46 protein-coding genes and 1 pseudogene are annotated in these 52,190 nt (G+C 64.9%); 28 read left to right on the top strand and 19 right to left on the bottom strand.

Features of this window, described 5'->3' with window-relative positions; all coding sequences use genetic code 11:
* Positions 1 to 404 precede the first annotated feature (404 nt).
* Entirely contained in the window at positions 405 to 827 is a 423-nt protein-coding gene (locus tag Q1L50_RS14605; RefSeq protein ID WP_300339976.1) for a hypothetical protein, read from the bottom strand.
* A gap of 623 nt (positions 828 to 1,450) precedes the next feature.
* On the opposite strand from Q1L50_RS14605, the gene Q1L50_RS14600 reads away from it, so the two are divergent.
* The 3 genes from Q1L50_RS14600 to Q1L50_RS14590 all read left to right on the top strand — a co-directional run bounded on the left by Q1L50_RS14600 (position 1,451) and on the right by Q1L50_RS14590 (position 4,890).
* A complete protein-coding gene (locus tag Q1L50_RS14600) occupies positions 1,451 to 1,771 on the top strand; it encodes a c-type cytochrome (RefSeq protein ID WP_300339974.1) in 321 nt (106 codons plus the stop codon).
* An 18-nt stretch (positions 1,772 to 1,789) separates the two neighbouring features.
* On the top strand, positions 1,790 to 3,121 hold the full coding sequence (locus tag Q1L50_RS14595; RefSeq protein ID WP_300339972.1) for an FAD/NAD(P)-binding oxidoreductase: 1,332 nt from the start codon (positions 1,790 to 1,792) through the stop codon (positions 3,119 to 3,121).
* 491 nt (positions 3,122 to 3,612) lie between these two features.
* The gene (locus Q1L50_RS14590; protein WP_300339971.1) at positions 3,613 to 4,890 is read left to right on the top strand and encodes a hypothetical protein; all 1,278 of its coding nucleotides are present in this window, start codon (positions 3,613 to 3,615) and stop codon (positions 4,888 to 4,890) included.
* A 276-nt stretch (positions 4,891 to 5,166) separates the two neighbouring features.
* Here the strand turns inward: Q1L50_RS14590 and Q1L50_RS14585 are convergent, their stop codons facing one another.
* From Q1L50_RS14585 to Q1L50_RS14570, 4 genes are all read right to left on the bottom strand, one after another.
* Positions 5,167 to 6,396, bottom strand: a complete 1,230-nt coding sequence (locus Q1L50_RS14585) for a Wadjet anti-phage system protein JetD domain-containing protein (protein WP_300339969.1) — start codon at positions 6,394 to 6,396, stop codon at positions 5,167 to 5,169.
* A complete protein-coding gene (locus tag Q1L50_RS14580) occupies positions 6,393 to 9,773 on the bottom strand; it encodes an ATP-binding protein (RefSeq protein WP_300339968.1) in 3,381 nt (1,126 codons plus the stop codon). Before Q1L50_RS14580 ends, Q1L50_RS14585 begins: the two co-directional genes overlap by 4 nt.
* Complete coding sequence (locus tag Q1L50_RS14575) at positions 9,766 to 10,455, bottom strand: DUF4194 domain-containing protein (protein ID WP_300339966.1); 690 nt, start codon at positions 10,453 to 10,455, stop codon at positions 9,766 to 9,768. Before Q1L50_RS14575 ends, Q1L50_RS14580 begins: the two co-directional genes overlap by 8 nt.
* Before the next feature lie 822 nt (positions 10,456 to 11,277).
* Positions 11,278 to 12,735 carry a DUF3375 domain-containing protein gene (locus Q1L50_RS14570; RefSeq protein WP_300339978.1) on the bottom strand — a complete coding sequence of 486 codons (1,458 nt, stop codon included), beginning with the start codon at positions 12,733 to 12,735 and terminating at the stop codon, positions 11,278 to 11,280.
* A 35-nt stretch (positions 12,736 to 12,770) separates the two neighbouring features.
* Here Q1L50_RS14570 and Q1L50_RS14565 point away from each other — a divergent pair, with 35 nt between their 5' ends.
* On the top strand, positions 12,771 to 13,097 hold the full coding sequence (locus Q1L50_RS14565; RefSeq protein WP_300339965.1) for a hypothetical protein: 327 nt from the start codon (positions 12,771 to 12,773) through the stop codon (positions 13,095 to 13,097).
* Between the two features lie 634 nt (positions 13,098 to 13,731).
* Positions 13,732 to 15,474, top strand: coding sequence for an ATP-binding protein (locus tag Q1L50_RS14560; protein WP_300339964.1), 1,743 nt, complete (start codon positions 13,732 to 13,734; stop codon positions 15,472 to 15,474).
* Positions 15,475 to 15,682: 208 nt separating this feature from the next.
* Here Q1L50_RS14560 and Q1L50_RS14555 read toward each other — a convergent pair whose 3' ends face one another.
* From Q1L50_RS14555 to Q1L50_RS14540, 4 genes are all read right to left on the bottom strand, one after another.
* Positions 15,683 to 15,931: a YbaK/EbsC family protein gene (locus tag Q1L50_RS14555; RefSeq protein WP_300339962.1), complete on the bottom strand. Its 249-nt coding sequence runs from the start codon at positions 15,929 to 15,931 to the stop codon at positions 15,683 to 15,685.
* A gap of 209 nt (positions 15,932 to 16,140) precedes the next feature.
* Positions 16,141 to 16,719 carry a GNAT family N-acetyltransferase gene (locus tag Q1L50_RS14550; RefSeq protein ID WP_300339960.1) on the bottom strand — a complete coding sequence of 193 codons (579 nt, stop codon included), beginning with the start codon at positions 16,717 to 16,719 and terminating at the stop codon, positions 16,141 to 16,143.
* 1,019 nt (positions 16,720 to 17,738) lie between these two features.
* Positions 17,739 to 18,209 carry a YbaK/EbsC family protein gene (locus Q1L50_RS14545; RefSeq protein ID WP_300339958.1) on the bottom strand — a complete coding sequence of 157 codons (471 nt, stop codon included), beginning with the start codon at positions 18,207 to 18,209 and terminating at the stop codon, positions 17,739 to 17,741.
* Positions 18,210 to 18,227: 18 nt separating this feature from the next.
* On the bottom strand, positions 18,228 to 19,352 hold the full coding sequence (locus tag Q1L50_RS14540; RefSeq protein WP_300339956.1) for a PAS-domain containing protein: 1,125 nt from the start codon (positions 19,350 to 19,352) through the stop codon (positions 18,228 to 18,230).
* Between Q1L50_RS14540 and Q1L50_RS14535 the strand changes: the two genes are divergently transcribed.
* A complete protein-coding gene (locus Q1L50_RS14535) occupies positions 19,351 to 19,692 on the top strand; it encodes a hypothetical protein (RefSeq protein WP_300339954.1) in 342 nt (113 codons plus the stop codon). The genes Q1L50_RS14540 and Q1L50_RS14535 overlap by 2 nt on opposite strands.
* 139 nt (positions 19,693 to 19,831) lie before the next feature.
* Here Q1L50_RS14535 and Q1L50_RS14530 read toward each other — a convergent pair whose 3' ends face one another.
* Together Q1L50_RS14530 and Q1L50_RS14525 are read right to left on the bottom strand one after the other, a co-directional pair.
* The gene (locus Q1L50_RS14530) at positions 19,832 to 20,668 is read right to left on the bottom strand and encodes a PA4780 family RIO1-like protein kinase (RefSeq protein WP_300339952.1); all 837 of its coding nucleotides are present in this window, start codon (positions 20,666 to 20,668) and stop codon (positions 19,832 to 19,834) included.
* A gap of 7 nt (positions 20,669 to 20,675) precedes the next feature.
* Positions 20,676 to 20,963: a hypothetical protein gene (locus tag Q1L50_RS14525; protein WP_300339950.1), complete on the bottom strand. Its 288-nt coding sequence runs from the start codon at positions 20,961 to 20,963 to the stop codon at positions 20,676 to 20,678.
* Between the two features lie 353 nt (positions 20,964 to 21,316).
* Between Q1L50_RS14525 and Q1L50_RS14520 the strand changes: the two genes are divergently transcribed.
* The 16 genes from Q1L50_RS14520 to Q1L50_RS14445 all read left to right on the top strand — a co-directional run bounded on the left by Q1L50_RS14520 (position 21,317) and on the right by Q1L50_RS14445 (position 37,732).
* Complete coding sequence (locus Q1L50_RS14520) at positions 21,317 to 21,511, top strand: YjfB family protein (RefSeq protein WP_300339948.1); 195 nt, start codon at positions 21,317 to 21,319, stop codon at positions 21,509 to 21,511.
* Positions 21,512 to 22,029: 518 nt separating this feature from the next.
* Positions 22,030 to 22,767, top strand: a complete 738-nt coding sequence (locus tag Q1L50_RS14515; protein WP_300339946.1) for a methyl-accepting chemotaxis protein — start codon at positions 22,030 to 22,032, stop codon at positions 22,765 to 22,767.
* Positions 22,768 to 22,782: 15 nt separating this feature from the next.
* On the top strand, positions 22,783 to 24,483 hold the full coding sequence (locus Q1L50_RS14510; protein ID WP_300339944.1) for a phosphate ABC transporter substrate-binding/OmpA family protein: 1,701 nt from the start codon (positions 22,783 to 22,785) through the stop codon (positions 24,481 to 24,483).
* Positions 24,484 to 24,502: 19 nt separating this feature from the next.
* Positions 24,503 to 25,300 (top strand): ABC transporter permease, encoded by a 798-nt coding sequence (locus tag Q1L50_RS14505; protein WP_300339942.1) that lies wholly within the window; start codon positions 24,503 to 24,505, stop codon positions 25,298 to 25,300.
* Positions 25,297 to 26,163, top strand: coding sequence for an ATP-binding cassette domain-containing protein (locus Q1L50_RS14500; RefSeq protein ID WP_300339940.1), 867 nt, complete (start codon positions 25,297 to 25,299; stop codon positions 26,161 to 26,163). The genes Q1L50_RS14505 and Q1L50_RS14500 overlap by 4 nt, the downstream gene beginning before the upstream one ends.
* Before the next feature lie 2 nt (positions 26,164 to 26,165).
* Positions 26,166 to 27,047 carry a hypothetical protein gene (locus Q1L50_RS14495; protein ID WP_300339938.1) on the top strand — a complete coding sequence of 294 codons (882 nt, stop codon included), beginning with the start codon at positions 26,166 to 26,168 and terminating at the stop codon, positions 27,045 to 27,047.
* A 96-nt stretch (positions 27,048 to 27,143) separates the two neighbouring features.
* Entirely contained in the window at positions 27,144 to 27,854 is a 711-nt protein-coding gene (locus tag Q1L50_RS14490; RefSeq protein WP_300339937.1) for a PspA/IM30 family protein, read from the top strand.
* 15 nt (positions 27,855 to 27,869) lie between these two features.
* Entirely contained in the window at positions 27,870 to 29,720 is a 1,851-nt protein-coding gene (locus tag Q1L50_RS14485; protein WP_300339935.1) for an AAA family ATPase, read from the top strand.
* A 10-nt stretch (positions 29,721 to 29,730) separates the two neighbouring features.
* Positions 29,731 to 30,183 (top strand): hypothetical protein, encoded by a 453-nt coding sequence (locus tag Q1L50_RS14480; protein ID WP_300339934.1) that lies wholly within the window; start codon positions 29,731 to 29,733, stop codon positions 30,181 to 30,183.
* A 460-nt stretch (positions 30,184 to 30,643) separates the two neighbouring features.
* Positions 30,644 to 32,353 carry a glycosyltransferase family 39 protein gene (locus tag Q1L50_RS14475; protein WP_300339932.1) on the top strand — a complete coding sequence of 570 codons (1,710 nt, stop codon included), beginning with the start codon at positions 30,644 to 30,646 and terminating at the stop codon, positions 32,351 to 32,353.
* A 1-nt stretch (position 32,354) separates the two neighbouring features.
* On the top strand, positions 32,355 to 32,726 hold the full coding sequence (locus Q1L50_RS14470; RefSeq protein ID WP_300339931.1) for an SMR family transporter: 372 nt from the start codon (positions 32,355 to 32,357) through the stop codon (positions 32,724 to 32,726).
* Positions 32,723 to 33,847, top strand: coding sequence for a DegT/DnrJ/EryC1/StrS aminotransferase family protein (locus Q1L50_RS14465; RefSeq protein WP_300339929.1), 1,125 nt, complete (start codon positions 32,723 to 32,725; stop codon positions 33,845 to 33,847). Before Q1L50_RS14470 ends, Q1L50_RS14465 begins: the two co-directional genes overlap by 4 nt.
* A 10-nt stretch (positions 33,848 to 33,857) precedes the next feature.
* Entirely contained in the window at positions 33,858 to 34,796 is a 939-nt protein-coding gene (locus Q1L50_RS14460; protein WP_300339928.1) for a glycosyltransferase, read from the top strand.
* Positions 34,793 to 35,743, top strand: coding sequence for a formyltransferase (locus Q1L50_RS14455; RefSeq protein ID WP_300339926.1), 951 nt, complete (start codon positions 34,793 to 34,795; stop codon positions 35,741 to 35,743). The genes Q1L50_RS14460 and Q1L50_RS14455 overlap by 4 nt, the downstream gene beginning before the upstream one ends.
* A gap of 5 nt (positions 35,744 to 35,748) precedes the next feature.
* Positions 35,749 to 36,792 carry a bifunctional UDP-4-keto-pentose/UDP-xylose synthase gene (locus Q1L50_RS14450; protein WP_300339924.1) on the top strand — a complete coding sequence of 348 codons (1,044 nt, stop codon included), beginning with the start codon at positions 35,749 to 35,751 and terminating at the stop codon, positions 36,790 to 36,792.
* Between the two features lie 16 nt (positions 36,793 to 36,808).
* Positions 36,809 to 37,732: a 4-deoxy-4-formamido-L-arabinose-phosphoundecaprenol deformylase gene (locus tag Q1L50_RS14445; protein ID WP_300339922.1), complete on the top strand. Its 924-nt coding sequence runs from the start codon at positions 36,809 to 36,811 to the stop codon at positions 37,730 to 37,732.
* A gap of 41 nt (positions 37,733 to 37,773) precedes the next feature.
* On the opposite strand, the gene Q1L50_RS14440 is transcribed toward Q1L50_RS14445, so the two are convergent.
* Entirely contained in the window at positions 37,774 to 38,670 is an 897-nt protein-coding gene (locus Q1L50_RS14440; RefSeq protein WP_300339920.1) for a hypothetical protein, read from the bottom strand.
* A gap of 142 nt (positions 38,671 to 38,812) precedes the next feature.
* Here Q1L50_RS14440 and Q1L50_RS14435 point away from each other — a divergent pair, with 142 nt between their 5' ends.
* Positions 38,813 to 39,784, top strand: a complete 972-nt coding sequence (locus tag Q1L50_RS14435) for a 2-dehydropantoate 2-reductase (RefSeq protein WP_300339918.1) — start codon at positions 38,813 to 38,815, stop codon at positions 39,782 to 39,784.
* A gap of 254 nt (positions 39,785 to 40,038) precedes the next feature.
* On the opposite strand, the gene Q1L50_RS14430 is transcribed toward Q1L50_RS14435, so the two are convergent.
* Genes Q1L50_RS14430 through Q1L50_RS14420 form a run of 3 tightly spaced genes read right to left on the bottom strand, consistent with a single transcriptional unit; the run spans position 40,039 to position 42,934 of the window.
* Positions 40,039 to 41,481 (bottom strand): LutB/LldF family L-lactate oxidation iron-sulfur protein, encoded by a 1,443-nt coding sequence (locus tag Q1L50_RS14430; RefSeq protein ID WP_300339916.1) that lies wholly within the window; start codon positions 41,479 to 41,481, stop codon positions 40,039 to 40,041.
* Complete coding sequence (locus Q1L50_RS14425) at positions 41,478 to 42,155, bottom strand: lactate utilization protein (RefSeq protein WP_300339914.1); 678 nt, start codon at positions 42,153 to 42,155, stop codon at positions 41,478 to 41,480. Before Q1L50_RS14425 ends, Q1L50_RS14430 begins: the two co-directional genes overlap by 4 nt.
* A complete protein-coding gene (locus Q1L50_RS14420; RefSeq protein ID WP_300339912.1) occupies positions 42,152 to 42,934 on the bottom strand; it encodes a (Fe-S)-binding protein in 783 nt (260 codons plus the stop codon). The genes Q1L50_RS14425 and Q1L50_RS14420 overlap by 4 nt, the downstream gene beginning before the upstream one ends.
* Positions 42,935 to 43,188: 254 nt before the next feature.
* Here Q1L50_RS14420 and Q1L50_RS14415 point away from each other — a divergent pair, with 254 nt between their 5' ends.
* Positions 43,189 to 43,941, top strand: a complete 753-nt coding sequence (locus Q1L50_RS14415; protein ID WP_300339910.1) for an FCD domain-containing protein — start codon at positions 43,189 to 43,191, stop codon at positions 43,939 to 43,941.
* A gap of 9 nt (positions 43,942 to 43,950) precedes the next feature.
* On the opposite strand, the gene smpB is transcribed toward Q1L50_RS14415, so the two are convergent.
* A complete protein-coding gene (smpB, locus tag Q1L50_RS14410; protein WP_300339909.1) occupies positions 43,951 to 44,397 on the bottom strand; it encodes an SsrA-binding protein SmpB in 447 nt (148 codons plus the stop codon).
* Between the two features lie 78 nt (positions 44,398 to 44,475).
* Between smpB and Q1L50_RS14405 the strand changes: the two genes are divergently transcribed.
* The gene (locus Q1L50_RS14405) at positions 44,476 to 44,919 is read left to right on the top strand and encodes a type II toxin-antitoxin system RatA family toxin (RefSeq protein ID WP_300339907.1); all 444 of its coding nucleotides are present in this window, start codon (positions 44,476 to 44,478) and stop codon (positions 44,917 to 44,919) included.
* Position 44,920: 1 nt separating this feature from the next.
* Complete coding sequence (locus tag Q1L50_RS14400; RefSeq protein ID WP_300339905.1) at positions 44,921 to 45,235, top strand: RnfH family protein; 315 nt, start codon at positions 44,921 to 44,923, stop codon at positions 45,233 to 45,235.
* Between the two features lie 10 nt (positions 45,236 to 45,245).
* Here Q1L50_RS14400 and Q1L50_RS14395 read toward each other — a convergent pair whose 3' ends face one another.
* Positions 45,246 to 45,689 carry a DUF4124 domain-containing protein gene (locus tag Q1L50_RS14395; RefSeq protein ID WP_300339903.1) on the bottom strand — a complete coding sequence of 148 codons (444 nt, stop codon included), beginning with the start codon at positions 45,687 to 45,689 and terminating at the stop codon, positions 45,246 to 45,248.
* Positions 45,690 to 45,751: 62 nt separating this feature from the next.
* Here Q1L50_RS14395 and guaB point away from each other — a divergent pair, with 62 nt between their 5' ends.
* Positions 45,752 to 47,212, top strand: coding sequence for an IMP dehydrogenase (guaB, locus tag Q1L50_RS14390; RefSeq protein ID WP_300339901.1), 1,461 nt, complete (start codon positions 45,752 to 45,754; stop codon positions 47,210 to 47,212).
* A 58-nt stretch (positions 47,213 to 47,270) separates the two neighbouring features.
* On the top strand, positions 47,271 to 48,836 hold the full coding sequence (gene guaA, locus Q1L50_RS14385) for a glutamine-hydrolyzing GMP synthase (protein ID WP_300339899.1): 1,566 nt from the start codon (positions 47,271 to 47,273) through the stop codon (positions 48,834 to 48,836).
* 197 nt (positions 48,837 to 49,033) lie between these two features.
* On the opposite strand, the gene Q1L50_RS14380 is transcribed toward guaA, so the two are convergent.
* Complete coding sequence (locus Q1L50_RS14380) at positions 49,034 to 51,739, bottom strand: DEAD/DEAH box helicase family protein (protein ID WP_300339897.1); 2,706 nt, start codon at positions 51,737 to 51,739, stop codon at positions 49,034 to 49,036.
* A 174-nt stretch (positions 51,740 to 51,913) separates the two neighbouring features.
* Positions 51,914 to 52,048: pseudogene (locus Q1L50_RS14375) on the bottom strand (Zeta toxin family protein); the annotation flags it as partial.
* Positions 52,049 to 52,190: the final 142 nt, after the last annotated feature.

Here is a 52,190-nt window from a genome sequence, read left to right as displayed (position 1 = left end):
TAGCAGATAGGCCGTCTGGCGGTCAGCGACGATAAAGTTTGACATGCGACGACTCGATGGTTCGAAGAGGCATGATTATATCATATATGGATCTGGCGCCGGGAAAGTCCGACAGGCTGCTAGCGAAGTCAAATGCACAACTTAGACTGAGTTGATATTTGTCTTGACTCAGGGGACCACGTCACCTCGCAGGCGTGGCGAACGTCGGCGGCGGTGGCCTGGCTTCGTCCCGGTGCGACAGCCGGGGGTGCTGATTCTCGCTGCGCCGATGCAATTTGGTGCACCGCACCCGGGAAACCCCGATGGCCGACCGGCTGGAAGCGCCACCCGCACCGACCTGGCACGGCTAGCGCTCTGCCCCATCAGGTCCGGCAAGATCCGGCCGGGCTGGGCCACCGTGAGGGCTAGCTGAGATGACTCACCTTCAACCACTCCTTGTGCGCCGTCAATAACGCCAGGCTCTTCGCGACATAATCGTGTGAAGACAGCTCGTTCGCGGCATAGCGCTGCAGGAGCTTCAGCCACCGCGCGTGAATCGCACAAGGCGTGCGCTGGCTGCCGCCGGCCAGCGGACAGTCAGGGCAGCGCGTCAGTGCCAGAGCCGTGATCGCCGCCTGTTTCTGCCACTGCTGCCGATAGTGCATGGCGTTGCCCTCGATCCACGCCAAGGCCCGCTGCTCACGCTGTTCCGGCGGGAAGCCCTCGACATACTCTTCGATGGCGGCGATCTGTCGGCGAAAGAATTCCGTATCCGAGACCTCCTGACGCGAGGAATCGCCCACGAAGCGGGCGATCAGGGCTAGTGTCGGATCATCTACGATATACATGTGGTTTCCGCGAGACGTCAAGCAAGCCATCAGAGGGTTTAAATATAGCAACATTTGGTGCGGTGCACCAAATGATTTCCGGGTTTCCATGGAGCCGGACTCTGGACATCTCCAGCGCGGTGGCCCTGGATCGCTAGCCTTGGTCACCCGCGCAGTCAGTGCGGTCACCGGATTTGACGTAGCGATGCTCGCGTACGGTGATGTTTGCGCTCTGTCCAGCCGAGGCTGAGTCGATCGGTTCGGCGTCTTCTGCGCTCGAACAAGCAAAAGGCGAAGGAGCACATCGCGGGGCGCAGCCGCCGGGGATGCCCCCCATCGCCGCCAGCGCCCCAACTGCCCGCGACGGATAGAATCGCTGAGCAGCGGCGGCCCGATGCGCAGCTTAAGGTCGCCTTAAGCTTTGCCTATCAGGATCGCATGGGTTTCATGAAAACGGCCGTTCCCGGGAAGGCCCGGATGCACGCAGGCATGGCCGCGAAACTAACACCGTGCGCACGACAGTGACGGGATTCTGCCGTGCCAGACGCGGCGTTGACGGTCAGGAGGAATTGAACGGTCCTCCCGGGTGCTCATGGCGAACTCGAACGATGCGGGCAGGTATTTCTTTTACGGAGGGATGAACGATGTCTTTCAAGGCTATTCCACTGCGGCTCCTGCTGCCTTTCGGTCTGCTGCTGGCGGCTACGCAAGGCGCGCACGCAGCGCCACCCGCCGGACGGCTCCTGGCCGCGCAATGCGCCCAATGCCACGGCACCAGCGGCAACGGCCCGGGCTTTGACGAGGTGGCCGGCAAGAGCGCCAGCGAACTGCGCAAGGACCTCCTGGAGATGAAACGCCGCCCGGTCGAAGGCATCATGGACCGCCAGGCGCGAGGCTACACAGACGCGCAGATCAAACTCATCGCCGACTACCTTGCAGCGCACACCAGCGGCAGCACCAACTAATTCGCGGAAGGCACCGTCATGCATACCTTCAACAGAAGACGATTTCTCCAGGCGGCCGGCATCGCCTCCGCCGCAGCCGCTTTACCCCGCGCCCTCGGCGCTGCCACCCCGGCACGCGTGGTGGTCGTCGGCGGCGGCTTCGGTGGCGCCACGGTCGCCAAGTACCTGCGTCTGTGGGGCGGCGGCCAGGTCGCCGTGACTCTGGTCGAACCCAATGCAGATCACATCGCCTGTATTCTCTCGAACCTGGTGCTTACTGGCGCGCTGTCCATGGACCGTATCTCCCTGGGCTACAACGCCTTGAAAACCAACCACGGCGTGGCCGTGATACAGGCCCGTGTGACCGCCATCAACTACGGCAGCGGCACCGGCAAGGGCCGCGTCAGCCTGAGCAACGGCAGGTCACTGGATTACGACCACCTGGTTCTGTCTCCCGGCATCGACTTCATCGCCCCACCCGACGACCCCGGGGCCTGGGATGCGAACGTCACGCCGCACGCCTGGCAGGCGGGGGCGCAGACGCTGTTGCTGAAGAAGCAGCTGGCGAGCATGCGGGACCACGACACCTTCCTCATGACCGTACCCAAGTCACCGTACCGCTGCCCCCCTGGCCCCTATGAACGCGCCTGCGTCGTCGCCGACTATCTGAAACGGAAACGGCTCCTGTTCGCCAGGGTCGTCGTTCTCGACGCCAACGCCGGCATCCAGGCGGAGCCCATCGCCTTTGGCGAAGCTTTCAACCACATCTACAAGGGGATGATCGAGTACGTCCCCAACGCCACCGTCTCATCGGTGATTTCGCAGACGCGCAGCATCATCACCAGCGCCGGCAGCTGGTCAAACGTCCGCGTGCTCAACTACATCCCCAACCAGAGGGCGGCCGCCATCGGCCCGGCAAGCAGCGCCAACCGCGGCTGGCCGCTGCTGAATGCGCAGGGCTTCGTGCCGGTCGACCCGCTCACTTACGGCATCAGTGGCTACCCGAACATCCACGTGATCGGCGATGCCTGCGCGGTACCCGCAACCGACGGCCAGGCCGTCCCCAAGTCGGGGCATATGGCCAACGCCGAAGCCAAGGTCTGCGCGGATGCCATCCTGCGTGCCCTGAACGGCCAGGCGCCGGACACGAATATCGCCACCAGCTCGGCCTGTTTCAGCCCGATCACGGCCACGACGGCCTCCTGGCTATCGGCGAACTTCAAGTACGGCGACATCTACGACGCCGCTGGCAAGGTGAAGGGCAAGGGGATGCACCGGGTGGATCTGGGCGAAGCGCCCAAGATCAGCGGCGACAACTATCAGGACATGTTCACCTGGGCGGACGGACTGTTCGCCGATAGCTTCATCTGACCAACCAGGGCCCTGCCATAGCCGGGCTCCGAAGCCGAACCCCAGGGACGGAGGCGCAATGGCATCACAGGCGCCCGGTCCCAGGCTCGTCCGCGTCTGCTGCGCGCTGGACCCGGCATCCCGTTCTCGATTGGGGCGAGGCGGCGCTGATGGCGAACGGACGTCCCTTCCCCTTGTCGGCATTGCCCGGCTTCGCCGCTACCGCAAGCGTCTCCGCCAGGCGAAAGCCTGCTCTGCACCCTACCTTGTCGTTTACGAATAGCGCGCTGCGCAAGCCGAGGCGCAGAGACCAGCCCGGTCGTACGCCGCTCAACCGGAACACGCACTTCCAGGAGGCAACGACAAGTGTAGTTGCGTTTCGATGCGGTCGCCGTGTCCGCACGGTGCAAAGACGTTCGCCGTCGAAACCGCTGTCGACTAAACTACAATGGCTCTCGCCAATCGCTCAGGCTGCGTCGAACAAACTACCTTGGACAAGAGGAGTAAGGACAATGACAACACCGAAGCAGTGGTACCGCTGGGCCATAGTGCTTGTTGTGCTCTGCGGAGTGGGCGCGTCGGGTCTTGCGTTCAGCGCTGCGCCAGCGCCGGCACCGTCCAGCGGGTCGTGTCTGCAGCCCCCGAGTTTCAGCCTCGACGAATTCGGGAACAAGCGCTTCCATCTCAACACCCTGTGCACGACCCCCTACCCCCCGGACACCCCTAATACACCGGCGTGGGCAGACGTATTGGTAGCGGCACAAAATTTTGTGGCCTGCAAGGGCTCACCGATCGCGCTGTGCTACTACTCGGGACCCGAAACATCGGCCGCGGGCACTCAGACCCCATGCCATCTCCGTGACGGTGCGACGATTGCCGATTGCACCTGCTTCGAGATACCGCCGGGGTCGACCTATTTCGTCGACATCAATGCCATCCTGGACCTCGGCGTCTACCTTGATACCGTGATCGCCTGCAAGCGGGATGGCAGCGACTGCCTCCCGGCGGGCAGAAAAGTTGCCCCGGTCTGTGAAGCCATCCGCACGGGAACCCTGTTTCCCGGCAATAACGTGGACCTGATCTCGACCTTCAGTTTCGCCCTCGACCAAAAGATCCCGATCGCCGTACACAACAACGCCTGTACCACGCAGCCCTATACGCGCTACGCCGGGTGCATGACCGCGCCGTGCCAGAGGACGGGTGAAATCGACCCGGTCACCGGCAATTTCCTGGTGCAATGCGCGTGCCCAACTTACGTGGGACCGTTTCAGGTGGGGACCGAGCTGACTGCCGCGCAGGGGTGCGAACTCCCCGGCGACACGGTCTGGTCGGCTGCCTACTCGACGTTTGGCGGCGGCACCTTCCCCACACTCCCCGATTGCATTCCCGATGCGCCAGGCGACAAGGGTTGCCCACTGCTCTTGCCGAATCCACCCGTCATCCCGGCAGCACCCCCACAGATCAGCTGCAACGAGGTGTGCAACGAGTACAACAAGAGCGTCAACAAAGGGATTCAGGTAGGCTACACCTGCGACGCGACGCTGTGCACCGCCGCCTCCCATCCGGCCCTCGTGGCCAAGGCGTGTGCCGGGCTCGACAAGCACGGCGTTTCGGAAATTCTCAGGTTGGAGATGGCAGTCGGGAAGAGCTGTGCGGCCAGCCAGATCTGCGGCTGTGCGCCAAACAAGAAGACCAACCAGGAAATATGGCGTTTGAACGAGGCCCAAGGGGCCTTGGGCATCGCGACGCAGTGTGATCAAAATGGGACGTTGTGCGGCACCAAACCCTAGCGACGGGTAGAGCCAGGGAGCACGCCATCAACTGCGAGTGAAGCCACCTCTCGGCGGCGCCAGCCGCGAATGTCATTTGTTCCATCAACGCGCGCGGCCTGCGATCTTCCCAGTTCCTTCAAGTCATGGCGGCGAACGAAACGCTGGTCACGCGTCAGCATCAAGCGCAGAGCGATTCCTACTGAGCGACCGACGGCGGCCACTGCGAGGTACCCGGAAAAGTTCCCCGCCTCGCCCCACTTGCGCTGCTGAGCCAATGCCTGGCTGCCAACTCGCTTACCGTGGATGGCGGTCAGCGGGTCCGCCAGGGCCGTTCGCATCTTGCAGCTTCGCTATCGCCGCCTCCACCCAGCCGAAACCTATCCGCTCCTGTTCCAGGCGCAGCTCCTTGCGCAGCCGATTGTCGCGCAGGTCGTCGTAAAGCGCCCGCTCTTCCGGATTCAGGCGCGGCAGATCACGTCGCGTCGGCTTGTCCTCCTCCCCCCATTGCGTTTCGAAGGCGAGCAGCGCCGCGCGATCCATCAGGAACGAATCGACGTGACCAAAAAGCGCGCGCAACTGGTCGAGGATGGCGAAGCCGTGCGTGTCGATGTCGCCCCAGTAATGAATGCGGCAGCCTGACAGCCACTGCGCCTGCGCCAGAACCTCGAAGCCGTAACCGGCGCCGAAGACGATCAAGCTGTCACGCACCGGCGGGAAGGCCAGGAAGTTGATTTCGTTCTCGGTGATGAAAACGCGTGCGACACCGGGGTCGAGGCGGGCGAAGCTCCCGGCGTCGAGGGTGATGTCGTCTCCGAAGTCGCCAGGCAGGCGCGATCGCGCCGGGTCGAGAATCCGGAAACGGATTCGCAGCGGCTTGTCGCGAAAGCCGTAACGCCTGGCGAAGCCGCCCACCCCGGACGCCGAGTGGTCGACCGCGGCTGGCGGCAGGGTCAGATCGAGCCATTCGGCGAGTACGCCGCGATGCGTCTCGATGAACTTGCTATGGACGCCGGCGATGTCCACCTGCCGCAGATAGACGTCGGGTCTGGACGAGTGACTCGACGTCTCCTCGACCCAGGCGACAATCGCCAGCAGACGGCTCCATTCGCCGGCCAGTTCGAGCGCACGCAGCGGCCGTTTGGCCAGCCACGGCAGCAGTTGCGGCTGGCGCTGCCGCGTCAGCCCGGCCAGGGCCGTGAACCGTGCACATTCGTGGCGCTTGCCGATCAGCGCCAGCGCCTCGTCGAGGCTGTCGACCCATGCCTCGTGCGGAACGGCGTTGGCGCCGAATACCCGGTGCCGAAAGTCGCGCATCTCGACCCGGCAGTGCGGCATCGTCCGCAGCTCGGCGACCCAGGCGCGGACGGCGTCGAAACGCTCGGCCATCTCCGCCGAAGTCGGGCCCTTGAGGACGAGCCGCCGCGGAAACAGCGGCTCGCCGCTGACCACGCTCGCCAGCAGCTCGCCGCGGTCCCACAATTTCTGCACCTGCGCCCGCAGCTGCGCCGGCCGCGTCCAGCTCACCCGGCCGCCCTCGCCTTTTCGGCGCGGTACTCCTCGATCGACAGGTTGCGCAGTTTCGATGTGCGGCCTGCTTCGTTATGAACGAAGCCGACGCTGGCGACGAAGGGCTCGATGATGTGGATTTTCTGCAGCGGGGTGACGATCAGCAGTTGCAGGTTGAGCTGCGCGAACAGCCGCAGGCCGTATTGCGCCGACTCGTCCGAGCCGCGGCCGAAAGCCTCGTCGATGACCACGAAGCGGAACGAGCGCGAGCGCACCGCGCCCCATTCGAGGCCGAACTGGTACGCCAGGCTCGCCGCCAGGACGGTGTAGGCCAGTTTCTCCTTCTGGCCACCCGATTTGCCGCCCGAATCGGAGTAGTGCTCGTGCTCGCTGTGGTCCTCGCGCCAGCGCTCGCTGGCGGCAAAAACGAACCAGTAGCGAACGTCGGTGACCTTGGCCGTCCAGCGGCGGTCCTGCTCGGAGAGGCCCTCGCGACCGCGCAGACGTTCGATGATCTGCTTGACCTGCAGGAACTTGGCTTCCGAATACTGGGCGTCGTCCGAGCCGGTGATACTGCCTTCGTTGCAGGCGCGCAGCTCGCCCTGGAAATCACGGACATCGGCGTCTGGCGTGGCCTGGGCTTCGACCGTGATATAGCGGCCGGGGTTGTAGTCGATCTGCGTCAGCGAGGCGTTGATGTGCGCGATGCGATCCTTGATCGTCTCGCGCCACATCGCCAGTTGCGCGCTGAAGTTGGCGACCTCGTTGATCGCGTTCTCATTGAGCAGCTTCTTGAAGCGCAATTCGAAGCGCGGCAGGTCGTCGCTCCGCAACTTGTCGAGCATCGTCCGGTATTCGCCGACGGCCTCGATGGCGACATCGACTTCCTGCGTGTCGAGTGGAAACGCGCTGCGGTACGAACCCATGGCGTCGATGATCTTGTCGCGCAAGCGCTTGAGTTTCTGATCCTCCTTGTCGATCCGGCTCTGCAGCCAGTCGCGCATTTCGCGCTCGCGGTTCTCGCAGGATTCGACGCTCAGCTGGTGCTCACCGAGTGCTTCGTGGCGCATCGCGTCAAGGCGCTCGAAGAAGGTGCTCGGCTGCGGCTCGACCGCCGCGTTGTCGGCGACCAGCGACAGGGTGTCGCTGCGCAAGGCCTCGGCGGCTTCGCGTTTGGCCTGCGTCGCGCCCAGCTCGCGCGTCTTGGCGGCGAGCGCGGCGTCGGTTTCGGTGATCTCGCCCTGCAGGCCGGCCAGGCGCGCAGCCAGACTCTGCAGGACGTCCGACGTCGTTTCCAGCAGCCGCTTCTCGTCTTGCAGCCGTGCCACCTCGGTTGCCAGCGATTGCCAGTCGAGTTCGCTGAAGTCGGCGTACTCGCCGAGTTTCGACAGCGCGATCAGGCGCTCCTTGAGCGCACTCTGGTCGCCCAGGATCTTGCCGATGCGACTGCCCAGTTCGCCGAGCCGCGCTTCGAGTTGCCTGGCATTCGCTTCAAGGGCGCCGATCTTGGCGGCGTTGCTCCAGCCGAGCACGTAGCGACTGCGGTCGTCGAGGCGGTGGCGGTCGTCTTTCTCGTGCCGTTCGCCGGGCGCCTTGATCTGACCGGCACGGGTAATGGCTTTGGTCTCGCGGCGGAACTGCGCGTGCGTGACGCAACACGCGACGTCGAAACGGTTCGCCAGCTCGCGTTCGAGCCAGTCGTAGTACGGCGAGTCGGGCTTGACGGCGATCTTGCGCACCAGCGAGTCGCGGTGCAGGCTGGGCAGATCGCCGCGTAACGCCTTGCGGACGCGGAAATAGACCAGTCGCCCGCGCAGATGCGTGCGATCGACCCATTCGGCGACCGGCGTGTAATCCTCGTCCGGAACCAGCAGCGACAAGCCGAAGTTGCGCAGCAGGCGTTCACCGGCGCCTTCCCAGTCACGCTCGTCGTCGCGCACCTGCAGCAGCTCGCCGGCAAATGGCATCGCCTCTTCCGCGAGATCGAGCGCCTGGCACAGCGCGCTGCGCATCGCCACCTGCGCGGCCGGGAGGTTGCTGCGGCGGGCCTTGAGGCTGTCGATCTCGGCCGACAGTTCGTCGTACTCCTGCTTGCCCTGGCGCAGGCTGACGCCGAGTTCGGTGAGGTCGTTCTGCAGGCTCGCTTCGCGCTCGCGCGTGCCTTCGGCCAGCGCCGCGAAGCGCTGCCGTTGATTGAGAAAATCGGCTTCGTCAGCCGCGACCTTCTCACCAACCAGGCCAAGCAGCCCGCCATGGCGCTGTGCCTTGCGCGCCCGCGCCTGGCGCTCCAGCTCCAGCCGGCGAATCTCGGCAGTCAGGCGCTCGAGCCGGTCGCCGCCGTTCTCGGCGATGCTGCGCTTCAACTCGCCCTCTTCGGCGCGCTGCGCAAGCCGCTGCTCGTCAATGCGCTTGAGTTGCGCGTCGTGCCGCCGCCAGTCATCGGCAAGGCCGGAGAGGCGCTTGTCGAGCAGCCCGAGCTTGAGGCCGGCGAAGTAGGCTTTGAGCGCCTCGCGGCAAAGGCGCAGCTCGTCGATCTTCGCTACCAGCGCTGCGTGCTGCTCGCCGTCTGCGACCAGCGGCGCGAGCAGCGCCACCTGTCGCTTGGCCTTGAGGACCGCTTCGTGCGCCCGATTGAGGTCGTCGAAGGGGCCGATCAGCGCCGCAATCCGTGGCGCGACGTCGAAGGGCTCGAGCATGTGGCTGCGCACGAAGTCGGTCAGGTTGCCGACCGATTTCATCGACACGGTCTGATGGAAGAGGTCGAGCGCCTGTTCGTTGTCGATCCCGAAGCGGCGCCGAAACCAGGCGCCGTATGGCGGGAAGCTGTCGAAAATTTCGGCCAGGGGCCGCCGCAGACGCTTGCGCAGGGCGCTGATGTCCGACCCGAAGTTCGCGAAGTCGGCGGCGATCGACAGGTCGCGCTCGGCGGCGACGAAGAAGCGCGCCGGCTGCCCCTGCGCGTCCTTGATCCAGAACACCTGCGCCAGGGTCACCGTCTGGTCGTAGCCGGCGTTATGAAAGACACCGAGGATCACCGAGTAGTTGTTGTGGTCGCGCAGCGCTACCGGCCGAGCCGTGCCGCTGACCTCATGGCGCTCCGACTTGTAGTGCCCGAGGACGTAGGAGCGCAGCGTCCGCTCGCGGCTATCGGCACCGGCCGCCTTGTTGTAGGCGATGCGCTGCGCCGGCACCAGCAGCGTCGTCACCGCATCGACCAGCGTCGACTTGCCCGAACCGATGTCGCCGGTCAGCAACGAGTTCTGCCCGCCAGGGCTGAGCGTCCACACCCGGCCGTCGAAAGTGCCCCAATTGAACACTTCCAGGCGCTGCAGCCGGAAACCAGAAAGCGTGTCGTCGGCGACGAAATCAAGCCCGAGGCTCTGCGCGTCATTCATCGGCTGCTTGCCCTTGCCCGGCGAGCTGCGAACGGTAGGCCTGCAGCCGCTGATCGAATTCGGCCAGCCACTGCGCGTCCACGAACGACTTGAGGATTCGCCGAACCTCGACCATCGCCATCTGCCCGGGCTGTACCTTCAGGCGGCGCACGAAGCCAAGTTCGACGACCTTGCCGAGATAGAAGTCGATCTGGTCGATCAGCCGGGCCTCGTTGCTGCCTTCGCGCAGAAAGACGCGCATCAGCTCGACGACCTCATCGCGCGACAGCACCAGCCGGGTATCGCCGCCGCCGGCGTCGAACTCGGCCAGCTTCTTGCGCAGCAGCGCCAGCAGCAGGCTGACTGGAAAAGACAGGGGACGCCTGGCAACCAGTCGCGGCAAGCGGGCTGCCAGGGCCTCATTCACTTCGGGACGCGAGCGCAGGAAGGCATAGCCTTCAGCCTCGTCGAGCACCAGTTCGAGGTCCAACACCAGCACGTAGTCACGCACCCGCGGCTGCAGATTGAGCAGCGCGTTCCACAGACCGGCGTCGGTCTCCTGATAGATCACACCCTTCAGCAAGGGGATCACCAGCGCAGACAGATCGGGGCCGGACGCGGCTACCGCGTGCGCTGCCAACGCGTCGCGTTCATCAAGTTCGTCGAGTACGAACTGTGCTCCCCTATCGTCTGCCACAGCCATCCTGACTCCACGAATATCATCGGCGACGCCCGCCCCGGCTTGGCGTGCTCTGGCCCGCTCGGCCACCCCTGCCACGTGCAATCGACGCGGCAAGCTACCTGACTGCCTCGATAGTCTCGATGTCGCGTTGCAACAAATGTTCGAACAGATCGCACGATCTCGACGCCTTTGGCGTCGAGCCTGGCTGCGAGATGACTCCCCACCGCCACCTGTTCATCGAGGCAAACCGGCACCCGGAAGACGGCATCGGGCGTGTAGAACCTGCCACGCACACCCTCGCCGAAATCGTCGTGATCCTTCGCCGCAGCACCCTCCCGGTCCTCGTGGGTGGTGTCCCGGTGATCGGAATTCGTCATCGCCAGCGGAACGCCGAACGGGCCAGCCGAAACGAGACCGGTGCTCGACGAGATTCGTGCGCGCATCAAGCATCAACATCGCACAACGTGGCCGACATGCGCAGGCGCCCAGCCATGGTTGTACATGGTCTTGCAGCGCTGCTCCCTGACATTTCATGCCGCCCCCGACGAAGTCCCGGTCACGAGACTCAGCCAAGACGCAGGATACCACGGGCCACCGCGCGACCACCCGGCGCCGTGGCACCACGGACCACCACGCGTCACCAGCGAAGACCAGTTCCAGCCACCAACTCGCAATGCAGCTTCGCGGTGCCGTACCCTCTACAGAAAGCGTTTGCTCCGCTTGCCGATAAACGTCGACGCGGCGACCCTTGAGCCTGCCGAGGAGATCGTCCTCACACTTACTGTCCGATTGGGCTGAAAGTCGCATCGCCCGACCTTCACTTCGTCATCCCCTTGTGGCGATTTACGCACTGACGAAAATCACCCGCGACAGCCGCGCCTGCTTGACATACTCCCGCCCGTCCGGCCCGGCGCCGTGCCAGACGATCAGCTCGCTGACGTTTTCGTCGATCACCGACTGGAAACTGTCGCCGGCGAGTTGCAGATAGACGACCAGTTCGGCCAGACCGTGCTCCAGTGGGCGCTTCTCACACAGCTCGCGCAGTGTGACTTGCGCGCGCTCCTGCAGCGCCTGCCGGATGTGCCTGGCGAGTTGCGCGCGGTCTACCACCACCTGCGAGAACAGCACCGCTGCGTCGACGTCCTCGTCACCCGGCTCGAGCACGCGATCAGCGATCGATGGCTTGATCGGTGGCGTGTACAACGGCCGCTCCATCGGCAGTTCGATGTCGGCGCCGGTGTCGGCAATGCGCATCACCTCGCCGGCCGGCGGCGACTCGCGCAAGGCCAGCGCCTTGGCTTCGATGCCGTGCAGGATTTCCATGATCCGGCGGTTCTCGAGCCACGCCTGATCGTCGAGAAAACGGCGCAACTGCTGCGAGAGCTGGGCGACCGTGCGCTGAGTGTGCTCGCCGGCCTCCAGCCAGTCGTAGTGGACCCGCCGGGTGCGCGGGTCGGGGCGCAGCTCGGCGACGGCCGGCAGCGTCAGCACGCGTTCGAGCAGCGCAGACAGCTCGTCCTGACGGCTGCTCGACATCAGAAAATCCCAGAAAGCGCGAAAACTCCGCCCCTGGTCGGAATCGGCAATCGCGTCGCGCTCGCCCATGATCTCTTCGAGCAGCGCGCCCTTGGCGCCTTCCCACAAGGCGATTCGCTCGCGCACCCGCCGGTCCAGACCGCGGAAATTGTGCTCGACCTCGCGGAAGTCGGTCAGTAGCTCGCGCGCCATGGCGATGAATTGCTGAAAACGATCGCGCAAGGCACTATCGTCGAGCATCGGCAGGTCACCCGACAGCACGCGGGCGATTTCGGCGTCGATCTCGTCGCGGCGCCGCTGCAGTTCGGCGATGCGCGCCTGCGGATCGGTCTCGCTACCCTCGCTCATCTGCTTGAGCAGTTCGAACAGCGTCAGCAGGCGCGACTCGGTGCCGACAAAACTCCGCTCGGCGAGAGTCCCCAGCCAGGCGATTGCCTTCTCGGTCGCCGGCATCAGGTCGAAATGCGGTTCGTCCGACCCCTGTGCGTAAAACTTGCGCAGCCAGCCCTTGTCGTTGGCAGCCCAGTCGTTAAGGTAGTCGAGCGCCGATTTGGGGAAAATCTCGGCGCCAAGGCGATCACGCAGCGCGAACAGTTCGTCTTCGAGCGCCTCGGCGAGGTCGGCCTGCGCCATCACCCGCACATTCGGCGCGATGAACACCCGCTCCAGAAAACTCGCCACCAGCGGCGCATGATCCGAGCGCAACAAACGCCAAGCCGGATGATTCTGGCGCAGCAGGTCGAGGGTAACGAAGTCGACAGTCATGTCTTCAGTCTGGAGGGCGTCGGTCAAGGCAGCCGTTGCATTGTCCGCAGGACGTTGACGCAGGGCAAGCTCCCGGTAACGAAGGCGGCAACCTTGCCGCCACTGCTCTGGCCGGTGAGCAGGGTGGGGTTATCCGCGCAAGGCTCTTCGGCGGCAGCTTGCCGGAGTGCTTCGGCAGCGTCGGATCTGCGCTCTGCACGCTGTTCGCGATCATGACCGCGGCATCCAGGTCGATGGGGATCGTGCGACCGGTGATGGACGCCGACCCGCCGTGGCGACCATTCCCCATCTTCATCTTCGTCTTCATCTTCATCCTGCGCACCGCCCTGACCGGGCGCGACCCTTCTCGCCCCTGCGCTTGAGGCGACGGGTGTCACCGACGCCACCGAGCCGCAGGAAACGCCGCGATCCGGTGGGTAGCGAGGGCCGCCAGGCGATGACGGAAATCCGTCGACCTCACGAGGAGGGCTCGGCGCTGTTCGCGCGAACAGCGGCGCTGGACCGGAACTGCCGGATCGCCGATTGCCGCCGTCCCCGCCACGCTGTCCCACTTCCCGCAACGAGAAAAACCAGCTGAAGTCGGATTAGAATGAGCTGCGAACGGTTTCGACCGGCTATCGGACCTGGCATGATCGGCGCAAGCACCGCTTGCTTGTTGGCTCGGGTCGAGACGGCGCGAGATGCCCTTGCGCCAGGCGCCTGGCAAGAAGCACGCCGCTGCGACGACTGCCGCGCTGCAGCTTCGCACGCAGGAAACCGGCGAAGTCGTGGCCCGGGCGTGCGGAGCCTGGCGGACGGCATCGTGGAAGCCTGATCTGTCGCGCCGTCCGCCTGCAGCGCGCCGCTGGCGGACGAGTCGACGTTGATCGCCCGGGACTGATAGCATCTACCCCGGACATCGGAGCAGCCGCACCGCGTTCCCTTCCAAACAAATCTGCCCAGCGCGCTCCCGGCGGGAGCCGGACCCGCGCTGTGCTTCACTCGGAGTAAAACGGCATGAGCGCAGAAGATCTCGCCCGACTGCAACAGGAGGTCGAGCGCGAACGTAACGCCCGCAAGGAAGCCGAGCGACAGTTCGAGGAAAGGATCAGCGAACTGACGCTTGCCAACCAGCAGTTGCAGCGCCACGTCGACTCCGTGCCATGCATCGTCGTCGCGCTGGACACCGCGGGTTGCATCTCGATGATCAACCGCGCGGGGTGCGCTTTGCTCGGTCAGCCCGAGAGCGCGCTGCTCGGGAAAGCCTGGTTCGAGCGTTTCCTACCACAGCCCGGCGGCAGCTCCGTCATCCTCCCCTTGTTTCGGCAACTTGTCGCGGGCGACAGCCAAGTCAAGGAAAGACTCTCTGAATATCCCGTCCTCGACAGCACCAGCCAACCGCGTCTGATGGCCTGGCACACGGGCATGCTGACCGACGCGACCGGAAGAATCGTCGGCACGCTGAGCTCCGGCGAGGATATCACCGAGCAGAGGCTGGCTGAAGCGGCGATCGCGGAATCGCGGAACCTGCTCCTCAAGATCATCGATACGGTACCGGCTCGAGTCTTCTGGAAGGACCCCGAGCTGCGCTTTCTCGGCTGCAATACGGCCTTCGCCCAGGACGGAGGAATGCAGCACCGCGATGACGTGATCGGCAAGGACGACTATCAGATGGCGTGGGCGGCGCAAGCCGATTTCTATCGCGCCGACGACCGCACGGTCATGGCGTCAGGGGTTGCAAGGCTTTCCTTCGAGGAACAGCAGACCACCGCGAGCGGCGAGACCGTATGGTTGCGGACGTCCAAGATTCCGCTGATCAATGACCACAACGAGACCTTTGGCGTGCTCGGTGTCTACGAAGACATTACCGAGTACCGGCGGATCGAAGCGGATAACCGGGTGCATATGGCCGAGTTGACCGCCCTCAATTCGATGTTGATCGACGCGCAGAACGAGATGTTGCGATCCGTGAAAATGGCCTCCGTGGGCCAACTGGCAGCCGGCGTGGCGCACGAGATCGACAATCCCTTCACGTTCATCAACTCTCACCTGGTGGCGCTCAAGGGGCACGTGCGGGACCTATTGAACGTGCTCGAGGCCTACCGGAACGCCGAACCGGCACTGGCCGCACATGGCGACTTGATGGCGACCATCGAGCAGGTGAAGTCGGCGGCCAATCTCGAATTCCTGCAGCAGGACATTCTGAACCTGATCACCGAATCGCTCGACGGCGTGCATCGGGCCAAGACGATCGTCGAAAACTTCAAGGATTTCTCGCGCGTACATACCACCGAGTGGCGCCCTGCGAACCTCGAAAAATGCCTGGAGAGCACGCTCAACATCGTCTGGAACGAGATCAAGTACAAGGCCACCATCAAGAAGGCTTATGCTGGCATCCTCGACATAGAATGCCTTGCGCCGCAACTCAACCAGGTATTCCTGAACCTTCTGGTCAATGCCGTGCAAGCCATTGACGAACGCGGCGTGATTACCCTGCGCACCGGCTTTGACGAGCAGACGGTCTGGGTTGAAGTGGGCGACACCGGCAAGGGAATCGAACCTGAAAACCTGGACAGGATTTTCGAGCCGTTCTTCACCACCAAGGCGGCTGGCAAAGGAACCGGCCTCGGCCTGTCACTGGCCCACAGCATCGTGCAGCGCCATAGTGGCCAGCTGCAAGCGCGCAGCAAGGTCGGCAAGGGAACCGTATTTCGCGTCACCTTGCCGCGTCGCAGATTGATTGACCCGGAGAATTCCTGAGTCCACGGGCGCGGTGGTCGCTCGCACGACCAGGAAGACGGATGGGCGCCCCCCTGTCGTACGCTGCAAGCGGCCAGGCAATCGTCACCCAGCGGGAAATGAGCCGTCACCGCAGCCAGGCCGCCTTCAGCGGCGCGATGCCGAACAGATGGCCACGACGCCCGCCGTTGATGTGGATCTCGTCGAGATCGAGAATGCCGCGCTCGAGCTAGACCGGCATCACCTTGCGCGCGCCGAAGGGGCTGCTGCCACCGATCAGGTAAGCGAAGTGGCGACTGACCACAGTCGGGCTGAACGGGGCAACCGTCCTGACACCGATGTGACGAGCAAGCTGCCTGGTCAACACCTCGCGGTCACCGTGCTTGAGCACCAGCAGCGCACGCCTGCCCTCGCCCTCGATCACCAGCGTCTTGATTACCGCCTGCTCATCGACGCCAAGCTCGCGACCATTGACCATAGTCGGGTCGCCTCTGGCTGACGCGATCAGTCATTCGGCGTCGCCACTATCTCGCTGCCTGGAAACACCCTCTGCTGGCTGCGGGTGGCTGCTCCGTGCCAAATTTCTTTGGATCACCAGGCGAAGCAGTGACGGCGCAGAAGAAGCGGAGCAGCCGGCAATCCTGCTTTTACGCCGGCGTTTCCAGTCGCCTGCTGCGGGACCCACCGCTATTTCCGCAACACGGTATGCACGAAACTTCGCCAGCTTGTCGACGCCGCGTCCGGAAGGTCGCAAACAATCTGGACCACACCATCGCCCTGATCGCTGTCGACCAGCGCGAAGTGCAGCGAACGTGCCAGGCTGAGCATCGGCCGGTTGTCGGCAAGGACGTCGCCGCGCATCGTTCGCAACCCACGCAGCGACGCCTCGCGAAGGAGTGCCTTGAGCAGCCGCCGTCCGATACCCTGTCCTTGCCAGGCGTCGCCGATGAGCAGCGAAAAGGTGCACTCCGGCTGTTTCTCGTGTTCGACAAAACGACCGCCAGCGATCGGAATCTCGATCGCGTCCTCGCGCCGAACGACCACCAGCAGGTATTCCTTTTGCGGGTCGACGGAGACCAGCCTGTGCACCGCCTCGTCCGAGAACTCGGCGATTGAGCCAAAAAAGCGGTTGCGCCTGGAATTGGCAGACAGGGTATTCAATGACTGCTTGACGCGTGGCTCGTCGTCCGGCCGCATTTGCCGCATTTCGAGCCAGCTGCCGTCAGCGGCCTGCCAGCGGTCGACTGCGTCGTCTGCATGATTCATGACTGCAAGACTATCAGGGAAAGCGGGCGAATGCAGGGTCTGGTGCGTCGCTTGCCTGGCGAGCGAATCGGCCTTCGGCCGGATCGCTGAATTCACCGCGAATCGACGGTGGTGGTCGTTGGCCACCGACCATTTGCTTGCCGGCAGTCGCCGACCCTGACGGTGATCGCGTCGAGCCACCGCTGGTGTACGTCCCGCGCCGGCCAGCTACCCCTCGATACCTTGTAGCGGCCGTCGGACGCGACCCACCGGAAGCGATCATCGACATCCAGAAGTCCTGCCTCGCATCGCCTCGACGGCAGTCAAGACCTCGCCGGTAACGCCCCCGTCGTTGTCACGTCTGGCAGCGCCACGCGCCAGGCTATCGCCACCGCAAACCCGCCTGAGCCCACGTTCGCTGCCCCGCCAAACCAGGTGGACCTTGCGCTAGCCGCTGGCCGCAAGGAGCCCTTCGGTAAGACTCGTCAGCGGCCCCCGCTGCTCGCACCAGGCCTGGAAAGCCTTGTCCAACGCCGGCCATGCCTGATCTATCACGGCGTATCAGGCCGTGTCGCGATTGCGCCCCTTGACGACACCGGGCTGGCGAAAGACGCCTTCAAACGAGGATCCCGGGCTCTGGCCGGCACGACGCGAGGCTTGATTTAGAGCGTTGCACTTCCACTCATGGCGCCGGAAGGCCAGCTGCATCATCAGCGACATCGCTTCGGTAGCCAGCGCTGTCCTCCGCATCGCCGGTGCGACATTCAGGTGAGCGACCCCGGTCGAGCCCCGCTTGCGACTGATCCGCAAGCGGGCGGCCACACCTCCGGCCTCGCCCGTCGCCGTGCTGACGGCCGCGAAAGAGAGCCGCCAACAAGTCCGGCGGGTGTCTTGCCGAAGGGAGTCGCTCACGGCGGCAGAATCGCCCGCTGATGACCGCCGGACCTCGACGCGTCGCTGCCTTCCAGTCCGGGACCGGGACGCCGACCGGCTGGCCGAGGTGCCTGATCAGGTCGTCCATGGCAGCCCTTCCGCGCAGATCACCGAGCGCACCGCTGACAGACATCCACCCACTGGCCGTTGGTCACCGCGAGCAACTGTTCCGGGCGGATCCGTACTGCGGTGTGGATCGCGCCGGCAGCGGGCAGGACTTCGTCGAAATCCTGCAGCGACGTATCCAGATAGATCGGCAGCGGCTGCGCCAGACCGAAGGGACAAACACCGCCGACCGGATGCCCGGTCAGCTCCACGACTTCTTCCGGAGGCGACATCTTGCCCTTGCCGAAGGCCACTTTGAATTTCCGGTTGTCAATGCGGGCGTCACCGCGGGCGACCAGAATGATTACGCGGCCATCGGCCAGCCGAAATGAGAGTGTCTTGGCGATGCGACCGGGCTCGACGCCGTGCGCCTCAGCGGCCAGTGCGACGGTCGCCGTGCTGACCGCCAATTCGATGATTGGCACGTCGAGATCGCGGGCGGCAAAGAAGTCACGTACGGATTGCAGGCTCATGGCGGATCCTGATGACGGTCAAGAGCTGCTGGGGACGGTGAAACTGAAAGTCGCGCCGTCCGGAGGCACGCTTTCGACCCAGATGCGTCCGCCAAGGTGGTCGACGATACGGCGGCAAATCGCCAGCCCGAGGCCGGTACCCGCGGGGCGGGCGCCGCTGGCGCCGAGCACTTGTCGAAACTCCTCGAAGACCTCGTCGTGTTTCTCGGGCGGAATGCCCGGACCATTGTCGGCAACCGAGACCCTGGTTTCGGTCGGTCCGTAGTCCAGGCTGACCAGCACACGGCCGCTGCTCTCCGGCGCGAATTTCAAAGCGTTCGAAAGCAGGTTGATCAGCACCTGCGTCAGGCGATCGTGGTCGCCGACGATCCGCGCCGCGTGCGTCGGCAGCACCAATTCGAGCGCAACGCGCTTTTCGGCGAACATCGGCGTGATCGAGGTGACCGCCGACTTCACGAGGTCGGCGGCGTCGAGGTCGGCGATGCACCAATCCATGCGGCCGGCCTCGATCTTTGCGAAGTCAAGTAGGTCGTTGATCATTCGAACCAGACGCAGGCATTCGCCATTGATGATGCCAAGGAACTCCTGGCGTTGCTCGGCGCCGATTTCAGGGTTGTCGCCGAGAATCTCGGCGAACGAGCGAATCGACGTCAGCGGTGTGCGCAGATCGTGCGTCACCATGTTCAGAAACGCCGACTTCGCCTGGTTGGCCTCCTCGGCCTTCTGTTTCGCCGCTTGCAGGCTTTCTTCCCAGGTCTTGCGCTCGGTGACGTCGCTATAGGTGGTGACGAAGCCGCCGCCCGGCAAGGGCGTGCCTCGGACTTCCAGTACCATGCCGTTCGGTCGCATGCGCTCGAAGCAATGCGGCTCCGCCTTGCTCGCCAGAGTGATGCGCTCCTTGACGAGGTCCTCGATGTCGCCCGCTCCGTAGTCGCCGCGCTCGGCGTTGAAGCGGAAGAAATCCGCCAGTGGCCGACCGATCGTCCCGAGGTCATCGGGAAAGCCAAGCAGTTCGAGAAACTGTCGGTTCCAGGCTACCAAACGCAGTTCCCGGTCAAAGATACTGAAACCCTGTGCCAGGTACGCGAGCCCCCTGACAATCAAATCGGCCCGGCTCGCCTCGACACCGTTGGCTGACGACATGAGCATATTCCTCCTGGTGTTGACGCACTGGCGCGTTCGGAACGCCACCCCTGACCCTGCGCCGGTGACCGCGGTCGCAGCCGCAGCCATGCGAGGGCTTCCATTTTCCTGCTGGCGCCGTTTGCTGCGCAACATGCTCAACAGTCAAAAAGCCTGGGCGAATGTGAATGTTTCTCACGCAACTTCACCAACTGGCCCCGAAGAACAACGCGTCACCGATCCCTCCTGCTGCGCTCTTGCTTCGTTGCTTGCTGATTGGCAAGGCATCTCGGCCAAAGCCGCCGGCAGCGTGTGTCTGGCTAAGCGAGGAGCATGCCAGAGGCCTGACTACCATGCATGACATGACATGACTTTCACCAACGAACTGGAATTGGCCAGCCAACTTGCCCGGTTCTTCTGACCATCCAGGCACTGCGCTGGGCCGGACGCCAGCCTGCAACACCGCAACCACCAGGCGAAGCGAGGCTCGCCCATTGAAACTACTGGCACATGCGGCGGATTTCATTTTCCTTGATGGCCAGATCGACCTGCTGCAAGACAGCATCGACATCCGCGAGTCGCTCGTCAACCGCCACCTGGCCAGTCAACGGCAAATCCGGAGTCAGCAGGCCGCTTTCATAGTTCGCCCAGATTTCCTTGCCGAACTGGGTGTCCTTGAGCGACGGAGCAAAGGTGCTGAAGTAAGTTCGCAGGTTGAGCACGTCACGCGCGAACATTTCGGCGGCGTTGCTGTTGCCTGCCGCATCGATCGCTTGCGGTACATCGATAATGACCGGTCCGCCTGCACCGACCAGAATGTTGTATTCGGAAAGGTCGCCGTGAATGATCCCGGCGCAAAGCATCCGCACCACCTGATTGACCAGCGTCGCATGAAACTCCAAGGCCAGTTCTTCGCTAAGTTCCACGTCGTTGAGGCGCGGTGCCGCACGGCCCTCGGCATCGACCACCAGATCCATCAGCAATACGCCCTCGAAACAGCTATGCGGCTGCGGAACGCTCACACCGGCAGCGGATAGCCGATACAGGGCATCGACCTCGGCGCTTTGCCAAACCTCTTCCTGCATCTTGCGGCCATAGCGACTGCCTTTCTCCATGGCACGCGCCTGCCGACTATTCTGTACCTTGCGCCCTTCCTGATAGGACGCGTTCTTTCGGAAGCTGCGCTGATTGGACTCCTTGTAGACCTTGGCGCAGCGAATGTCTTCACCACAGCGAACGACATAGACGGTGGCCTCCTTGCCGCTCATCAACTGGCCAATCACCTCGTCAACGAGGCCTTCTTCAACGAGTGCTGCGAGTCTTGTCGGGGTTTTCATGGGGCGTTCATTGGTCATTCATTTGCTGTGAAAGTCGCATCCACGACGGACGAATCTTCTTCATCCGGGACGCGACAGAAGGGTCGAAAGCGAGGAAAAAGGCCATCAGCGGGTCAGCTTCCGGGGCCAACGATTCGATCGCCTGCGCACCGTCGCCAGGAGCGGCGGGTGTCGCGAGGACCTCGGCAGCCATGTCGCAGCAGACCAGTGTACCGCCTTCTGCGCCGCACGGCGGCGCCGACTTGAAAAAGGCGGAAGAACGTGGCGAGGTCATCGACCAGATCGACGACAGCAAACGGGCGAGTCCCTGCCGATAGGCAGCTACGCGACCTCGGCGGACACCAGGAGCAGGCGGATCGCAGAAAGCAGGAAACCTGATTCACTGTCGGCTTCCAGGCCTTCGCCAGCGAGCCGGTGGACAACGAAAACCTGGTGCCGGTAACGGCCTGAGCTTCGGCGCCAGCAGCGGTCGATGGAGGTCGCTCGGCAAAGCCCTGCCGCTGCCGACCCCGGTTCCCGTGGTCGTACCCCTTACGCCGGGCAATTGCCAGGAGGTCGGTAGCTCGCCAGCGCAACTGGCTCTCAAGAATCTGCCAGACTTGCCGTATTAACGGATTCGGAGACAGCAATCATTGGAGGCCAGAGAGCATGGAAATTTCAGCCATCGCCGCTGCGGCGACCGAGATGAGCCAGGCCAGATTTGCCGACGCGGTACAGATGACCGTGCTGAAGAAGACTCTGGATATCCAGTCACAAAACGCCACGCAACTCATTGAAGCGGCTTCGAAGATAATCCCCAGCAACCCGCCGAATCTGGGCAGTCGAATCGATACCATCGCCTGACGCGGCACGGGCATCGCCCAGACCGGTCAGCTGCCGGCCGACATCAGCCGGAACTGTCGGGCGGGCGCGTCCTTCGACACCAGGGCTCACGCCCACCGGCAGATGCTGATGAGAGCCCCGCCCGGACCTTGCCAAGCACGCGGTGCGCGGCTTTTTTTTGGCGCGCCGAAGCCACGACGCGCACGCCAAACCGAGAAGAAGCGCTTGCGGTCGTCACGCGACGCCGCGTGGCCGGGGCGATCGGTAATTCGATTCGCAGGAACAGGCACAGAAGACCGTCCGTGCCGACGCCATTCTTGCGCGCCCCAAGGCGCTTGCCGCCCGGCGACGTCGGTCATCCATCGCCGGCTCGGCGGCACCGAATGCCGCCTTGACTGTGCTGGTCAAGGCCATGGATACTCTATCCGGCAGCGATGTCTTTACCATCATCCTCTTGGCAAACGTCTTTTCGTTCGTATAATCGCCCGACTCTGGTTCCTGCGAAGTCCAACGACCTGTCTACCATCCCGGGAGGTGGAATGAAGGGCATCCTGAATTTTCTGGCGAGAGCAAAACTGATCGAACTCTCCGACAGCGAGCGACTGGAGGCTGCCGAAGCCGAACAGGCCGCGGCCAGCGCGCCATCGCCCGCGGCGGGGCCAGCGGACCTTTACCATGCGCCCGAGGAGGTGCCAGGCGTTTCGGCGCCACCGCCCGGCGCGGCGGCCACTGGTGCACCGGCAGAGCAACTCGCGGGTGGACTGGAAGGCATCGCCTTGTCCGACATCTACGCTGCCGCCGGCGTGCCCGCTTCGCCATATCCGGCCGAGAAGCTCCTGCGCCTGCTCGACGGCTTGCGGGCGATGGACGCCGGGACGCGCCACGCGGCAGTCCTGGCGATGGACGCCGCCGATGACAACTGGCAGATCACCGATTGCGTCAGCGATGCCCAGTTCAAGATCTCGGCGCTCGACGCCTACCAGCGGCAGCTGACCGGACAGTTGCAGAACAGCGAGCAGCAGGCCGCCGAAGCCACCGGCCAGATCAGGCTTGCGCTCGACAACTCGACCGTGGCGATTCGCAAACAGATTGCCGAACTCGAACAGCTGCTCGAACGCGAGGTGGCCCGCGCCGCGCAGGAAACGACCCGAGTGGAGGCCGGCCTGCGGGCGGCGCGTGAATCGGCAACGCGCGAAACCCGACGCATGGACGCCGAGATCGAACGTCTGCGCGAAATCCCGAACAATTTCAAGGCGCCTGACGCCGCAGCCCAATAAGCAAGGAGAAGACAGATGGCCCAACTGACACCAATGGCCAAGGGCCTGATTACAGTCATCGTTCTCGGCGTCGCCGGTTCGCTGGCCTGGAATCTGGGTCTCAAGGAGCGCTTTGCCAACAGCAGTGACCCGGTAGCGGTATCCAGGCCGGCGGCCACCCCTTCCGGGGCCCCGGCCATGGCCCAGCAGCCGCCAGCGGCGGCCAGGGCCGCCCCGACGGACGACAAGAACGCGGCGCTCGGCACCGCGGGCAACCCCCTGAAAGTCAGCCTGGTCAGCTTCCACGGCTACGCACCCGCGCTGGTCGCCAACGGCAATTCCCTCAACACGCAGCCCGGGTCGATTTACAGCAAGAACGGCCTGAACGTGCGCTTCGTGATCCAGGACGACATCCCGACGCTGGCGACAATCTTCGAATCCGGCGCCGCGCAGTGCGCGTGGCGAACGTCCGACTTCTGGGCCCAGGAGCAACCGAACCTGCGCAATGCGGGCCTCGACGGCAAGGCGGTGATGATTGTCGATAACACGCAGGGTGGCGACGCGGTGATCGCCAGCGATCCGGCGGTGAAGGCGATCGAGGACCTGGCCGGGCGTTCGGTGGCGCTGCTGCAGTTCACACCGTCGCACGGCATGCTGATCGACGCGCTCGACAACGCCTCGCTGACAGCGCGCAAGAAGGAAAGCGTCAAAATCGTTTTCATCAATGCCGAGGAAGGCACCGCTGGCGTTCGCGCCGCGCTCGAGTCGGGGCACGTCGATGCGGCGGTGCTCTGGGACCCCGATCTGGCCCTGGCGCTGCGCAACGTCAAAGGTGCGCATGTCGTCTACTCGACGAAGACGGCAACCAACCTGATCTTCGACGTGATGGTCTGCGACTCTCGCCTGCTGGCGAAGCCGGAAGGGCAGGCAGTGGTCCAGAAGTTCGTCGAAGGCTGGATGGAAGGCGTGCAGGCAGCACGCGCCAATCCGGACAACGCGGTGGAGGCGCTGGTCAACACCGAGGAGTTCTTCAAATTGCTCGCCGACAAGGAAGGTCGCCCCTTCGTCAAGAGCCTGTTCGCCAATGTGGTGTGGACCGGCGTCGAAGAGAACGCGCGCATTCTCGGGCTGGCCGGTGGCACCAACCACTACGAGCGCGTCTACAAGCGTTTTGACGAGATCTACCGCAAGGCCGGCGCGCTGGCCAATCCCAAGTCGCCGGTGATCGCACCGCAGGACAGCTTCGACTACCGCTTCATCAAGGCCATGCTGGCCCGCGACAAGCCAGCGGCGACCGCCGCCGCGCAACCGCAGACCAGCTTCACGCAGGCGTCTCTCAAGGAAGCCACCCAGACGCAAGCGATGGTGACCAAACCGGTGACCGTTGGTTTTTCCTCCGGCAGCACTGAGTTGACCAAGCGCGCGGAGAAGACGATCGATAACGAGATGGTGCCGTTCATCGAGAACAACGGCAAAGCCTACTTCGAAGTCAGCGGCAATTCCGACTCGACCGGCGCTCGCGACGTGAACCAGCGCCTTTCGGCGGCACGCGCCCGGGCCGTCGTCGACTATCTGGTCAAGCAATGGGAGTTTCCGCGCGAGCGTTTCAAGGTTGTCGGCAACGGCCCCGATCGTCCGCTGTGCAACGAAGCCAATGCGGCCGCCGAGGGCCTGTCGCTCGAAGAGTGCCGGGCGATCAACCGGACCACGCGGGTAGCGGTGTACGGCGGCCGTTAGATCCGGTTATCGAGTCGCGATGAGCGAATTCTGGAACCCCTACGCGCCGCCGGACCCGCGCCGCCGGCGCTTGCTCGGCGCCGGTTCGGTACTCGCCGTGCTGCTGCTGTGGAGCGCTGTCGCCGCTTCGGGGCTGGTCAGCCAGACCAGGCTGCCGGCGCCATGGGACGTCGTTTCGGCCTTTGGCTACCTGGCCTGGAACGATGGCCAAAGCATGCTGCTGACGGCGACGCTGTGGTCGGTCGGACGGTTGCTGGTGGCCGGCATGCTGGTGATCATCATCGGCATTCCGATCGGCATCGTCATGGGCGCCGCGCCGCAGGTCAACGCCGCGCTGTCGCCGCTGGTAGACCCCTTCCGCTCGGCGCCGGTGGTGGCCCTGTTGCCCATTCTGGTGATGTGGATGGGCATCGGCGAGTCGATGAAAATTGCCTTTCTGTTCATCGGCGCCGTGGTGTACCTGATTCCGATGGTCCGCGACGCCATTCAGGCGGTGCCGCAGAGCTACTGGATCGGCGCCCGCGACCTCGGCGCCACGCCCTGGGAATGCATCCGCCAGGCGGTGGTGCCGATGGCCATGCCGCGCATCGCCGACGCCGTGGTCGTCGCCTTCTCGGTGATGTGGACCTACATCACCGTTGCCGAATACGTGAATGCCCGTGAAGGACTCGGCCAGTTGATCCAGAACGCCCGCCGTTTCAGCGCCTGGGATCAGGTGTTTGCCGGCATCATGGTGATCATTGCCCTGGCGCTGGCCACCTACCGCTTGATGATCTGGCTCAAGCGCCGCCTCTATCCGTGGGAAACACAGCAGTGAGCGCACCGACGGTCGCCGCCGTGCCGGTAGACACGCCTGACGCGAAGTCGGTATCGGTGCTCGTCAAGGACATCGTCCAGGAATACCCGGCGGACTCCGGTGGCGTCACCCGGGTAATCGACCGCGTGACGCTGACCTTCGACCAGCCGGGGATCAACATGCTGCTCGGTCCGTCCGGCTGCGGCAAGAGCACCCTGCTGCACATGCTCGGCGGTGTGCGGCCGATCGGCGTCAGGACGCCGACCTCGGGCAGCGTGCTGATCGACGGCGTCGAGTGTCATGGCGCCCACGACGATTCAGTGATGGTCTTCCAGCGCTACGCCAATCGACCCGACCTGTCGGTGTTTGACAACGTCGCCTTCCCGTTTCGCCTCAAGCTGTGGAAATCGCGCGAACCGGAAGCCCAGTGGCGCGGGCGCGTCGCCGACCTGCTCAAGGCGGTCGGTCTGGCGGACAAGGCCGGGCTGCGTCCCGCGCAGCTCTCGGGCGGACAGAACCAGCGCGTCGCGCTGGCGCGCGCGCTGGTTCTGCGGCCGAAAATCCTGCTGATGGATGAGCCCTTTGGCGCGCTCGACGCACAGACCCGCGAAGAAATGCAGCAGCTGTTGATCAACCTCTACCAGTCGTGGCCTTGCCTGGTCGTTTTCGTCACGCACGACGTGACCGAAGCACTCCTGCTCGGCGACCGGGTGATCGTCCTGTCAACCCAGCCGGCACGCGTCGCCGACGATTTTCTGGTCAGCGAGCCGCGTCCGCGATCGGCCGCGTGGCAGCGCTCGGCAACGGCACAGGGCCTCGAGGAGCGCGTCCTCGCCCAACTCCACGCCAGCCCCGGAAGGGGCCAGGTCAGGGTCACCATCTAGCCATGGCCGAAGGGAAGCCGCCGTACGTCAGGGAGGTCCTCACCAGCCAGGCGAATCTGTATGCCTTTCTCGGCTCGCTGGCGGCCGGAGCGCTGCTCTCGATCCCCTTCGGCTTCGGCGTCGGGGCGGTGCCGCTGATCGCTTTTGCCGCCGGCGAAGTGCTCGCCGCGCTGCATATCCCGTCACTGCCGACCTTTCGCGACCAGGTCGACCGCCGCTGGCGGGCCAAGGCGCGGCAGGCGTCGCGCGAGCAGCTGTTCGCGGAACTCCAGAAACGAGCCGCCAGACGCGAAGGGTATGCCACCAGGCTGCGTACTTACCAGCGGATGCTGGGACGTGTCGACTCGCTCTACCAGCGCGCCGAAACCGGTCTTTCGCGCCTGAACTACCGGGACGTCGAGCAACTCGACGACGTGACTGTGGAGTACCTCGGCCTGTGGTTGTCAGGACTAGTGATGGATGATCGCGTGGAATCGATCAACCTGCGCGAAGTCGATGCCAAGCTGGCGGGCATCGAAAGGGAACTCGCCGCACCGCGCCCGGGAACCGATGTCCGGCAACTGCAGAAGGCGCGCACCGACTACGCGGTTCTCATCGAACGGCATAACCGGATGCAGAGCCGCCGCCGGGCACTCGAGGCGGCGATGCTGTCGATACCCGACCAGCTCGACGAAATCTACCAGACAATCATGACCTTGCCGGCCTCCGAAGACGTCGGCAGCCGGCTTGAAGAGGCCGTCGGCAAGCTGCGCCTGCAGGAAGACATCGAGGCGGATCTGGCGAGTGGCCTGGCCGAAGCCCTGCCTGGCGTAGCCGTGCCGACTGCCGGCAGCGGCGCGCGGCGCCTGGTGGCCGTCGCGAGCGCCAGCAGGAACCGGGACTGAACAGGGCGACGGATTTTTTGCTGGGGCTGGTGACGGTCGCCGTCACTGGCTAACTGATGCTTGGCCGGGGAACCGGTTTACGAAGGGAAGAAGGCAATGGCTGATATCAATCTTGTGGGGCGTCTGTCCAACCTCTGGTCGGGCTTTGTCTCGCTGTGGATCACCGACGTGGAAAAGCGGCATCCCGAGATTGCCTACCAGAACGCGATCGATTCGATGATCGACAAGTACGGCAGGCTGAAAAGCGCCACGGCGGCCATCATGCGCCGCCGTGAGGACGTTTCAGCGCGTCTCGACAGCGAGCGCAACGAACTCGCGGCGGTCACCGCCGACCTCAACACCGCCCTGGCAACCGCCCAGGACGACCTCGGCATCGTCCTGATCCAGAAGAAGAACGCCCTCGACGCCAGCATCAAGACGCTCGAACAGGACATGGAGCAGGCGCGTACCGATGCCCAGGAAGCGAAGGACTCGCTGCTGCAGGTCAAGTCCGAAATCCAGAAACTCAAGGACGAGAAGGACCGCATGCTGGCGCAGATGCTCAGCGCGCAGGCGCGCCTCAAGATCCAGAATCAGCTCGATGGCTTGTCGGTCGATGCCGAGGTGCGCGCCCTCGACAACGTCCGCGAACACATCAGGACGACCGTAGCCGAAGCGAAAATGGGCTCCGAATTGCGCGATTCCGACCTCGACGTCAAGCTCGCCAGGCTTCGCCAGAGCAGCGGCGCGGTGACCGCACGCCAGCAGCTCGAGGAGATGAAGCGCGCGCGGGCCGGCCAGACCGATGCTGCCGGCAAGTCGATGTAGAGGCTGCGGAAGACCATGTCCCGCACCGTGAGCGAAGCCGCGGATAGTCCGCGGCATCCGCCGCGCCCGCCTCTGCCGGGCTGGGCGGAGACCCTGCGCCAGAAGTATCTGGCCGGCGAAGCTTCGGTGTTCGTCATCTACCGGAATGTTTTTGACCGTTACCAGGTCGGCGACCGCTACTACACGCTGTTGCCCTTGCTCGGCGGCGTGCTGCTCAAGGACAACAAGCAGCAGATCTTCGAGCTGAGCATCGACCGCGGCGTGCGCGTCGTCCAGGGAAGCAGTCCACAGGGGAAGACCGAGCTCTATCGTCATCTGGAAGGCAAGGGCCTGGCCGGCATTTTCGAGTCGCTGGAACGGCAGATGCTCGAACAGCGTTCCAGCGCGCTGCTGATTCCCTACGCCGGGACCATCTTTCCGGCCGCCGAACCGCACTTCCTGTCACTCGACGAGCGCGGCGCCTTCACCGCGCTGCACCGCTGGTCGCTCGACGAGGATTTCTCCGATCGCGACAACGTCGTGATCCTGGTCAGTGAATCGCTCGCCGACATCAGCCCGGCGCTGCTGACGCATCCGCGAATCGTCGCCATCGAGCTGCCGATGCCGGATCGCGACGCGCGCCGCGCGGCGATCGGGCATTACGCGCCGGCCATGCCCACCGCTGAAGCCGATCTGCTGGCCGATCATACCGCCGGCCTGCGCCTGATCCAGTTGGCCAGCATCGTTGCCAGCGAAGCGCCGCAGGGGCTGAGCGAGCGGCAGCGACGAAGCCTGATCGCCGGCCTGCTGCAGGGCAGCCCGAACGCCGAGCAGCGCGCACACCGCCTCGCGGCGATCACCGCCGGCATGACGCCAGGCGAGATCCAGCAACTGGTCGACCCGACCCGGGCGCTGCCCGAAGGAGATCCGGCCGGCGAGATGCTGGCCGTCGTCCGCCAGCGCAAGCGCGAGCTGATCGAGAAGGAGTGCGCCGGCCTGATCGAATTCATCGAGCCCCGCCACGGACTCGACAGCGTCGGCGGCAACGAGCACATCAAGAGCGAACTGATCGAGATTGCCCGGCTGATCCGCAGCGACGACCGCGCGCGGGCGCCGATGGGACTGCTGGCGGTGGGCCCGATGGGCGCCGGCAAGACCTTCGTGATCAAGGCTTTCCTCAAGGAGGCGGGATTGTCCGGAGTGGCGCTGAAGAACTTCCGCTCGAAGTGGGTCGGTTCGACCGAGGCCAACCTCGAGCGCGTGCTGGCGACGGTCAAGGCCATGGGGCCGATCGCGCTGGTCATCGACGAGGGCGACCGCAGCTTCGGCAGCGGTGGCGACGCCGACGGCGGTACCGGTTCGCGGGTCATTGCCCGCCTCAAGGAGTTCATGTCCGACCCCGACAACCGCGGCCAGGTGCTGTTCATCCTGATGACCAACCGCCCGGACAAGCTCGATACCGACATCAAGCGCCCGGGGCGTCTCGACCGCAAGATTCCGTTCTTCTACGCCGACACGGCGGCCGAGCGCGCGGCGGTCGTCGGTGCCATTTTCCGGCGCTACCAGGTGTCCGTCGAACTCGCCGACGAGGCGCTGCGGGACGCCTGCGAAGCACTGGCAGGCTATTCCAACGCCGACCTCGAAGCGCTGGCGCTGCTCGCCGCCGAATTCGCCGAGCGCGAGCGAGGACCCTTGACCAGCGCGGTCCTGGCGCGTGCGATCGACGACTTCATGCCACCACAGGAGATCGCGATGGTGCGCTATATGGAGATGCTGGCCGTCTCGGAGACCTCGCGACGCTCGTTGCTGCCGCAGCGCTTCCGCTCGCTGTCGGCCCAGGAAGTCCAGACCCGACTCGCCGAGTTCCGGCGCCAGATCAACCTTTGAAGGAGCTGCCATGTTTCCCGCGTTCGATGACGTTTCGCTTGATGCCGACCAGACCGTCGCCGCCACACAACTGCTGCTGCGCGTCGCCCACGTCGATGGTGCCAGGACCGCCGAGGAGGTGGCGCTGATTCGCCAGTTCTACGACGGCTGTCGCAACGGCGCACCTGACTGGCCCGCTTTCGACTCGCTGCAGAGCGGGACCGCCGATAGCGACGCGGCCGGCCACTTCACCGAACCGGCGCAACGCGACGTGGTCGTCGCCACCTGCCTGATGGTGGCCTACGCCGACGGCGCGCTGATCGACAAAGAGCTGGCGGCGGTTCACGCCGTCGCCGCCGAGATCGGGATGGCAGCGACGCGCGTCGACGAGCTGCTGGCGCTGGTCAAGGACTACATGCTCGCGCAACTCGCCAGACTGCCCGACGCCGGCTCGGTGGCGGCGGTGGCACGCGAATTGGGCTGAAGGACAGCAGCGCCCTTCGCCCGATCGTCGGGCGGCCCAGCGCCAGCTTGCCGACCTCGGCCGGAAACCGGCCGGAATGTGCCGGCCGCCCGCGACGAATGCTCCCCGTGGCGTTGTCGGCACGGGCAAGGTCGATTCCGACCGGCAGGCGCGTCAAGACATGCCACCAGCCGCACGGTGGTTGCCATCGACGGCCGGGGCTCGGAGTGGAGTCGGAGTGGAGTCGGGGGAGCGACGCCACCCCGGCCGCGCGGCGACCTCACCGTTGCCTCAGGGCACCCGGAGTGACCCCGCCGAGCGTGTATAATCCCGGCCGATGGCACAGGACGCAGCGCTTCTCCCCTCCCCCTCGCAGAGCACCGCCTCTCCCCGATGAAACGTCGCCTCCCGAGCGGCTGCGCTCACTGCCCGCTGGCTGTGCATTGCGGATCCGACACGCCAGCGGCGTGCTGAATGGCCGATGAACAGGCGAGTCACCTGGCTGCTGTGGATCGCCCTCGCCGCGGTCTGGTTCGGCACGCTCGACCAGCGCGCGCTGGTACGGCCCGACGAGGGCCGTTATGCGGAAATCCCGCGCGAAATGGTCGCCAGCGGCGACTGGGTAACGCCGCGCCTCAACGACTTCAAGTACTTCGAGAAACCCGCCCTGCAATACTGGGCGACGGCGACCGGCTACCAGCTGTTCGGGATCAGCGAATGGACCGCCCGGCTATGGCCGGCGCTGACCGGTTTCCTGAGCATCGTCCTCGCCTGGTGGACCGGACGGCGGCTGTGGGGCGCGCTGGCTGGCCAACTGGCGGCGGCGATCCTCGCCAGTTCGCTGCTGTTCGTCGTTCTCGGCCACCTGATCACCCTCGACATGGGACTGTCGTTCTTCCTGCAGGTGGCATGGACCGGCTTCATGCTCGCGCAGCAGGGCGAGCGCCGCGAGAGCCGGCGCTGGATGCTGCTGGCCTGGGCAGGGCTGGCGCTGGCGGTGCTCTCCAAGGGCCTGGTGGCGCTGGTGCTGGTCGGCGCCGCGCTGCTCGGCTATACGCTGCTCAACCGCGACCTGTCACCGTGGCAGAAGCTCGCGCCGCTACACGGTCTGCTCTTGTTCCTGGCGCTCACGGTGCCCTGGTTCGTCACCGTTTCGCTGGCCAATCCAGAGTTTCCGCAGTTCTTCTTCATCCACGAGCACTTCGACCGCTTCCTGACCGCGGTGCACCGCCGCGACGAGCCGGCCTGGTACTTCCTGCTTGTCTACGCGCTCGGCGCCTTGCCGTGGACGCTGCTGCTGGCGCACACCCTGCTCAAGTCCTGGGGCCGGCGCGTACCGGGCCGCTTCAGCGCCGAGCGCTTCCTGCTGCTGTGGATCGCCGCCACCTTCGCTTTCTTCAGTATCTCCAGCTCGAAGATGGCCCCTTATATCCTGCCGGTGTTCCCGGCGCTGGCGCTGCTCGGCGGTCGCCACATCGCCGCGCTGTCGCGGCGCGCCTGGCTGATCCACCTGGCAGTACTGGCGACACTGGCGGTCGCCGCACTGGCGATGGCGCCAAGGGTGCTGGGGATGGCCGGCCAGGCGTACTCGGTGGAAATGCTGCAGGGCGTGGTCAACTGGCTGCTCGGTGCCGCGACGGTGTCGCTGGCCAGCATTCTGCTGGCGATGTGGCTGGTCTGGAAGCAGCGCAACGCGGCGGCGGCGACGGTGCTGGCCATCGGCGGCTGCCTGAGCACCAGCGCCGGCCTGCTGGGGCACGACCACGTGTCAAGCTACAGTTCCGCCAGGAGCCTGGCGACACAGGCATTACCCCGAATGAAAGCCGATGCACCCTTCTACAGCGTGCTTACTTACGAGCAGACGCTGCCCTTCTACATCCGGCGCACGCTGACGCTGGTCCAGAACCAGAACGAGATGGAGTTCGGCGTCACCCAGGAGCCGCACAAATGGATCGCGACGGTCGAGGAGTTCAAGCAGCGCTGGCGCGACGACCGCCCAGCCTACGCGACGATGACTCTGGCCGCCTTCGACGACCTCGCCGTCGCCGGTCTGCCAATGACCGTGATCGCCCGCGACCGGCGCCACGTCATCGTCGAAAAGCCCGAAGCGCCCGCTGCCGCACGCCCGGGCAGCGACAGCGCCGACTGCGGTCCGGCGACCTCTCGACCGTGCAACGGAGCACCGCGCTGAGATGACCCCTATCGCCTTTGCCCTGGTGCTCGCCGGGGTGCTGCTCAACGCCGCGGCGCAACTGCTGCTCAAGGCCGGAACCAATGCCGTCGGCCACTTCGACTTCTCGCTGCACAACATCATTCCGATCGGCCTGAAGATCGCCGCCCAGCCACCGATCATCGGCGGTCTGGCCTGCTACGCGGTGAGCGTGGTGGTGTGGATCATGGCCCTGTCGCGCGTGCCGGTGAGCATCGCCTATCCGATGCTCTCGATCGGCTACGTGGTCAACGCGCTGCTGGCCCATTACTGGTTCGGCGAAGTCCTGGTGATGCAGAAGATGCTGGGTATCGGCTTCATCATCATCGGCGTGATCCTGGTCGCCAACTCATGAGCGTGCCGCTGCTGCCGATCACCCGCCCGGCGATCGATGAGGAAACCATCGCCGCCGTCTGCGAGGTGCTGCGCTCCGGCTGGATTACCAGCGGCCCCAAGGTACAGGCTTTCGAAGCGGCGCTCTCGGAACTCTGCGGCGGCCGCCCGGTGCGCGCCTTCAACTCCGGGACGGCGACGCTGGAGGTGGCGCTGCGCCTGGCCGGCGTCGGCGCCGGTGACGAGGTGATCACCACCCCGCTGACCTGGGTGGCGACGGCCAACGTGATCCTTGAAGTCGGCGCCACACCGGTGCTGGTCGACATCGACCCGGCGACGCGCAACATCGACCTCGAAGGCATCGAGGCCGCGATCACCCGGCGGACCCGAGCGCTGCTCCCGGTAGACCTGGCTGGCCTGCCGGTGGACCGCGACCGGCTTTACGCGATTGCCGACAGGCATCAGCTGCGCGTCGTCGAGGACGCCGCCCAGTCGATCGGCGCGTCGTGGAACGGCAAGCCGATCGGCAGCGGCGGCGACTTCGTCTCCTTCAGTTTCCACGCCAACAAGAACCTGACGACCTGCGAAGGCGGCGCACTGGTGCTGCCGCCGGACATCGACCCGGCGCTCTGCGAAAGACGCCGGCTGCAGGGCGTCAAGCGCTTGGCCGACGGCGGGATGGACGTCGACCTGCTCGGCGGCAAGTTCAATCTCACGGATGTCGCCGCCGCCGTGGGCCTCGGACAACTCAAGCACCTGCACGAATTCACCGCGCGTCGCCGCGCCCTGGCCAGGCGCTACTTCGAGCGCCTGGATCCGCGCCGGGGACCGAATCTGGGGCTGGACCTGCCGCTGGCCGACTTCAGCAACTGCAACTGGCACATGTTCCAGCCACTGCTGCCGGCGGGGTCCGACCGTGCTGCCTTCATCGCCGCGATGCGCGACCTGGGCATCGGCGTCGGCGTCCATTATCCGGCGCTGCACCTGTTTACGCTCTACCGCGGGCTCGGGTTCCGGCCTGGTCAGTTTCCGCATGCCGAGAGCGTTGGCGCCAGAACCGTTACACTGCCCCTTTTCCCGGCAATGAGCGACGCCGATGTCGATCGCGTGTGCACCGCCCTGACCCGTGTCCTCAAACCCTGAGCCCCGAACGATGATCACTCCCGACATTTCGGTCGTCATTCCCGTCTATAACGAGGAAGACGGCCTGCCGACACTTTTCGACCGCCTCTATCCGGCGCTCGATCGACTCGGCCTGCCGTACGAAGTCATCTTCGTCAACGATGGCAGCCGCGACCGTTCGGCGGCGCTGCTCCGCGAACAGTTCGAGCGGCGCCCGGACGTCACCCGGGCCATTCTCCTGGCCACCAACGCCGGCCAGCACATGGCGATCATGGCCGGCTTCGAGCACGCCCGTGGCCAGATCATCGTCACCCTCGACGCCGACCTGCAGAACCCGCCCGAGGAGATCGGCAAGGTGATCGGCAAGATGCATGAAGGCCACGACTACGTCGGCAGCATCCGCCGCGAGCGCCAGGACAGCATCTTTCGCAGCGGCGCGTCGAAGGCCATGAACTACGTCCGCGAGAAGATCACCCGCATCCGCATCACCGATCAGGGGAACATGCTGCGCGCCTATTCGCGCAAGGTGGTGGACGCCATCAACTTGTGCCAGGAAGTCAGCACCTTCATTCCGGCGCTGGCCTACACCTTCGCCCGCAACCCGGCCGAGGTGATCGTCGAGCACGAGGAGCGCGCCGCCGGCGAATCGAAGTATTCGCTCTACAGCCTGATCCGCCTCAACTTCGACCTGATGACCGGCTTTTCGCTGGTGCCGCTGCAGTGGTTCTCGATGCTCGGCATCGTCGTCTCGCTGGGGTCGGCGGCACTGTTCGTGCTGCTGATCGTGCGCCGCCTGATCGTCGGCCCCGAGGCCGAGGGTCTGTTCACCCTCTTTGCCTTGATGTTCTTCCTGATCGGCCTGGCGCTGTTCGGGATCGGCCTGCTCGGCGAGTACGTCGGCCGGGTCTACCAACAGGTACGTCACCGCCCGCGCTACCTGATCGAAGCCGTGCTGGAACAGCAACGGTGAGTGCAGCGCCGAGGGCGGTGGTCTTCGCCTACCACAACGTCGGCGCGCGCTGTCTGCGCGTGCTGCTGGCGCACGGCGTAGACGTGGCGCTGGTGGTGACCCACCAGGACAACCCCGACGAGAACATCTGGTTCGAGCGGGTCGCCGATCTGGCGCAAGACTACGTCGTCCCGGTGGCCACGCCAGAGGACCCCAACACGCCCGAATTCTGCGCCCGGCTGCAAGCGCTGCGGCCCGATTTCTTCTTCTCCTTCTACTACCGGCTGATGCTCAAGCCGGCGCTGCTGGCCATTCCGACCCGCGGTGGCTACAACATGCACGGCTCGCTGCTCCCCAGGTACCGCGGCCGGGTGCCGGTGAACTGGGCGGTGCTCCACGGCGAGCGGGAAACCGGTGCGACCCTGCACCGGATGGTCGACAAACCCGATGCCGGCGAGATCGTCGCCCGCCAGGCGGTGCCGATCCTGCCCGACGACACCGCTGGCGAAGTGTTCATCAAGGTCACCCTGGCCGCCGAACTGGCGCTCGACCGGGTGTTGCCGGCGCTGCTCGCCGGCACCGCGCCGCACCTTCAGCCCGACCTGGCGGCGGGCAGCTATTTCGGCGGCCGCAAGCCCGAGGACGGCCGTATCGACTGGAGTCAACCAGCGGCCGCCGTGCACAACCTGATCCGGGCCGTCGCGCCGCCCTATCCCGGCGCTTTCTTCGACTTCGGCGGGCAGCGCATCGTCGTCACCCGCAGCCTGTCGCGACCCGGCTGGAGCGGGCCGGGCGGACACCCGGAGCTGTATACCGACGGCAACCGACTGTTTGCTCGCTGCAACGACGGCGGCGTACTGAGCATTCTGGCGCTTGAGGTAGGCGGCGAAGAGATCGCCCCCGCCGCCTTGCCCGCCCGCCTTGGCCACAACCCAATCCCTCTACCCCTCTCCTTCCCTCTGGTCTGATCCTCATGAAAAAAATCCTGATCCTCGGCGTCAACGGCTTCATCGGCCACCACCTCTCACAGCGCATCCTGGCCAGCACCGGCTGGGAGGTCTACGGGATGGACGTCAACAGCGAGCGGGTGTCCGACTTGATGGCACATCCGCGCTTTCACTTCTTCGAGGGCGACATCATGATCAGCAGGGAGTGGATCGAGTATCACGTGCGCAAGTGCGACGTGATCCTGCCGCTGGTCGCCATCGCCACCCCGGCGACCTACGTCACCGAACCCTTGCGTGTCTTCGAGCTGGACTTCGAGGCCAACCTGCCGATCATCCGGCAGGCGGTCAAGTACCGGAAGCGCGTGCTCTTCCCGTCAACCTCCGAGGTCTACGGGATGAGCCAGGACCCCGAATTCGACCCGGAGAGTTCGCCACTGATCTACGGCCCGATCAACAAGCCGCGCTGGATCTACGCCTGCGCCAAGCAGATGATGGACCGGGTGATCCACGCCTACGGCCAGCAGGAAGGGCTGCAGTACACGCTGTTTCGCCCGTTCAACTGGATCGGCCCCGGCCTGGACTCGATCCACACGCCCAAGGAAGGCTCGTCGCGGGTGATCACCCAGTTCCTCGGTCACATCGTCCGCGGCGAAGCGATCAAGCTGGTCGACGGCGGCGCCCAGAAACGCTCCTTCACCTACGTCAGCGACGGCATCGACGCGCTGATGAAGATCATCGAAAACAAGGACGGCGTCGCCGACAGCAAGATCTACAACATTGGCAACCCGAAGAACAATTACTCGATCCGCGAGTTGGCGACGCTGATGCTCGATCTGGCCCAGGAATACCCGGAGTACGCCGACTCGGCGGCGCAGGTCAAGGTGATCGAAACCACCTCCGCCGAGTACTACGGCAAAGGCTATCAGGATACCCAGCACCGCGTGCCGATGATCACCAACACCATGGCCGACCTCGGCTGGCAACCGCAGGTCGGCTTCGAGGACGCACTGCGCGGGATTTTCGAGGCCTATCGCAGCGACGTCGCCGCCGCGCGCCGGCTGATGGACTGAGATCGGCCGCAGCCACATGCCCTCGCTGGTCCTCAAGATCGACGTCGACACCTACCGCGGCACGCTGATCGGCGTGCCGCGGCTGGTAGACCTGCTGCGCCGGCACCGGGCCGACGCCACCTTCCTGTTCTCGCTCGGTCCCGACCATACCGGCCGGGCGATCAAGCGCGTCTTCCGGCGCGGCTTCATGCAGAAAGTCTCACGAACCTCGGTGGTCTCGCACTACGGCTTCAAGACGCTGCTGTACGGCACCCTGCTGCCGGGCCCGGATATCGGCCGCCGCTGCGCCGACATCCTGCGCGGCGTCCGCGACGCGGGTTTCGAGACCGGCATCCACTGCTGGGACCACATCCGCTGGCAGGATGGCGTTCGCCCGGCCGACGTGCGCTGGACCGACCGCGAGATGGCCCTGGCCGGCAAGCGCTATCAGGAAATCTTCGGTGAACCGGCGACCGTCCATGGCGCCGCCGGCTGGCAGATGAACGGCCAGGCGCTGCGCCTGACGCAGCGCCTTGGCTTCAGCCACGCCTCCGACTGCCGCGGCCGCCACCCGTTCTTGCCGGTATGGAACGCCGAAATCGTCACCTGCCCGCAACTGCCGACGACCCTGCCGACGCTCGACGAACTGATCGGCATCGACGGCATCGACGAAGGAAACGTCGATCAACACCTGCTGGCACTGACCCGTGACCCGCCAGCCAGCGGCCACGTATTCACCCTGCACGCCGAACTCGAAGGAATGAAGCTGCTGCCGGTGCTCGAAAAGCTGTTGCTCGGCTGGCAACAGCAGGGCTATACGCTGAGCACCCTGCGCCAGGTCCGTGCCGGCCTCGACGCCGACCGGCTGCCACGCCACGAAATCGCCTGGGGCAGCGTCGCCGGTCGTTCCGGCGAACTGCTGGTGCAGGGAGGTGAGTTTCTCGCCAGAGCCACCGCCTGAGGGCGAAGGCAGTGCCACCGCCGTGCGCGGCGACGCCGCCGCTAGCGCTGGTAGAAACGCAGTCCCTGCTGCTCGAATTTTTTCTCCCATGGATCAAATGGCGGCGCCGGCGGCGGCTTGGGCTTGTCGGCCGGTAGCGGCGTCGGCCTCGGCCGGTGCCCTGGCCCGTACCATGGCGGCCGGAAGGCGCCAGCAACGTAGCGCAGGATGAAGCTCACCGGCGGCGCGTTCCTGAGCACCTCGCCGCCGCGGTCGACGATCGCCGCGTCGAGCTGATAGCGCTGATTGGCCGGTGGCAGGGTATCGCCCCAGAACTCGGGCGGAATGGTGAATTCGCTGGCGGTGAAGCGCTGGCCGACCGGTTGGCCGTTGACGCGGACCATGATCGCGTGCCCGTCGCCCAGTTGCAGCGGCGGATCAACCGCGACGCGCACCTCGAAGGGCGCGGCATTGGCCGCGACGCTGCCGTTGTCCTCGGGCGAAACGATGCTGAAGCTGCGGTACACCGGTCCGGCGGCGACCGGCCTGGATGATTCCTGCGGCTTGCGGGCGGCAGCGGCGCTGTCTTTGGCAACGGGAACGGGCTCGACGACGGTGATTGGCGGCAGGTTCACCGCCTTCGCACCGGGCTGCGGCTTGTCCGAATAAACCGTACCGCCGGCGCCACGGGTGACGAAGACCTCCTGTGCCTGGGCCAACGATGGCAGCGCCAGCAGCAGGACAAGCTGCACGACCCGCGTCGCGGAACCGGCCGGCAATTGCGCGAAGCTGTCGATCGACCGGCCTGGCGTTGGCGACAATGGCAGAGAGGACTGTGGCATCACGAAGCCGCCGTGCGGACTGGAGATTGCCAGAGTATCGAGCAGCGCTGGCGCGCTGGCAAGCGCCAGTGGCCCGGCAGCGGCGCACCAGTGCCACTGCCGGCCGCCGCCTGGCATTTTCGGCTCTACCGGCGGGCACCGGCCGTGCCGGCGGATCAAGGATCGTCGCCGGTGGACACCGACCGGCACGCCTCGTATGCTGCCACCCTTGGCCGGTCGGCCGGTTGGCCAACCGGCACGGGCAATGAGGAGAGTCCTGATGAGCAAGCTGCGCCTGACGGTCATTGGCGGTGGCTCGGTGGGGCTGGTGATGGCGGCAAGCTTGGCGCTGGCGGGCATTGACCTCACGCTGCTGGCGCGGGGTCCTGCGGTGGGTCAACTGCGCCGCGACGGCATCGAGGTCACCGGTGTCCTGGGCACGCACACCGTCGCACCGGGAACGATCGCCATTGACGACGCGGATCGTCCCGACGCCGCCAGCCTTGATTGCGACGTCCTGATCGTGGCGACGAAGGCCTATCAGCTCGCCGGTGTGCTGCGACCGATCGCAGCGAAGGCGGGAGATACAGCGGCTCCTCGCACGATTCTTCTGCTCCAGAATGGCTGGGGATCGGCTGACGAGGCGAGAGCGATGATGCCGGGCGCTACCGCAATCTTCTCAAGTGTCATGCTGATCGGCAGCGAGCGGCGGTCGGCAAGGCAGGTCAATATCAATGTCCAGGCCGGGCCGGTGCGGATCGGCAGCCTGTTCGGCAGCGCATCGGACGTTATTCGGGCGCTGATTGCCGCGGCCGCGAACGGTATCCTGCCGATGGTCTACGACGAGAAGATCGAGCAGGCGATACTGAGCAAGTTCCTGTTCAACAACTGCCTCAACGCCAGCGGCGCCTTGACCGGTAAGACCTATGGCGAACTGCTCGGCAACCCGCATTCGCGCCGTTTGATCATTGATCTCGCCGATGAGGCGATCCGGGTTCTCGCCGCCGCGCGGGACTACCAGGCAGCCGAAGGCGGTGCGCACTATGTCGAGAATATTTTGACCCCGTTGGTCATTCCGAAGGCCGCAGCCCACCGCTCATCGATGCTGCAGGATGTTGAAGCCGGGCGCCGTACCGAGATCGACTACTTGAACGGTGCAGTCGCCAGCATGGGCCATGCATGCGGCATCGCTACGCCCGTCAACGAAGCGATCCTCGCGCTCATTCATGCGCGCGAACGGAACGGATGGTGAGCGTCGGCAGCGGGCGATGCGTGGTCGACGCAGACGAGGGCAACACTCCCTTCCGGCCAGGAAGCGTCAGCGGTGCGGGTGGTCGTATCGCCGGTCGGGCTGCCGGGTCGGGCCGGAGCAGCAGTGTCCGTCGCGGAGAAGGATCAGCGCGCAGGGCTGGCCCATGACCTGCGTGCGCTTTTCGGCCTGACAGCCGCCGCTGACCCCTGAACCGTGATCGGCTTCGCCGCTCCGCGGTGCGCCGCTGGACCGCTTCAGCGCCTCTTGCTTCTCGCCGCCATCAGCTCGTGCAGCGTCCGCGCAGCCGGCTTCATCGGCGTGCGGCTGACCGTCCAGCCGCCTTGCAGCGGCGGCGTCAGGGCGCGCAAGCGCGTCGCCAGCCAGCCGAAGGCGCGATAGAACGCCGGGCGGGTGTACAGCGCCGCCCAGCCCGACCAGACGGCGTCGACCAGGCGGCTCCTGGCAGCGCCCTGCCCAAGCAGCGGTGCATGGCCGGGGCGCGCATCGTGCTGCGCTTCCTCGCGCAGGCGGACCAGCAGTTCCGGAATCGGGATGCGCACCGGACAGACTTCGCCGCAGGCGCCACAGAGGCTGGAAGCGGTCGGCAGGACGTGCGTCGCCGCCAGGCCCATCATATGGGGCGAGATTATTTCGCCGATCGGCCCGGGATAGGTGGTGCCGTAGGCGTGGCCGCCGATGCGCGTATACACCGGGCAATGATTCATGCACGCGCCGCAGCGGATACACTGCAGCGTCGAGCGCAGCTGTTGGTCGGCGTAGGCCTGCGTGCGGCCGTTGTCGACCAGCACCAGGTGCACCTCGCGCGGGCCGTCCTTCTCGCCCGGCCGGCGCGGACCGCTGATCATGTTGAAGTAGGTGGTGATCGCCTGGCCGGTCGCCGAACGCGTCAACAGGCCGAACAGTGGCGGCACGTGTTCGAGCTTCTCGACCACTTTCTCGATGCCGGTAATGGCGATATGCACGTCCGGGACGGTGGTGCACATGCGGCCGTTGCCTTCGTTCTCGACCAGACACAGGGTGCCGGTTTCGGCAACGGCGAAGTTCACGCCGGACATCCCGACCTCGGCGGTCATGAACTTTTCGCGCAGGACGGCGCGGCCGATGCCGATCAGTTCGTCGACCGATTCGGTGTAACGTGCGCCGGGGACCTTGTCGGCGAACAGCCGGGCGATCTGTTGCTTGGTCTTGTGGATCGCCGGCATGATGATGTGCGAGGGCTTCTCGCCGTCGAGCTGGACGATGTACTCGCCCATGTCGCTCTCCAGCGCGTCGATGCCGACGTCGGCCATCGCGTGGTTGAGCTCGACCTCCTCGCTGACCATCGACTTGCCCTTGACCATCAGTTTCGTCGAGTGGCGCTGCGCGATGCCGATGATGATCGCGCAAGCCTCTTCGGCGCTCTCGGCCCAATGCACCTTGACCCCGTTGTCGGTGAGCTTGCGCTCGAGCTGCTCCAGCAGCTCGGGCAGGCGCGCCAGGCTGTACTGGCGGATGTGCTCGGCAAGCGAGCGCTGACGTTCGAGCGCTTCGGGATCGGGGAACTGCGCGGCGCGCTTGTTGATCAGAAAATCCATCGCACCACGGAAACTCTTGCGCAGATGGTCGTCGGCGACGGCAACAGCGGCGCGCTGCTTGAATTCGCTGGCCGGGACGAACTTCAATTGCTGTGCGTTCATGGCCGTTCCTCCTCATTGACCAGCAGCAGGACGATCAGCTCCTTCGGCCCGTGCGCACCGTAGGCCAGCGTGACCTGGATGTCGGCGGTCTTCGACGGGCCCGAGACGAGCAGCGCGTTGGTCGGCATGCCGTCGCTCCAGCGCTGCTCGATCATCGCCTGGAAGAAGGTGTCGTAAAGCTGGTTTGCGTCGAGCAGCGCGAAGTGGATCGGCGGCACCAGTGACATCAGGCGCGGTTCGCTGGCGCCTGGCCAGACGATCAGCGTCCCGGTCTCGGCGATGCCGCCTCGGGTCGCACTCAGACCGGCGTCGGTGTCTTCGAACAGTTCCTTTTTCCAGCCGTCGATCGGTCGATCGTAAGGCCTCAGACCGTCGATGCTGGCGGCCTCGAGCTGCGCTGCGTGCGCGCTGTCCTCGCCGTAGAGCAGCGACCGCACGCCCTTGGCGACGCACAGCTCGCGCAGCTTCTGCGGCCAGTCGTCGCGGGTCACCCGGATCACCTCGCCATGCCAGAAAGCCATCTTTTCGCAGAACAGCTCGATTCGCGAAGCACGGGTGCTGGGCGCCGCTGCGGCGGTGACCGCGGCATGGAAAGCGGCCACATCCGGCGCCATCGGCGGCTGCCCCTGCGGCGCCGCGCGCAGGCGCCGCAGGATATTGTCGCGCGCGCTCATGGCTGCCCTCCCTCACCGCTGGTGCGCTGCCACAGGAAGGTCGCCAGGTGCTGGCCCTGAAAGCCATCGCCGCGCTTCTGCAGGGTGTGGTTCAGGCTGAGCATGCAGCCGCAGTCCGCCGACACGAAGGTCTGCGCACCGGTCTCCTGCAGCGCGTCGACCTTGTCGCCGGCCATCGCCGACGAGATCGCCGGGTGCTTGAGCGAGAAGGTGCCGCCGAAACCGCAACACTCCGCTTCGTGCTCGTGGATGATCACTTCGACATCGGCAAGCTGAGCCAGCAGCGAGCGCCCGTGCAGGTGCGTACCCATCTCGCGGCGGGCGGCGCACGAGGTGTGCAGCGCAACGCGGGTCGGCGCGCCCCGGTCAGCCAGATCGACCCTGGCGACATGGACGAGGAATTCGGTGAGTTCGAAAACGCGGTCGCCAAGCGCTGCCGCTTCCGCCTGCAGGCGCGGATCGTCGGCGAACATCTCCGGATAGTGGTGGCGCATGGTGCCGGCGCACGACCCCGAGGGAACAATCACCGGCCAGGGCTCCGGAAAGAGCCGCAACTGCGCCAGGGCGACGGCGCGCGCCTGTTCGGGGAAACCGCTGCTGTGCGCCGGTTGCCCGCAGCAGGTCTGATCGGCCGGGAAGTGGACCTCGATGCCCTCGCGCTCGAGCAGCTTGACGGCGTTGACTCCCGCGTCTGGACAGAAGAGGTCGATCAGGCAGGTTCCGAAGAGGTAAACCTTGCCTGGTTTGTCCGGGTAATGGCGGCTCCCTGCTTGATCCATGAGCGTCTCCTGTTGATCGATGGACTGCAAAGTGGTAAGACCAATTAGCCACGTACACTAGTTCCGCCCCCGGGCTTTGTCAATCGGCGCCCGCCGGATCGCTTTCGCCCGCAGCCTAGCAGCAGGAGCAGCCGCCGTGGAGCGATCGACGGCGGAGCACGGCTCGCGCTTGCCCACGCTGACGGAAACTGGTAAGACCACTCGATACCTGCAATAATTCGGCGACCAATCTCAGGCCCCCCCCGCAGATCAGCATGACTTACAGCAAGCTCAACCTGCCGCGGATCCCCGACGCCATCGCTCATCAGCTCGAGACGCGCATTCTCGAAGGATCACTGAAACCCGGTGATCGCCTGCCGGCCGAGCGGGAACTGGCGGTCGAACTGGGGGTTTCACGTCCCTCGCTGCGCGAAGCAATCAAGAAACTCGTCTCGCGTGAACTGCTGATCAGTCGCCACGGCGGCGGAACGTACGTCACCGACCGCCTCGAAGCAACTTTCATCGACCCCTGGCAGCAACTGCTCGAGCAGCACCCCCTGCTCCAGGACGACGTCCTCGAGTTCCGCTACCTGCTCGAAGCGTCGGCCGCCGAACTGGCCGCGCAACGCGCCACCGACGCCGACCTGCGACGTCTCGACGAGGTCTATGGCCGGCTTGACGCCGCTTATCTGGGCGACGACCGCAGCGCACAGGTGGCAGCCGACGTCGCTTTTCATCTGACCATCGCCGAGTCGGCGCACAACGCGCTGTTCGGTCACGTGGTGGCCAGCGTTCTGCGCCTGCTGCACGAGCACGTGCGGCGCAGCCTCCGCGAGATCGCGGTCAGTCCCGAGACCGGTCGGCAACTGATGGCGCAGCACCTGACGATCCGCGATGCGATTCGCAGCCGTCAGCCTGCCGCCGCCCGGCTGGCCGCCCAGACGCACATCGGCTTCGTCAGGCAGCGCCTGAGCGAAGCCGCGGCATCCGAGCAAAGACAGCAGCGCTCGCTGCGGCACTTCAGCTGAGCCGGCACGCTAGACCTTGGCGCGCATCAGGCGCGCTTTCTCGCGGACCCAGTCGCGCTCCTTCTCGGCGTCGCGCTTGTCGAATTGCTTCTTGCCCTTGGCCAGGCCGATCTCGGCCTTGATCCGGCCGCGCTGAAAATGCAGGTCCAGCGGTAGCAGGGTGTAGCCCGCGCGCTCGACCTGTCCGATCAGCTTGCTGATCTGTCTGGCGTGCAGCAGCAGCTTGCGGGTGCGGACCGGGTCGGGTGTGACGTGCGACGACGCGGCCATCAGCGGCGTGATGTGCATCCCGAAAATGAACACTTCGCCATTGCGCACGAGGACGTACGCTTCCTTGATGCTCGCCCGCCCGGCACGGATCGCCTTCACTTCCCAGCCCTCCAGAGCCATCCCGGCCTCGACCTTCTCTTCTATGAAATAGTCATGAAAAGCCTTCTTGTTGGCGATGATGCTCATGGTGCTTTTTCTCGGGAAATTAGGAGTCTGGAGTGCTAGAATGCGCGATTCTACAGGATTGACGAGGTACGGCAGAGAATGGCCACGGTCAAGAAATCGGTGCTGATCGAGCGATCATCGCAACAGATGTTCGACCTCGTCGACCGTGTCGAGGACTATCCGCAATTCCTGCCGTGGTGCAGCGAGACGCGCTGCCAGTTTCGTGACGCCCGGAAAACGGTCGCCACGCTGCATATCAACTACCGCCGGGTGAGTTCGCACTTCACCACCGAGAACGACAAGGAATCGCCGCTGTCGATGAAAATCCGGCTGGTCGATGGCCCGTTTCGCCGGCTTGACGGCTTCTGGCACTTCAAGCCGCTGGCCGATTACGCCTGCAAGATCGAGTTCCAGCTGTCGTACGAGTTTTCCAGCAAGATGCTCGAGAAAGTGATCGGTCCGGTTTTCAGCCAGATCGCCAACACCTTCGTCGATGCCTTCGTCAAACGCGCCAACGAGGTGCATGGCTTGCCGACCAGCTGAAATGCTCAGCATCGACGTGATCTATGCCCTGCCGGGCAAGCAGCAGCTGATCAGCCTGAAGCTGCCCGATGGCAGTACCGCGCGGCAGGCAATCGAAGCGTCCGGCCTGCTGCAGAAGTATCCGGAAATCGACCTGGCCAGGAACAAGATCGGGGTCTTCGCCAAGCTCACCAAACCCGACGCGCCCTTGCGCGATCAGGACCGCGTCGAAATCTACCGGCCTTTGATTGCCGACCCCAAGGAAGTGCGCAAACAGCGCGCCGCCGCCGGCAAGGTCATGAAAAAGGGCGCCGGTGACGGCGACAGCAGCGAGTGAGCGGAGCCGCTCACTTGCAACTGGTTTGCGCGGCCTGGCGCGCCCTGGCAATCTCCTGTTCACGCTGCGCCTCGTCGAGATAGTAACGTTCGCCCTTGTTGTCACGCATCGACACCCGCTCGCCGGATTCCAGGACCTGCAGCAGGCGGCGGGCGGCGTCGCAATTTTCCCTTCTTTGCGCCGCCGCGTAGGCGTCTTTTTCGGCCTTGTCGGCGCCCTCGCGCGACTCCTTCTGGCGCTTGCGGAAGTCCATCTCGCGGTCGGCCAGCGTCTTGCCGGCTTCGCTGCCCGCCGGCGGCGCGTCGGCGTCGATCAGCCGCGGCTGTTTGACCTTGCCGACCGGCGGTCTGTCGGAGATCACGGTCTTGTTGTTCTCGTCCAGCCATTGATAGATCTGCGCTTCCGCCGCCAGCGCGGCAAGCAGGGTGGCAGCAGCAAAGGCAATGCGCTTCATGGTCGTTCAGCGGTTGGGGAGCACACTGTATAATACGTTTTTGTGACCTCGGATCAAAGGCCATGCGTTTAATCCAACGGGCGCTGACGTTCGACGACGTCCTCCTCGTCCCGGCCCACTCGGTCGTCGTGCCGCGCGACGTAGACCTCAAGACGCGCCTGACCCGCAACATCAGCCTCAATCTGCCCCTGGTGTCGGCGGCCATGGACACCGTCACCGAGAGCCGCCTGGCGATTGCCCTCGCTCAGGAGGGCGGCATCGGAATCGTTCACAAGAACCTCAGCCCGAAGGCGCAAGCCGCCGAAGTCGCCAAGGTCAAGCGCTTCGAATCCGGGATTCTCAAGGATCCGATCACCGTTTCGCCGAACATGCCGGTGCGCGACGTGCTGGCGCTGACCAGCCTGCACAAGATCTCCGGCGTGCCAGTGCTCGATGGCCGGGTGGTCGTCGGCATCGTCACCAACCGCGACCTGCGTTTCGAGACCAATCTCGATCAGCCGGTCCGAAACATCATGACCCCGCAGGATCGCCTGGTCACGGTTCCCGAGGGAACCACCGTCGAGGAAGGCAAGGCGGTGATCCACAAACACCGCCTGGAGCGGGTGCTGGTGATCAACGATGCTTTCGAACTTCGCGGCCTGATCACCGTCAAGGACATCATCAAGACCACCGAGCATCCCTATGCCAGCAAGGACGCGGCTGGCCGCCTGCGCGCGGGCGCCGCGGTCGGCGTCGGCCCCGGCACCGAAGAGCGCGCCGAACTGCTCGCCGAGGCGGGCGTCGACGTGCTGGTCGTCGACACCGCCCACGGCCACTCGCAGGGCGTCCTCGACCGCGTCAACTGGATCAGGAAGAACTTCCCCGACGTCGAGGTCATCGGCGGCAACATCGCCACGGCCGAAGCCGCGCGCGCGATGGTCGACCATGGCGCCGACGGGGTCAAGGTCGGCATCGGCCCCGGCTCGATCTGCACCACGCGCATCGTCGCCGGCGTCGGCGTGCCACAGATCACCGCCATCCAGAACGTGTACGACGCGCTCAAGGAGAGCGGCGTGCCGCTGATCGCCGACGGTGGCGTGCGCTACTCCGGCGACATCTCGAAAGCGATCGCCGCCGGTGGCAACGCGGTGATGCTCGGCGGCCTCTTCGCCGGTACCGAAGAAGCGCCCGGCGAGGTCGAACTGTTCCAGGGACGGTCGTACAAATCCTACCGCGGGATGGGCTCGATCGGCGCCATGGCTGCCGGTGCGGCGGACCGCTATTTCCAGGACGAAACCGCCAACGTCGACAAGCTGGTCCCGGAAGGCATCGAAGGCCGCGTCCCCTACAAGGGCTCGGTGCTGGCGGTGATTCACCAGTTGATGGGCGGCCTGCGCTCGTCGATGGGATATCTTGGCTGCCGGACGATAGCCGAAATGCACGAGCGGGCGACCTTCGTCCAGATCACCTCGGCCGGCGTTCGCGAGTCGCATGTCCACGATGTGCAGATCACCAAGGAAGCTCCCAACTACCACGTCGATTGAGCACCGATCGACGAACGACGGGCGGCTGCTGGCCGCCCGCTTCATTTGAGGCGTCGCCATGTCCCATCAAAAGATCCTGATTCTCGACTTCGGCTCACAGGTTGTCCAGCTGATCGCCCGCCGCGTCCGCGAACAACAGGTCTATTGCGAGCTGCATCCCTACGACATCGACGAGAACTTCATCCGCGACTTCAAGCCGCGGGGAATCATTCTCTCTGGCGGTCCCAATTCGGTCTATGCGGTAGACGATTTCAAGGCGCCGCAAGTGGTGTTCGAGCTCGGTGTGCCAGTGCTCGGGATCTGCTACGGCATGCACCTGATGGCGGCGCAGTTGGGTGGCAGCGTCGAAAGCTCGACGAAACGCGAATTCGGCTACGCCGAAATGCGCGCCCGTGGCCACTCGGCGTTGTTCACGGGCATCGAGGATCGCCGCAATGACCAAGGCCACGGTCTGCTCGACGTCTGGATGAGCCACGGCGACAAGGTCACCGCCTTGCCACCGGGATTCACGCTGATCGGCAGCAACGAATCAACGGCGATCGCGGCGATGGCCGACGAACAGCGCAAGTTCTACGCGGTGCAGTTTCATCCCGAGGTCACCCACACCCTCAAGGGCAAGGAGATCCTCGGCCGCTTCGTCCGCGACATCTGCGGCTGCGGACACGACTGGAACATGCCCGACTACGTCGACGAGGCGGTCGCCAGAATCCGGTCGCAGGTCGGCAAAGAAGAAGTGATCCTCGGCCTTTCCGGCGGCGTCGATTCGTCGGTGGCCGCCGCGCTGATCCACCGCGCGATCGGCGACCAACTGACCTGTGTCTTTGTCGACAACGGGCTGCTGCGGCTCAACGAAGCCGAGCAGGTGATGCAGACATTCGCCCGCAACCTCGGCGTCAAGGTCGTACACGTCGACGCTGCCGCGCAATTCATGGGCCATCTGCGGGGCGTCTCTGACCCGGAACAGAAGCGCAGGATCATCGGCCGCGAGTTTGTCGAGGTGTTCCAGGCCGAAGCGGACCGGCTGGGCAACGCCAGATGGCTGGCACAGGGGACGATCTACCCGGACGTGATCGAGTCCGCGGGTGCCAAGACCAAGAAAGCGCACACCATCAAGAGCCATCACAACGTCGGAGGCCTGCCCGAACAACTCAGTCTGAAGCTGCTCGAACCGCTCCGCGAACTGTTCAAGGACGAGGTCCGCGAGCTCGGCGTCGCGCTCGGCCTCGCCCACGACATGGTCTATCGCCACCCCTTCCCCGGCCCCGGTCTCGGCGTCAGGATCCTCGGCGAGGTGAGGCCCGAGTTCGCCGACCTGTTGCGCCGGGCCGACGCCATTTTCATCGACGAGTTGCGCGCCGCCGGCTGGTACGAAAAGACCAGCCAGGCCTTTGCCGTGTTCCTGCCGGTGAAATCGGTCGGCGTCATGGGCGACGGACGGACCTACGAGTACGTGGTCGCCCTGCGAGCCGTCGAGACGCAGGACTTCATGACCGCCCAGTGGGCAGAACTGCCGCACAGCCTGCTCGGCAAGGTCTCGAACCGGATCATCAACGAGGTCCGCGGCATCAACCGCGTGGTTTACGACATTTCGGGGAAACCGCCGGCGACGATCGAGTGGGAATAGGCACCCGTCTGGCACGGGCAGGAAACGGCTGGCGATTCGTTCGCCTAAAACGCGACGAGGGATCGTTTTCGATCTCGGACCGATGGACCCTGTGCATCGCTGGCAGGACAAGCCACTCTGAGACACCTTGGTCGGGGGAATTCAAGGGAATTCAAGGGAATTCGAGCGCCAAGTGCTTGCCGCAGCAGCGCCGATTTCTAGCTGCCGCAAGCGAAGCGAGCCGCCAGACCATCCAGCGTCATGTTCCCCACGATCTCGTCATGTGGAATCAGCAGGTATCGCCACGGCTTGCCGCCGTAGCTTGCCGCATGCCCTGACGCATTCGCGCACCACTTGACGGCGGCATCCTTCTTGGCGATCACCAGCGGGTCGTCAAGTTCGGTGCGCTTCTTGGGTTCCAGCATGTAGATCGTGACAGCAGTTTCAGCAACGAAGTCCGGCTGGTATTCCAGATGGTCCGCGCCATTCCGGTAGGAGATCCGGAACTGGCCCTTGGCGGGCTTGAACCACTTGCTGGCCTCGCGCTCCAGAATCACCGCCAGCTTGCGCTCCGAATCGGAATCAAACCTCTGCACCGGATAGAGGCAGCGCTCGAAGCCGCCAAACAGGTACTTCGCCATGTTGCTCTTGTCCGCCGGCTCGACCCGGTAGTTGGCAGTCGCCTCCTGCACGGAATGCGAGTAGGCGCTCTGCTTCAGTTCGGTAAAGCCCTTGCTGACCTTCACCTCGTAGCCAACGACGTCTTCCCAGTAATGCGCCTGCATCTGGGCGTGGATGTAGCGCGCAATGTCCCGCTGGTAGCAGCGCAGCACCTTGCGGGTGTCGTCCTCGGACAGGTAGCCCTCGAAATGCCGCACCGTCTGCGCGGCGAGGTCGTAGAGCAGGTCGGCGTGTTCGTCGTAGGAAACGTCGTCGAAAGCCACCAGCCCGCTGACCACATAGTCCTCCAGTCGCGCCTCGTCGCTACCGCCAGGTCCTGCCGAGACCACTTCGAGCTGGTTCGTTCGCAGGTGCTGAATCCAAAGCTCATCGGAGACCGCGGGATATTTCAAGGTATCCAGCCGCAGCGAGAAGGCGTTGAAGCCCGATTTCACTTCGCCCCTGGGCACCACCAGAATGCGTGGAATGTCGATGGTTTGTTGGGTCACCAGTTCGACGGTTTTCGCCACCACGGCCGCGAAGTCCGGCTTCTCCGTCACCCCGGCCAGTTCCAATTGGCTCGGCTGATGCTGCTGTTCAACCGCTTTGACGATGGCCGCCTGGATTTCGGGTTTCTTCAGGTACTCGATGGTGGGCAGTACTTGCGGCTGATTTTCCAGCTTGCGGATGACCTCATAGGTGATCTGCGCGACCTTCTGCTCGTCCGGCCTGGTGAAGGCAGGCGCCTGATCGTGTCCGGCCACCGTCGTGCTGCTGGTCGCGTGGGCAGGCGTCAAGCCCAGATTGCTGGCCAGTTGCGATTGCGACACCACGGTGGTCGTTTGCTGCCCGAGCGCATCCGCATCCAGCACCAGGGTCTGCAAGTGCATCGCCGAGTCCGGCCTGTTGGCTTCGGCGACGATCTCCTGAAACCGGTCGTGGGCGACGATGTTCAGCCGATCAACGGCGGTAACGCCGGTGCGCTTGCCGTAGGGCAGGCGCAGGCCGCGCCCGATCGACTGCTCGATGAGGATGCGGGCATTGGCCGCCCGCAGCGGCACGATGGTGTAGAGGTTGGTGACGTCCCAGCCTTCCTTGAGCATGTTGACGTGAACCACGATCTCCGTCGGCTCGTCGCTGTGCTCCACCTTGAGCAGCCGCCCGATCATCGCCTCTTCTTCCGCGCCGGTCTTGCTCGAATCCACCTGGATGACCTTGTCGCGGTAGCGCCCCGCAAAGAACTTGTCGGACTTGATCAGCTCGGACAGTTGCCCGGCATGGGTGGTATCGCGGGCGATCACCAGCAGGAAGGGTTTGACGATGGCGTTGTCGGTCTCGCGGGCGTAGGTCTCCAGTTCCACCTTGACGCTTTCGTGCAGGCGCAGCCCGTCTTCCAGCTTCAGCCGCTCGATCTCCTCGGCCGACATGCCGGCCGGGTTGAAGTTCTTGCGCGTGACCACCGCCGGTTCCTTGACGAAGCCGTCGGCCATGGCGCGACCCAAGGGGTAGTCGACGATCACGTTCCTGAACGCCACCGCGCCGCGCGGGGTCTCGACAAACGGCGTCGCGGTCAGTTCCAGCCCGAGGATCGGCTTCAGCTCGTTGATCGCGCGAATGCCGGCGCTGGCGCGGTAGCGATGCGATTCATCCATCAGCATCACCAGGTCCGGCAAGCCAGCCAGGTAGTCGAAATAACTTTCGCCGATGTACTCGGAAAGCCGCTTGATACGCGGCGAGCGTTGGCCACTGCGGCCACCGCGCATCTCGGCGTTGATCTTGGAAATGTTGAAGATGTTGATCCGCACGCCGCCGGGGAAGGTACCGCTGCGCGGGTCATGCTGATCGTAGTTGTCGCCGGTGATGATCGAAGGCGCATCGATGGCGAATTCGGCGATGCCCCGGAAAACGTACTTGGGATGATTGCGGTCGCTGAAATCGGCGATCAGCTTGTTGTAGATGGTCAGGTTCGGCGCCAGCACAAAGAAGTTGTCTATGCCGTGCGCCAGATGCAGATAGCTGATGAAAGCGCCCATCAGCCGCGTCTTGCCGACGCCGGTGGCGAGCGCGAAGCACAGCGAGGGGAAGTCGCGTTCGAAGTCCGTGACCGAAGGAAACTCGCTGCGGATCGCCGCCAGCATCGCCGCCACATCGGCCCCCTTGCCGGGCGGGGCAATTTCCGTAATGCGGTCGAGAATCTCCAGCGAGCGGCGCTGCGGGTGACGCAGACTCAGGCGGCCGGCAATGGCGTTGACGTGGCGGTTCATCGGGGCTCTGGCTTCCCGCCTGGCTTGACACGGACGCACTGGCCGTCGCGCAGCACGACAAGCTCGGTATTCGTACTAAGCGCCACTTGCGCCGCCCGTTTTGCGGCACGGCGGATGGCAACCCAGGAAGCCGCCAAATCAGGGTCATTGGCGAGTTCGATTTTTTTTTCTCGTTCATGGCTTTTCTCCCCAATTAGCCAGTTCCGGCTCATCGCCGCCATTGTCATAGAGCGCCCAGGCATCCACTGCTTCGCGATAGACCCGCTCGAAATTCCGTAGCCCTGCCGCGAAACGCCTGCGGATAACATCGGCTCTATGTCGTTTCGTGTGGAACGGGCGCTGGTTTTGGCGGTTTGAGGGGGCGGTGATGTCAAGGGCGGACGCAGTCCGGGCGCAGCCGAACCCTTTACATCGCTGCCCGCTCGCTTACGCTTCCTCCGGGCCGAGGAAG

Origin of the sequence: Accumulibacter sp., from assembly GCF_029255145.1 — a bacterium.
Lineage (GTDB): Bacteria > Pseudomonadota > Gammaproteobacteria > Burkholderiales > Rhodocyclaceae > Accumulibacter.
This window is presented reverse-complemented; position numbering and strand designations above follow the sequence as displayed.

Coding starts and splice junctions, on each gene's coding strand:
- Q1L50_RS14605 (WP_300339976.1), bottom strand. CDS start 827: ATGTATATCGTAGATGATCCGACACTAGCCCTGATCGCCCGCTTCGTG.
- Q1L50_RS14600 (WP_300339974.1), top strand. CDS start 1,451: ATGTCTTTCAAGGCTATTCCACTGCGGCTCCTGCTGCCTTTCGGTCTG.
- Q1L50_RS14595 (WP_300339972.1), top strand. CDS start 1,790: ATGCATACCTTCAACAGAAGACGATTTCTCCAGGCGGCCGGCATCGCC.
- Q1L50_RS14590 (WP_300339971.1), top strand. CDS start 3,613: ATGACAACACCGAAGCAGTGGTACCGCTGGGCCATAGTGCTTGTTGTG.
- Q1L50_RS14580 (WP_300339968.1), bottom strand. CDS start 9,773: ATGAATGACGCGCAGAGCCTCGGGCTTGATTTCGTCGCCGACGACACG.
- Q1L50_RS14575 (WP_300339966.1), bottom strand. CDS start 10,455: ATGGCTGTGGCAGACGATAGGGGAGCACAGTTCGTACTCGACGAACTT.
- Q1L50_RS14570 (WP_300339978.1), bottom strand. CDS start 12,735: ATGACTGTCGACTTCGTTACCCTCGACCTGCTGCGCCAGAATCATCCG.
- Q1L50_RS14560 (WP_300339964.1), top strand. CDS start 13,732: ATGAGCGCAGAAGATCTCGCCCGACTGCAACAGGAGGTCGAGCGCGAA.
- Q1L50_RS14555 (WP_300339962.1), bottom strand. CDS start 15,931: ATGGTCAATGGTCGCGAGCTTGGCGTCGATGAGCAGGCGGTAATCAAG.
- Q1L50_RS14550 (WP_300339960.1), bottom strand. CDS start 16,719: ATGAATCATGCAGACGACGCAGTCGACCGCTGGCAGGCCGCTGACGGC.
- Q1L50_RS14545 (WP_300339958.1), bottom strand. CDS start 18,209: ATGAGCCTGCAATCCGTACGTGACTTCTTTGCCGCCCGCGATCTCGAC.
- Q1L50_RS14535 (WP_300339954.1), top strand. CDS start 19,351: ATGAGCATATTCCTCCTGGTGTTGACGCACTGGCGCGTTCGGAACGCC.
- Q1L50_RS14540 (WP_300339956.1), bottom strand. CDS start 19,352: ATGTCGTCAGCCAACGGTGTCGAGGCGAGCCGGGCCGATTTGATTGTC.
- Q1L50_RS14530 (WP_300339952.1), bottom strand. CDS start 20,668: ATGAAAACCCCGACAAGACTCGCAGCACTCGTTGAAGAAGGCCTCGTT.
- Q1L50_RS14520 (WP_300339948.1), top strand. CDS start 21,317: ATGGAAATTTCAGCCATCGCCGCTGCGGCGACCGAGATGAGCCAGGCC.
- Q1L50_RS14515 (WP_300339946.1), top strand. CDS start 22,030: ATGAAGGGCATCCTGAATTTTCTGGCGAGAGCAAAACTGATCGAACTC.
- Q1L50_RS14510 (WP_300339944.1), top strand. CDS start 22,783: ATGGCCCAACTGACACCAATGGCCAAGGGCCTGATTACAGTCATCGTT.
- Q1L50_RS14505 (WP_300339942.1), top strand. CDS start 24,503: ATGAGCGAATTCTGGAACCCCTACGCGCCGCCGGACCCGCGCCGCCGG.
- Q1L50_RS14495 (WP_300339938.1), top strand. CDS start 26,166: ATGGCCGAAGGGAAGCCGCCGTACGTCAGGGAGGTCCTCACCAGCCAG.
- Q1L50_RS14490 (WP_300339937.1), top strand. CDS start 27,144: ATGGCTGATATCAATCTTGTGGGGCGTCTGTCCAACCTCTGGTCGGGC.
- Q1L50_RS14485 (WP_300339935.1), top strand. CDS start 27,870: ATGTCCCGCACCGTGAGCGAAGCCGCGGATAGTCCGCGGCATCCGCCG.
- Q1L50_RS14480 (WP_300339934.1), top strand. CDS start 29,731: ATGTTTCCCGCGTTCGATGACGTTTCGCTTGATGCCGACCAGACCGTC.
- Q1L50_RS14475 (WP_300339932.1), top strand. CDS start 30,644: ATGAACAGGCGAGTCACCTGGCTGCTGTGGATCGCCCTCGCCGCGGTC.
- Q1L50_RS14470 (WP_300339931.1), top strand. CDS start 32,355: ATGACCCCTATCGCCTTTGCCCTGGTGCTCGCCGGGGTGCTGCTCAAC.
- Q1L50_RS14465 (WP_300339929.1), top strand. CDS start 32,723: ATGAGCGTGCCGCTGCTGCCGATCACCCGCCCGGCGATCGATGAGGAA.
- Q1L50_RS14460 (WP_300339928.1), top strand. CDS start 33,858: ATGATCACTCCCGACATTTCGGTCGTCATTCCCGTCTATAACGAGGAA.
- Q1L50_RS14450 (WP_300339924.1), top strand. CDS start 35,749: ATGAAAAAAATCCTGATCCTCGGCGTCAACGGCTTCATCGGCCACCAC.
- Q1L50_RS14445 (WP_300339922.1), top strand. CDS start 36,809: ATGCCCTCGCTGGTCCTCAAGATCGACGTCGACACCTACCGCGGCACG.
- Q1L50_RS14440 (WP_300339920.1), bottom strand. CDS start 38,670: ATGCCAGGCGGCGGCCGGCAGTGGCACTGGTGCGCCGCTGCCGGGCCA.
- Q1L50_RS14435 (WP_300339918.1), top strand. CDS start 38,813: ATGAGCAAGCTGCGCCTGACGGTCATTGGCGGTGGCTCGGTGGGGCTG.
- Q1L50_RS14430 (WP_300339916.1), bottom strand. CDS start 41,481: ATGAACGCACAGCAATTGAAGTTCGTCCCGGCCAGCGAATTCAAGCAG.
- Q1L50_RS14425 (WP_300339914.1), bottom strand. CDS start 42,155: ATGAGCGCGCGCGACAATATCCTGCGGCGCCTGCGCGCGGCGCCGCAG.
- Q1L50_RS14420 (WP_300339912.1), bottom strand. CDS start 42,934: ATGGATCAAGCAGGGAGCCGCCATTACCCGGACAAACCAGGCAAGGTT.
- Q1L50_RS14415 (WP_300339910.1), top strand. CDS start 43,189: ATGACTTACAGCAAGCTCAACCTGCCGCGGATCCCCGACGCCATCGCT.
- smpB (WP_300339909.1), bottom strand. CDS start 44,397: ATGAGCATCATCGCCAACAAGAAGGCTTTTCATGACTATTTCATAGAA.
- Q1L50_RS14405 (WP_300339907.1), top strand. CDS start 44,476: ATGGCCACGGTCAAGAAATCGGTGCTGATCGAGCGATCATCGCAACAG.
- Q1L50_RS14400 (WP_300339905.1), top strand. CDS start 44,921: ATGCTCAGCATCGACGTGATCTATGCCCTGCCGGGCAAGCAGCAGCTG.
- Q1L50_RS14395 (WP_300339903.1), bottom strand. CDS start 45,689: ATGAAGCGCATTGCCTTTGCTGCTGCCACCCTGCTTGCCGCGCTGGCG.
- guaB (WP_300339901.1), top strand. CDS start 45,752: ATGCGTTTAATCCAACGGGCGCTGACGTTCGACGACGTCCTCCTCGTC.
- guaA (WP_300339899.1), top strand. CDS start 47,271: ATGTCCCATCAAAAGATCCTGATTCTCGACTTCGGCTCACAGGTTGTC.
- Q1L50_RS14380 (WP_300339897.1), bottom strand. CDS start 51,739: ATGAACCGCCACGTCAACGCCATTGCCGGCCGCCTGAGTCTGCGTCAC.